The organism is Ralstonia sp. UBA689 (assembly GCF_002298975.1).
Taxonomy (GTDB): Bacteria; Pseudomonadota; Gammaproteobacteria; order Burkholderiales; family Burkholderiaceae; genus Ralstonia.
In genome coordinates this window covers 1-57,671 of record NZ_DBMV01000010.1, presented here as the reverse complement: position 1 = coordinate 57,671, position 57,671 = coordinate 1, and the positions used below count along the sequence as shown (strand labels likewise).

46 protein-coding genes, 3 tRNA genes and 1 pseudogene (1 of these 50 running past the window's edge) are annotated in these 57,671 nt (G+C 62.5%); 27 read left to right on the top strand and 23 right to left on the bottom strand.

What is annotated here, in order from left to right:
• The 7 genes in view from B4F51_RS04935 to B4F51_RS04905 are tightly spaced (at most 26 nt apart) and all read left to right on the top strand, a layout consistent with a single transcriptional unit that may run on beyond the window.
• Positions 1 to 1,261 carry the 3' end of a type VI secretion system Vgr family protein gene (locus tag B4F51_RS04935; RefSeq protein WP_296223978.1) on the top strand. Its footprint begins 1,463 nt before the window's first position, so the window shows 1,261 of its 2,724 coding nt (coding positions 1,464-2,724); its start codon lies beyond the left edge, outside the window; its stop codon occupies positions 1,259 to 1,261.
• A gap of 4 nt (positions 1,262 to 1,265) precedes the next feature.
• Positions 1,266 to 3,962, top strand: a complete 2,697-nt coding sequence (locus B4F51_RS04930; protein ID WP_296223977.1) for a DUF2169 family type VI secretion system accessory protein — start codon at positions 1,266 to 1,268, stop codon at positions 3,960 to 3,962.
• Between the two features lie 23 nt (positions 3,963 to 3,985).
• Positions 3,986 to 4,777 carry a hypothetical protein gene (locus B4F51_RS04925; protein WP_296223976.1) on the top strand — a complete coding sequence of 264 codons (792 nt, stop codon included), beginning with the start codon at positions 3,986 to 3,988 and terminating at the stop codon, positions 4,775 to 4,777.
• 26 nt (positions 4,778 to 4,803) lie between these two features.
• Positions 4,804 to 5,505: a type VI secretion lipoprotein TssJ gene (locus B4F51_RS04920; RefSeq protein WP_296223975.1), complete on the top strand. Its 702-nt coding sequence runs from the start codon at positions 4,804 to 4,806 to the stop codon at positions 5,503 to 5,505.
• A 6-nt stretch (positions 5,506 to 5,511) separates the two neighbouring features.
• On the top strand, positions 5,512 to 6,897 hold the full coding sequence (tssK, locus tag B4F51_RS04915) for a type VI secretion system baseplate subunit TssK (RefSeq protein ID WP_296223974.1): 1,386 nt from the start codon (positions 5,512 to 5,514) through the stop codon (positions 6,895 to 6,897).
• 1 nt (position 6,898) lies between these two features.
• Entirely contained in the window at positions 6,899 to 7,591 is a 693-nt protein-coding gene (locus B4F51_RS04910) for a DotU family type IV/VI secretion system protein (RefSeq protein ID WP_296223973.1), read from the top strand.
• Positions 7,588 to 11,385 (top strand): type VI secretion protein IcmF/TssM N-terminal domain-containing protein, encoded by a 3,798-nt coding sequence (locus B4F51_RS04905; protein ID WP_296223972.1) that lies wholly within the window; start codon positions 7,588 to 7,590, stop codon positions 11,383 to 11,385. The genes B4F51_RS04910 and B4F51_RS04905 overlap by 4 nt, the downstream gene beginning before the upstream one ends.
• 33 nt (positions 11,386 to 11,418) lie before the next feature.
• On the opposite strand, the gene tssA is transcribed toward B4F51_RS04905, so the two are convergent.
• From tssA to B4F51_RS04870, 7 genes are all read right to left on the bottom strand, one after another.
• Positions 11,419 to 13,032, bottom strand: a complete 1,614-nt coding sequence (tssA, locus tag B4F51_RS04900; RefSeq protein ID WP_296223971.1) for a type VI secretion system protein TssA — start codon at positions 13,030 to 13,032, stop codon at positions 11,419 to 11,421.
• A gap of 35 nt (positions 13,033 to 13,067) precedes the next feature.
• Positions 13,068 to 13,805, bottom strand: coding sequence for a response regulator (locus B4F51_RS04895; protein ID WP_296223970.1), 738 nt, complete (start codon positions 13,803 to 13,805; stop codon positions 13,068 to 13,070).
• Positions 13,802 to 15,751, bottom strand: a complete 1,950-nt coding sequence (locus B4F51_RS04890) for an ATP-binding protein (RefSeq protein WP_296223969.1) — start codon at positions 15,749 to 15,751, stop codon at positions 13,802 to 13,804. Before B4F51_RS04890 ends, B4F51_RS04895 begins: the two co-directional genes overlap by 4 nt.
• 117 nt (positions 15,752 to 15,868) lie before the next feature.
• On the bottom strand, positions 15,869 to 16,213 hold the full coding sequence (locus B4F51_RS04885; protein WP_296223968.1) for an STAS domain-containing protein: 345 nt from the start codon (positions 16,211 to 16,213) through the stop codon (positions 15,869 to 15,871).
• Positions 16,171 to 16,671, bottom strand: a complete 501-nt coding sequence (locus B4F51_RS04880; RefSeq protein WP_296223967.1) for an ATP-binding protein — start codon at positions 16,669 to 16,671, stop codon at positions 16,171 to 16,173. Before B4F51_RS04880 ends, B4F51_RS04885 begins: the two co-directional genes overlap by 43 nt.
• A 13-nt stretch (positions 16,672 to 16,684) precedes the next feature.
• Positions 16,685 to 18,682, bottom strand: coding sequence for a SpoIIE family protein phosphatase (locus tag B4F51_RS04875; RefSeq protein WP_296223966.1), 1,998 nt, complete (start codon positions 18,680 to 18,682; stop codon positions 16,685 to 16,687).
• Between the two features lie 10 nt (positions 18,683 to 18,692).
• Entirely contained in the window at positions 18,693 to 19,700 is a 1,008-nt protein-coding gene (locus B4F51_RS04870; RefSeq protein ID WP_296223965.1) for a hypothetical protein, read from the bottom strand.
• Between the two features lie 1,071 nt (positions 19,701 to 20,771).
• Here B4F51_RS04870 and B4F51_RS04865 point away from each other — a divergent pair.
• From B4F51_RS04865 to B4F51_RS04850, 4 genes are all read left to right on the top strand, one after another.
• Complete coding sequence (locus B4F51_RS04865) at positions 20,772 to 21,143, top strand: hypothetical protein (protein WP_296223964.1); 372 nt, start codon at positions 20,772 to 20,774, stop codon at positions 21,141 to 21,143.
• 27 nt (positions 21,144 to 21,170) lie between these two features.
• A complete protein-coding gene (locus tag B4F51_RS04860) occupies positions 21,171 to 21,356 on the top strand; it encodes a hypothetical protein (RefSeq protein WP_296223963.1) in 186 nt (61 codons plus the stop codon).
• 924 nt (positions 21,357 to 22,280) lie between these two features.
• The gene (locus B4F51_RS04855) at positions 22,281 to 23,426 is read left to right on the top strand and encodes a pentapeptide repeat-containing protein (protein ID WP_296223962.1); all 1,146 of its coding nucleotides are present in this window, start codon (positions 22,281 to 22,283) and stop codon (positions 23,424 to 23,426) included.
• A gap of 482 nt (positions 23,427 to 23,908) precedes the next feature.
• Positions 23,909 to 24,376: an SgcJ/EcaC family oxidoreductase gene (locus tag B4F51_RS04850; RefSeq protein ID WP_296223961.1), complete on the top strand. Its 468-nt coding sequence runs from the start codon at positions 23,909 to 23,911 to the stop codon at positions 24,374 to 24,376.
• An 88-nt stretch (positions 24,377 to 24,464) separates the two neighbouring features.
• Here B4F51_RS04850 and B4F51_RS04845 read toward each other — a convergent pair.
• A pseudogene (locus tag B4F51_RS04845) lies at positions 24,465 to 25,553 on the bottom strand (IS3 family transposase).
• A 117-nt stretch (positions 25,554 to 25,670) separates the two neighbouring features.
• Positions 25,671 to 26,255 carry a PAS domain S-box protein gene (locus tag B4F51_RS04840; protein ID WP_296223960.1) on the bottom strand — a complete coding sequence of 195 codons (585 nt, stop codon included), beginning with the start codon at positions 26,253 to 26,255 and terminating at the stop codon, positions 25,671 to 25,673.
• 830 nt (positions 26,256 to 27,085) lie between these two features.
• Here B4F51_RS04840 and B4F51_RS04835 point away from each other — a divergent pair.
• Complete coding sequence (locus tag B4F51_RS04835; protein WP_296223959.1) at positions 27,086 to 27,403, top strand: hypothetical protein; 318 nt, start codon at positions 27,086 to 27,088, stop codon at positions 27,401 to 27,403.
• Between the two features lie 39 nt (positions 27,404 to 27,442).
• Here the strand turns inward: B4F51_RS04835 and B4F51_RS04830 are convergent, their stop codons facing one another.
• Positions 27,443 to 28,489, bottom strand: coding sequence for an AraC family transcriptional regulator (locus B4F51_RS04830; RefSeq protein ID WP_296223958.1), 1,047 nt, complete (start codon positions 28,487 to 28,489; stop codon positions 27,443 to 27,445).
• Between the two features lie 143 nt (positions 28,490 to 28,632).
• Here B4F51_RS04830 and B4F51_RS04825 point away from each other — a divergent pair, with 143 nt between their 5' ends.
• From B4F51_RS04825 to B4F51_RS04810, 4 genes are read left to right on the top strand one after another with little or no spacing between them, the layout of a single operon-like run.
• On the top strand, positions 28,633 to 29,568 hold the full coding sequence (locus B4F51_RS04825; RefSeq protein ID WP_296223957.1) for a bile acid:sodium symporter family protein: 936 nt from the start codon (positions 28,633 to 28,635) through the stop codon (positions 29,566 to 29,568).
• Positions 29,565 to 31,346: an SDR family oxidoreductase gene (locus tag B4F51_RS04820; protein ID WP_296223956.1), complete on the top strand. Its 1,782-nt coding sequence runs from the start codon at positions 29,565 to 29,567 to the stop codon at positions 31,344 to 31,346. The genes B4F51_RS04825 and B4F51_RS04820 overlap by 4 nt, the downstream gene beginning before the upstream one ends.
• A gap of 15 nt (positions 31,347 to 31,361) precedes the next feature.
• The gene (locus B4F51_RS04815) at positions 31,362 to 33,140 is read left to right on the top strand and encodes a virginiamycin B lyase family protein (protein ID WP_296223955.1); all 1,779 of its coding nucleotides are present in this window, start codon (positions 31,362 to 31,364) and stop codon (positions 33,138 to 33,140) included.
• 1 nt (position 33,141) lies between these two features.
• A complete protein-coding gene (locus tag B4F51_RS04810; protein ID WP_296223954.1) occupies positions 33,142 to 34,323 on the top strand; it encodes an MFS transporter in 1,182 nt (393 codons plus the stop codon).
• Between the two features lie 515 nt (positions 34,324 to 34,838).
• Here the strand turns inward: B4F51_RS04810 and B4F51_RS04805 are convergent.
• The 6 genes from B4F51_RS04805 to B4F51_RS04780 form a co-directional block, all read right to left on the bottom strand.
• A tRNA-Ser gene (locus B4F51_RS04805) sits at positions 34,839 to 34,928 on the bottom strand.
• Positions 34,929 to 35,002: 74 nt separating this feature from the next.
• Positions 35,003 to 36,271 (bottom strand): radical SAM family heme chaperone HemW, encoded by a 1,269-nt coding sequence (gene hemW / locus B4F51_RS04800; RefSeq protein WP_296223953.1) that lies wholly within the window; start codon positions 36,269 to 36,271, stop codon positions 35,003 to 35,005.
• A 7-nt stretch (positions 36,272 to 36,278) separates the two neighbouring features.
• The gene (gene rdgB, locus B4F51_RS04795) at positions 36,279 to 36,884 is read right to left on the bottom strand and encodes an RdgB/HAM1 family non-canonical purine NTP pyrophosphatase (RefSeq protein ID WP_296223952.1); all 606 of its coding nucleotides are present in this window, start codon (positions 36,882 to 36,884) and stop codon (positions 36,279 to 36,281) included.
• An 11-nt stretch (positions 36,885 to 36,895) separates the two neighbouring features.
• Complete coding sequence (gene rph / locus B4F51_RS04790) at positions 36,896 to 37,618, bottom strand: ribonuclease PH (protein WP_296223951.1); 723 nt, start codon at positions 37,616 to 37,618, stop codon at positions 36,896 to 36,898.
• Positions 37,619 to 37,712: 94 nt separating this feature from the next.
• A complete protein-coding gene (locus tag B4F51_RS04785) occupies positions 37,713 to 38,627 on the bottom strand; it encodes a PP2C family protein-serine/threonine phosphatase (RefSeq protein ID WP_296223950.1) in 915 nt (304 codons plus the stop codon).
• Positions 38,628 to 38,724: 97 nt separating this feature from the next.
• A complete protein-coding gene (locus tag B4F51_RS04780; RefSeq protein ID WP_296223949.1) occupies positions 38,725 to 39,747 on the bottom strand; it encodes a serine/threonine protein kinase in 1,023 nt (340 codons plus the stop codon).
• A 147-nt stretch (positions 39,748 to 39,894) separates the two neighbouring features.
• On the opposite strand from B4F51_RS04780, the gene B4F51_RS04775 reads away from it, so the two are divergent.
• The 3 genes from B4F51_RS04775 to rpoZ all read left to right on the top strand — a co-directional run bounded on the left by B4F51_RS04775 (position 39,895) and on the right by rpoZ (position 41,856).
• Entirely contained in the window at positions 39,895 to 40,830 is a 936-nt protein-coding gene (locus B4F51_RS04775) for a YicC/YloC family endoribonuclease (RefSeq protein WP_296223948.1), read from the top strand.
• A gap of 18 nt (positions 40,831 to 40,848) precedes the next feature.
• Positions 40,849 to 41,514 carry a guanylate kinase gene (gene gmk, locus B4F51_RS04770; protein ID WP_296223947.1) on the top strand — a complete coding sequence of 222 codons (666 nt, stop codon included), beginning with the start codon at positions 40,849 to 40,851 and terminating at the stop codon, positions 41,512 to 41,514.
• 138 nt (positions 41,515 to 41,652) lie between these two features.
• Complete coding sequence (gene rpoZ / locus B4F51_RS04765) at positions 41,653 to 41,856, top strand: DNA-directed RNA polymerase subunit omega (RefSeq protein ID WP_003262123.1); 204 nt, start codon at positions 41,653 to 41,655, stop codon at positions 41,854 to 41,856.
• A gap of 79 nt (positions 41,857 to 41,935) precedes the next feature.
• Here rpoZ and B4F51_RS04760 read toward each other — a convergent pair whose 3' ends face one another.
• A complete protein-coding gene (locus tag B4F51_RS04760; protein ID WP_296223946.1) occupies positions 41,936 to 42,127 on the bottom strand; it encodes a hypothetical protein in 192 nt (63 codons plus the stop codon).
• On the opposite strand from B4F51_RS04760, the gene B4F51_RS04755 reads away from it, so the two are divergent.
• Entirely contained in the window at positions 42,126 to 44,537 is a 2,412-nt protein-coding gene (locus tag B4F51_RS04755; protein ID WP_296223945.1) for a RelA/SpoT family protein, read from the top strand. The two genes, B4F51_RS04760 and B4F51_RS04755, sit on opposite strands and share 2 nt — an antisense overlap.
• Positions 44,538 to 44,695: 158 nt before the next feature.
• Here B4F51_RS04755 and B4F51_RS04750 read toward each other — a convergent pair.
• Positions 44,696 to 44,772: transfer RNA gene (locus B4F51_RS04750), tRNA-Arg, on the bottom strand.
• 125 nt (positions 44,773 to 44,897) lie between these two features.
• Between B4F51_RS04750 and greB the strand changes: the two genes are divergently transcribed.
• A complete protein-coding gene (gene greB / locus B4F51_RS04745) occupies positions 44,898 to 45,461 on the top strand; it encodes a transcription elongation factor GreB (RefSeq protein WP_296223944.1) in 564 nt (187 codons plus the stop codon).
• A 17-nt stretch (positions 45,462 to 45,478) separates the two neighbouring features.
• Here greB and B4F51_RS04740 read toward each other — a convergent pair whose 3' ends face one another.
• The gene (locus B4F51_RS04740; protein ID WP_296223943.1) at positions 45,479 to 46,312 is read right to left on the bottom strand and encodes a DMT family transporter; all 834 of its coding nucleotides are present in this window, start codon (positions 46,310 to 46,312) and stop codon (positions 45,479 to 45,481) included.
• Positions 46,313 to 46,458: 146 nt separating this feature from the next.
• Between B4F51_RS04740 and B4F51_RS04735 the strand changes: the two genes are divergently transcribed.
• The 3 genes from B4F51_RS04735 to B4F51_RS04725 all read left to right on the top strand — a co-directional run bounded on the left by B4F51_RS04735 (position 46,459) and on the right by B4F51_RS04725 (position 48,305).
• Positions 46,459 to 47,394, top strand: coding sequence for a transcriptional regulator GcvA (locus B4F51_RS04735; protein WP_296223942.1), 936 nt, complete (start codon positions 46,459 to 46,461; stop codon positions 47,392 to 47,394).
• 73 nt (positions 47,395 to 47,467) lie between these two features.
• Complete coding sequence (locus B4F51_RS04730) at positions 47,468 to 47,881, top strand: YXWGXW repeat-containing protein (RefSeq protein WP_296223941.1); 414 nt, start codon at positions 47,468 to 47,470, stop codon at positions 47,879 to 47,881.
• Between the two features lie 106 nt (positions 47,882 to 47,987).
• Positions 47,988 to 48,305: a hypothetical protein gene (locus B4F51_RS04725; RefSeq protein WP_296223940.1), complete on the top strand. Its 318-nt coding sequence runs from the start codon at positions 47,988 to 47,990 to the stop codon at positions 48,303 to 48,305.
• Positions 48,306 to 48,315: 10 nt separating this feature from the next.
• On the opposite strand, the gene B4F51_RS04720 is transcribed toward B4F51_RS04725, so the two are convergent.
• Positions 48,316 to 49,362, bottom strand: coding sequence for an alpha/beta hydrolase family esterase (locus B4F51_RS04720; RefSeq protein WP_296223939.1), 1,047 nt, complete (start codon positions 49,360 to 49,362; stop codon positions 48,316 to 48,318).
• A gap of 308 nt (positions 49,363 to 49,670) precedes the next feature.
• On the opposite strand from B4F51_RS04720, the gene lysM reads away from it, so the two are divergent.
• Positions 49,671 to 50,156, top strand: coding sequence for a peptidoglycan-binding protein LysM (gene lysM, locus B4F51_RS04715; protein ID WP_296223938.1), 486 nt, complete (start codon positions 49,671 to 49,673; stop codon positions 50,154 to 50,156).
• 58 nt (positions 50,157 to 50,214) lie between these two features.
• Here the strand turns inward: lysM and B4F51_RS04710 are convergent.
• The 3 genes from B4F51_RS04710 to pepN all read right to left on the bottom strand — a co-directional run bounded on the left by B4F51_RS04710 (position 50,215) and on the right by pepN (position 54,119).
• A tRNA-Thr gene (locus B4F51_RS04710) sits at positions 50,215 to 50,290 on the bottom strand.
• A 72-nt stretch (positions 50,291 to 50,362) separates the two neighbouring features.
• Positions 50,363 to 51,370 (bottom strand): class 1 fructose-bisphosphatase, encoded by a 1,008-nt coding sequence (locus B4F51_RS04705; RefSeq protein ID WP_296223937.1) that lies wholly within the window; start codon positions 51,368 to 51,370, stop codon positions 50,363 to 50,365.
• 46 nt (positions 51,371 to 51,416) lie between these two features.
• Positions 51,417 to 54,119 carry an aminopeptidase N gene (pepN, locus tag B4F51_RS04700; RefSeq protein WP_296223936.1) on the bottom strand — a complete coding sequence of 901 codons (2,703 nt, stop codon included), beginning with the start codon at positions 54,117 to 54,119 and terminating at the stop codon, positions 51,417 to 51,419.
• Positions 54,120 to 54,262: 143 nt separating this feature from the next.
• On the opposite strand from pepN, the gene B4F51_RS04695 reads away from it, so the two are divergent.
• Together B4F51_RS04695 and B4F51_RS04690 are read left to right on the top strand one after the other, a co-directional pair.
• Complete coding sequence (locus B4F51_RS04695; RefSeq protein ID WP_296223935.1) at positions 54,263 to 54,907, top strand: DUF4136 domain-containing protein; 645 nt, start codon at positions 54,263 to 54,265, stop codon at positions 54,905 to 54,907.
• Positions 54,908 to 55,193: 286 nt separating this feature from the next.
• On the top strand, positions 55,194 to 57,515 hold the full coding sequence (locus B4F51_RS04690; protein ID WP_296223934.1) for an NADP-dependent malic enzyme: 2,322 nt from the start codon (positions 55,194 to 55,196) through the stop codon (positions 57,513 to 57,515).
• Positions 57,516 to 57,671: the final 156 nt, after the last annotated feature.

Below are 57,671 nucleotides of genomic sequence, written 5' to 3'. Positions count from 1 at the left end.
GGAGAACCGCATTGCGACGGCCGGCGGCAATCAGTTGTACATGAGCGATACGCGCGGCAAGGAAGTGGTGTTCCTGCATTCGCCGTCCGCCAACAGCACGCTTGGCATTGGTTCAACGGATGCGGAGGGCAGAGGCAGCATTCTCATGGCCACTGCCGGCAGCTCAGAAAGTGTAACGGCGGGCGTTTCCAACAGCATGACCGCCGGGGCCAAGAGTTCCATATCGCTGTCTTCTGCGAGCGAGCTAGATGCGGGCGCCTCCAATAAGTATGCGCTGGGCATGAATACGAGCCTGAAAGCGAGTGCTGACGTTGCTTGGAATATTGGTCAGAGCATCACGCTTGATGAACATGAGAAATCAGTTGCGATTCGGAACGCCAGTCAGACCGAGGCTGAAAGCGTGAAGATACGAGCTGGTCGGAGCAAGGTGACCAGCGTCATGATGAAGCGCGTGAATCGGGCCGTGTTATCTGCGGTACTTGCGAGTTTGGCTGCCAATGGCGCAGTTGCGGGTGGGCTTGCGGAGGTATTAGGCGGTGGTGCTGAGGGAAAGAAAAAAGCGGGAGACAAAGCGGTTGAGGATTGGGTGAAGAAAAATCCCAACGCAACGGAGGAGGAAAAAGAGAAGGCAAGGCGAGATGCGGAGGAGAATCACCGTCTCACTGAGATCAAGCAGCCCTATACGGGTACCGAATGGAACCCTAACAGCACGGTTGCCGTTTCACAGTCTTTGGGCGGTGCGGCGATTAGTGTCACTGTTCACTCTTTGGTTCAGTCATTGGCTGCTTCTCTTGCGGGGTACCTCGAGAGGGCCTATTACGACAGCACCATCGAACTGGACAAGTCCGGAGTGAAGATCAAGGCCAAAATGGACTTGGATCTGGAGTCAGTGGAAGGTGATGCAACCCTGAAGTGTGGGCAGGATATCTTACTGGATGCGGGTAAAGATTTTTTTGTTGATTCGATTGGCGAAATGAGGTTCACATCAGCAGACAAGATGGTGTTTGAATCGATGGAGGAGCTTTGTTTCGAGAGTCATGCGAGTTTTAACTTTAAGTCAATTGATTTTAGTGCTGATCTAAAAGGTTTCTTCAAATTGGGTGCGGAAACGGTTCAGGTTGGCGACGACGCAGCTCAGGTTTCAATAGGAAAAAATGCGGCTAAAGTTGATGTGGCAGACGGTGCGAATCTGACTAGCGTGGGGGCTAGTTCGAATATGGTTCGCATAGGGTCGGGATCGAATCTGATTCAGTTGGCCTGATGCTATGAAAGTGTTGAAGCCCGACAACCTCGCGCTGCTGTATCGCACTGTCCGCATCGCCCGGCGCCACTCATTGGCGCTCGCGATGATGGGGCATTTCGAATTCGCGCGCAGTGAACTGGTGCAGTTGCTGCCAGAGACCGACATGTGGAAAGCGGCGGCACAGGCCATGGGCGGCGCAGTGCTCGACGAGGGCTACCCCAAGCCAAATGGCGAGTTCAAGGTTTACGGTGCCGCGCACGCACCGCAGGGCGGACAGGTCGCACAGCAGCGTGTCAGCATACGGATCGGTCCACTTGCCAAGTCGCTCGTGGTCAGCGGTGACCGGTATTTCGATGCGCTCGGCGTGCCGTCAGCGCCTGTGCCGTACTCACGCATGCCAATCGAACCGGGTGCGGCGTTTGGTGGCGACGGCTTTGCGGACAATCCCGCAGGCAAGGGTTACGCGGCGGTCGAAGAGGGCGGACGTGCGACTTGGCACTTGCCCAACGTCGAACTCGAGTCGCAGCGCGTGCTCAGCCGTGGCGATCGCGTGGCTCCAGCCGGATTCTGGGGATACGACTCCGGTTCGCCGCAGCGCCAGCAGTATCTGGGCACTTGCGATGAGCGCTGGCTCAAGCAGGATTGGCCACACCTGCCGAACGATACGCAGCCGGCCTTCTTTATGAGCACACCCAGCGATCAATGGCTGGCAGGCTACTTCGCCGGCAACGAGGTGTTCGACATTCATCACATGCATCCGCAGCACGCCGCGCTGCATGGTCGCCTGCCAGGCTTGCGCGCGCGGTGCTTCGTATATGGTGGTGTATCGGGGCAGGCCATACTGCGCGAAGTGCAGGCTCGGGCCGACACGGTGTGGTTGTTCCCAGAACAGGAGCGGGGCATCGTGCTGTATCGGGCCGTCGTGGAGATCACCGATTCCGACGCGGCCGATGTATCGCACGTGATGGCCGAGTGGGAGGCACTCGATCAGCCGCCGCTGCCGTTCGAACACTATCGCGAGCGGTTCTTCAGCAGCATCAAGGCGGGCACCGAGGCGGAGCCGGTTGATGTATCGCCCGCCGTCGCGCCTGCGGTTACGGCAGCCGCAGCCGCAGCCGCTGCCACGGTTCCCGAGGCAGCGGCCACCATTGAGGCCGCTGCCGACACCGCTGCCGTTGATGCCGAGTTTGCCCCCCTGCACGCCATGACGGAGGACCTGAACCGGCAAACACGCGAACTGATGCGCAAGCACAACCTGAGCGACGCAGATCTCGCGCCGTTCATGAAGCCCGCGCCGGAAACCCCCGCGCCCACCTTGGAGGAGGTGGAAAAGATGGCGGAAGACCTGAACCGCCAAACGCGCGAACTGATGCGCAAGCACAACCTGACCGATGCAGACCTCGCGCCGTTTCTCAAGTCACCGCCAGATCCGGCTGGTGCGCAGGCGCTACCGGACTTGCTCAAGCAGGTTCAAGATGAAACCCAGGCAAGCTTGAAGAAGGCCGGCTTGACGGAGGCGGATGTCCATGCCTGGGTATGCTCACAGCCCAATCTCGCGCATCTTACCGGTGCGCTGCCCCCGCACGGTTCACCTCTTCCTGCGCTTGATGCCGATGCGCTCGCCCAACTTGCTGGCGGCGCAGCGCCTGCGGCTGCTGCCGCTGTGCCGACAATGGCAGCGATTTCTTCCCAAGACGCTGATGCACCGCAGACGGCCGAAGCCGCGCCACTCACGCGCGAAGATGTGATCGGCTACCACGCGGCGCGGCGCAGTTTGGCCGGATGCGATTTGTCGGGCATCGATCTATCGGGGCTGGACCTTTGCGGCGCGGATTTCTCCGGCGCACTACTTGAGAGGACTTCGTTTGCCGGCTGCCGGCTGCATGGCGCTGATTTTTCGAACGCGCTGCTCAAGGAAACGGATTTCGGGGCGGCCAATCTGCAGCGCGCCCGGCTCGTTCAAAGCAGCGGCGGCGCCAGCAGGTTCGTGCAGGCGGATCTGCGGGGCGCACAACTTGGCAAAGGCGACTTTACCAGGGGAGATTTCACTCAAGCCAATCTGGCGGGAGCGGATGTTGGCGGTGCGCTGTTCGACCAGGCAGAAATGACCGGCGTGGATGCATCGTTATGCCGAGCCGAGGGCGCTCAACTGACCGGCTGCGCATTGAGCGGGGCGAATTTCAGCGGTGCGGTGCTGACACAGGCCAATTTCAGTGGCAGTCAGCTGGGCGGCAGCAACTTCTCGGCTGCCCTCTGCGAAGGAGCGGATTTCCAAGGTGTCCGGGCGCAGAGCGCGGTGTTTGCCGAAGCCAACCTGACAGCCTCGCGGGCCCACGCCGATAGTTGTTTTGACGGCGCGCAGTTTGTGCGTGCACGGCTTGAGCGAGCGAGCTGGGGCGGTGCACAACTGCGCGCCGCCGTGCTGGAGCACGCGATTCTCGACAATGCAGACCTCAGCAGTGTGCAAGCCGGCAATGCACAGTTCCGACTCGCCTCTGCCAAAGGCGCGAAGTTTTCGAAAGCCGATCTGAGCGGTGCCGATCTCACCGCCGTCAATTTGTTCAGCGGATCGCTGCGCAAAGCGACGCTCGACGGAACGCTGTTGCGCCACGCCAATTTATACGGCGTCGATTTCGAGGAAACCAGCCCGACCATCGCCAGCCTGGAGGGCTCGAACATCGACCGGACCATGCTGCGCTTCAGGCCGCCGGTCGTATGAATCGTTGCTGAAGAGGAATTCGCATGGGTACGAAGACCATTTGGATCACCGCATTGAACAAGGAGCGCGATGCCGAGCGCGTCGCGGCAGTATCGGATCGGCTCAAACGCTATGGCTTGCAGACGCACGGCCATTTCTGGATCGACGCGCCGGAAAGGCTGGCCTGGCGTGCTGCGTTCGATGCGCTGAACGAAGTGCGTGCCGACCTCTGGCTAGTGCTCGTCAATCCGGAGGACCTAGCCAATCCGTCGGTCCGCTATGGCCTTTCGCTGCTGGCGGCGGCGCTGACGGACGTTCGCGGTGCAGGATTTCCGATCGTCTTGTCGTGGGCTGTCGAGCCCGCCGAACCCATAGCGCCTCCGGCGCTGTTTGCACGTTCCTCGGTACTGGACGAGTGTGCGCCGACCTGGCCGGCAAAGATCGTTGCCAAGGCCAATATGGTGTCCACCGCGTCCGCTCCGGATTACTGCTTTCAGGTGATTGGCGAGGAGCGGCTTGGCCAGTGGTTTTCGATCGGGCCTCGGCAGGACGGTTGGCAGGGCATTGTCTTTGGCGTGACCGGTGATGGCGCGCAGATCGATTTCCAGGCGGTCGGTGCGGCAGGGGCGTTGCCGGAAAAGACCGTGCTCGAGTATGCCCAGGAAGGGTTGACGCTGCAGGTCGGCGAGCGGGTGTTCCGGGCTTGGGCGGTTCGCAACCAAGTCGATCCCGGGCAAGCCTATTACGCCCGCGTCAAAGGTTGCCCGCAGGCGGTGCTGTTCATGCCATACAGCGATCAGGCCGAGGCGGAAGCGACGCTGCTGCAACTGGTGTGAAGAATCTGATCTGGGAAATGGCTTGAATGGTGGCAACGATGCTTGCAGGAAAAGCGGCAAGAGACAGTCGGCGCTTGGTTTGGCGGCTGACTTGGATGACGATGTGTGCACTGATGCTGGCGGGCTGCTTCGGCGGTGGCGGCGAGCGCAAGGACCCGCTCGCGGATGCCGTATGGAGCTTTGGCAGCGATGCCATCATGCTGGAGATCGTGGCCGATCCAGGATTGAATGTGTATCAGGATCAGCCCCACACGCTGCTGCTGGGCATCTACGAGGCCACCGACGCCCAGGCGTTTCGAGATCTTGTCGCAGATTCCGGCGCACTGGCAGCGAGCCTCGCGGCCGGTAAGGCACCCCAGCAGGTCGTTCAATTGACCCGCCACGTGGTTTTGCCAGGCCAGCACTCGCTCTTGATTCTCGACCGGGCTCAGAACGCCCGCACGGTTGGACTGGTTGCCGGCTATGCGCAGACTGGTGCGGCCAGATCCGCCCGGCAGTTCGATATCCCGCTGAACGTAACGAGCACCGGTTGGATCTTCAAGACCCACACTGCGGCGCCGGGGCCACTCGTGATCCGGGTGAATCTGGGCGTGCAGAGCGTAGTCAATGCTCAGGTGCTTCCCAGCATCCCGGACGGCGTCGATCTCAAGCGTGCCCGCCCGGTTGAAGGTGGCAAGGAGATCGCGCTTGCCCCCGGGAGCGCGTCATCGGACAGACCACAAGACTAGTCGCATATGGACCATAGCAAGGGAATCTACTGGCATCAGGGAATGTTCATGCAGCCTCAGCACTTCCAGTTGGCTGAGCAGCATGGGCAGTTCAGGATCAAGCCGCTGATGGAGTCTGGACTCCCGCATTTCTGGGGCATCGGCAAACTCGAATTGTCACGTACCGCGATTGCGAACCGCTTCATTGAGGTGTTGAGCGCGCATCTTCTGTTTCCGGACCGTACCTACGTCGAGGTTCAGAACAATGCCGTGGTCGCACCGCGCCGGTTCGATGATGCGTGGGTTGGCGATGAGAAAGCGCTCACGGTCTATCTGGGGGTAAGGAAGCTGAGCAACCAAGGCAGCAACGTGACGTTATGCGACAGCCTGGAAGAGGCCGCCGCAGCGCCAACTCGCTATGCCAGCTTGAGGCGACCACCCGAAATTCCCGATCTGTATTCGGACGGACCCGCTGCGCCGGTGCATACGCTATTGCACGTGGTCGGGATCTTCTTCGAAAGTGAGATTGATAATCTCGGCCAGTATGAGCTGATTCCAGTCGCGCAACTGGTACGTGTCGGCGATACGATCACCCTGTCCGAAACCTTTATCGCGCCATGCTACGCCCTGGAGGGCTCGGAACTGCTGCTGCGCATCGTGTGCGAAATCCGCGATGAGGTGGCCGCCCGCGCGCATCATCTGCAGGAGCTTAAGAGCCCGCGCGAAATGCATCGGGCGGAGATCGATCCCGGCTACGTGGAACTCCTGTTGGTGCTGCGTTCGCTTAACCGCACGTATCCGCACCTCATGCACCTTACCCAGTCGCACGAGGTGCATCCTTGGGTTGTCTATGGCGCGCTACGCCAGTTGATCGGCGAACTCAGCTCGTTTTCCGAGCGTTTTGATGTCCTGGGGCAGATGCAGGACGGTCGATCAGGTCTGCCCTCCTATGATCACGGCACGTTATACGCGTGCTTTGCTCGCGCGCAGTCGCTGATTGGCAGGCTGCTCAACGACATCGCTGTCGGCCCCGAGCATCTGGCCGTGCTCGAATACCGAAATGGACAGTTTGTAGGCGAGTTGCCGCGTAACTTCTTCGACCGACGCAACCGCTTCTATCTGGTGCTGCGTTCAGAGCAGGCCGCATCGCTCGCTGTGTCTGTGCAGCGCGATGCGCGCCTTGCGTCGGCTGGCGATATCGCCGGGCTGATCGCGCATGCGCTGCCGGGGCTGGAGCTAATTCACCTGGCAGCCGCACCGCAGGGCGTGCCCCGGCGCGCCAATGCCTGCTACTTCCGCATCGAGCAAGTCAGCGAGTTGTGGGATGCTGTGGAGCGTCAGGAGAGCATCGCCCTGCAATGGCCCGATGCGCCGGACGACCTGAGGGTCGAAGTTGTCGTTTTGCGGAGATAGCGTGAATCTCGCCAATAGTCTGATGCCGCTCTTCGCACAACTGCGCGCATTCGCACAGCAACCTTCGGGCGGCGTTGCAGAACTCGCTGCGCAACTCGACGACGCGATCGCCGCGGCTCGCCGGGCCGCGCACGACGCTGGCTACTGCGAGGCCGATGTCGACGAAGCCCTGTTCGCCGTGACTGCCTGGGCCGACGAGGTTCTGCTCGCTTCTCCCTGGGAGGGCGCTGCGCATTGGCAACGCCATCTGCTGCAGCGGCGCTATTTCAACGTCGCCAATGCCGGCGTGGTCTTTTTTGAGCGGCTGGACAGACTGACTCCAGAGCAATTGCCGGTGCGGGAGGTATACACCTTGTGCCTTGGCATGGGGTTTGGCGGCCGATACGCATACGACCGTAACCAGAAAGTGCTGATGAACATCAAGCGTGCGAATCTGGCCTCGCTGCTGCAGGGCAGCGCAGGCGCGCCCGGGGGTGCGGGAAAGCTGCTGTTTCCCGGGAGCAACAGCGCGCTGCCTACCCACGCGGGAGACAACGATTCGGCGGTGCTGCCGGCGCGTCTGCGCCACCGCCTTTCGTGGCGCTTAGTGGCAGCGCTAGTGTTTCCCGTTGCGCTGCTCCTAGCCCTGTTTGGCTTTTTCGACCATGTCGTTGGGGAATCGGTTGGTGCACTTCTGACGCAGATTCAAGCATGAAGACGCTCGGTGTTGTATTGCGATGGGTCTTGCTATTCATCGTTCTGGCGCTGATCAGTTGGGGTGTCGTCCTGTATTTCGGGTGGCCGCTTTGGATGGCAGCCGCGCTGGTTGCGGGCATTTTCGGGTTGTACTTCCTGGGCAGGTTTGCGTGGCGGATGGTGGTCCTGATGCGCTCGCGCAGCCGCCTGGCGCAGTCGTCCGCCGTGCTCAACAGCGATGCTCCAGTGGCGATTTCAGGCGAAAAGGTTCTTGCCGCTAAATGGAAGGCTGCGGTGGCGACGCTGCGCCAGTCCAGCCTGAGGCGCAACGGCAACCCTTTGTATGTGCTGCCGTGGTTCATGGTCATCGGTCAGCCGGGCACCGGCAAAACGACCGCACTCACGCGGGCGCGACTCTCATCGCCGATTCAGAAGGTCAGCCAGCACGCGGAGATCGCCCAGACCGCCGATTGCGACTGGTGGTACTTCGATCGGGCCGTCGTGATCGACTGTGCCGGCCGCTATGTCGATGCGAAAAATGCGCAGCAGGACCGGCGCGAATGGGAGGTCGGACTCGATCTGCTCGGCCGCTATCGTGCGCGAGCGGGCCTGGATGGGCTGGTGCTGGCAGTCAGCGCGGACAGGCTGCTCGCCCCTGATCAGGACTCGATGGCAGATGAAGGAAGGGTGGTGCGCTCGCGCATCGATCAACTGATCCAAATGTTCGGCAAGCGGTTTCCGATCTACGTGCTGGTCACGAAGTGCGATCTGCTTTACGGGTTCGAAGCGTGGACCGCGCAGTTGCCTTCGGCAGCGCTGAGTCAGGCGATGGGCTATTTGGCCGAAGAGTGTGCGGAAGGGGAAACGGCGTTTGTCGCCCAGGCGTTCGGCAGCATCGCGGAACGTCTGCATCAACTGCGTGCAGCGCTGGTGGTGCGCAACGTGCAGGCGACTCCCGAGCTGCTGTTGTTTCCCAACGAGCTGGATCGGTTGAGGGCAGGGCTTGCACTGTTCCTGCGGGCGTGTCTGGCCGACAGTCCATATCTGGAGCGCCCGTTGTTGCGCGGCCTGTTCTTCAGCAGTGGTCTGCAAGAGGGTGGGGCGGTGTCTTCCGTGCTAGGCCATGTGTTGCCACCGGTGCCTCGCCACCCAGGGGCTGCTGCGGGGCTGTTCCTGCATGACGTTTTTGGACAGATCCTCCCGGAGGATCGCTTTGCCGCTAAGCCGGCCATGCTCGTCAACCGATGGCGCGCGGTGACGCAAAACCTCGGCATGGCGGCCTGGATTCTGGTGTTGGTCGCCCTGGGCGTCATTCTGTCGCTGTCCTTCGTTGGCAATATGCGGACGCTGCAGATCGTGCGTGCCGGGCAACCGTATGATGCCCCGCTTACAGCGGGGTTTGAGCAAGATTGCCGCACGCTGTTGCGTCTGGATGACGTCCTGACCCAGGTGGAGCACAACGACCGGCATTGGCTGTCACATTGGGTTGGAAGCAGCACGGGCGTCAGCGAACTGGAAGCACAGTTGAAGCAGCGTTTTGTGGAACGCTACCGCCGATCCATCCAACCAACGACAGACCAGAACGTGCGGACGGTTCTGGCGAGTGTTGCCGCCAGTGACACGGTTGGCGCGCGGGCTCAAATCGTTCTCAACCTCGCGCGCTCCGTTGCACTGCTGCAAGCCCGTATTGGCGGCGCCGGAAGGGCTGAGCTTGACGCCATGCCGCAGCTTGCGCCAACGTCGATTTATACGCCGCAGTTGAGCCAGCAGTTGAACCAACTGGCCATTTCGCACCTGACATGGTCGCGCGCCGATGATGCCTATTTGCGAGAACGCCTCAATGCAGAGCGCACATTGCTCGACCAGCAGGTCTTTGCTGACCCTCAGATGACTTGGCTCGTCGGTCTCGTGCCGGATGACGGCGCGATCGCCCCTGTACGCGCCAACGATTTTTGGGGTGACAGCATTCTGCCGGCGGATGCGCGCGACTGGGCGGGAACGACATCAGTGCCTGCTGCCTACACGGAGGTGGGCAGACAGGCGTTGGAGCGTCTCGTTACGGAGATTCGCGGCAGCGTGAGCGATGTTGCCCGGTTCGACATTGCCCGCGCGTCTTTCGACGGCTGGTATCGGGACCAGCAGTTCAAGGCGTGGCACCGATTTTCCGACACCCTGGCCGATGCCCGCCAGACCTTTGCTCACCAGGCAGACTCACGTGACGCGCTGGGCATGGTGGCTGGCGCGCAGAGCCCTTACTATCGCGTGGTCGCACGACTTGCTGATGAGTTCGGCAGTCTTGGCGATGCCCAATTGCCAGGTTGGCTTCTGGTAGCTCGCCGCTTCCAGCAGTTGCGCGGCCAGGTCGCGTTTCCGGGAGCCACCAATCAAGCCGTCAAGGTGGCTGGCGCGATCAACGCGGTGGGCGGCGCGGCGCTCAAGCAGGCGCTTTCGGGGGCGCCGCTCCAGGGTGGACGCACAGTCAGTGAGAACCTGGCGGCGGTCAATGCCTTGACGCTGTATCTGGGTGAACTGGGCAAGCTCGCCACGGCAAGCAGCGCGGGTGGAGGTAAGGACTACCAGCTCGCCGCCGATTTCCATCAGTACGCGACGAACCCACAATCGCAACCCTCTGCCATACAGAGCGCGTTGCTGCCGCTGGACCAGTTGCAGCGGCTGATCGGCAGCGGCGATGCATCTGATGCGCTGACTTGGCGCCTGGTTCGCGGCCCGCTCGATTTCCTGGTGACCTACATCGAGCGGCAGGCATCGTGCGAGCTGCAGAAGAACTGGCAGTCCAGCGTGCTGTGGCCGCTGCAGGGCATGACCGATAAGGCAGCCATGACAGAACAACTGTTCGGGGCCAAGGGCACTGTCTGGGCTTTTGCCGACGGACCGGCCAAGCCGTTTCTCCTGCGCAACGCGAGTCGCTACGAGATCGTGCAGACGCAAGGCTATAGCGTTCCGTTTGCGCCTGCGTTCCTGCCGATGCTCAATGGCGCACTAGGCCGGCAAGTGGCGCAGCAGGCGCAGCAGCAACGCGGCGAGGCGGAGAAAGCCAGCCAGCAACTGCAAGCCCAACAGGCGCAGTTGCAGGCGCAGCAGACGCTGGATCTGCTCGATAAAGCGCTTGCCGAAGCGAAGGAGCAGGCCGATGCCGCGCGTGGCGAAACCGTGCCTCTGACTGTCAATGCACAACCGACTGGCGTAAACGCCGACGCCAAATCCAGGCCGTTTGCGACGGTCCTGACCCTCCAGTGTGCGGCCGGTGCACAGGTGATCAACAACTACAATTTTCCGGTGAGCGGCAGTATTGCCTGGGCTGCAGGGCAATGCAGTGATGTGGGCCTGCAGATCCGGATCGGCACGCTTGTGCTGAATCGAAAGTATGGGGGGCCGCTCGGCGTCGCCGCATTCCTACGTGATTTCCGAACTGGGGAGCATGTCTTCGTTCCGGCAGATTTTCCTGCGGACCAGGCCGGATTGCGGGGGCTTGGTATCGAGCATATCTTGGTGCGTTACACCTTCGATGGCGGCGACGCCGTGCTGAGTGCGGCGGACCGGATCGAGCGCTACGACGCGCTGCGCAAAACCACTGCGCAGCAGAAGCAGCAGATCCAGGGGGAGCAGCTTCAGCGCCAGCAGCAGAGTGTTACCCAGCAACTGGCCGAGCGGTCTGGACAAGGTGCGGCCCCTGCGATTGGCGTGCCGAATATGCCCAATCTCGACATGCTGGAGTTGCCCCAGACGATTGGCGCGTGTTGGCGGAGTGATGTGCCTGCCGTCCGTGGCGACTCCCAGTCGGGAGGTATTTGATTGCCCATGGGCCACCGGGCGGGTGGAGTGCTCTTAGTCGGTCACCAGTCGGACGGCGATTGCAGCGTTCAGGGATGCGATGCGCACCAGCAGCGAGTCGGCTTCAGCTTTGTTGTCGTCGTTGCGGCTAAGAATCGTCCAGGCGGCCCGCAGACCTTCGGCAGCGTCGTGGGGGGCCCATGTGCAGACTTCGAAACGGTCGATGTCGGCGATGATCGTCCGCGCAAATGGTTCGAGCCCGATGCCACGCCGTTGTTCGAGCAGCAGATCGCACAGTGCGGTGCGCAAGCGTAATCTATTTAACGGGGTCGCGTCTTGATCGATGGCTTGCTGCAGACAGTCAGCAGCACCCGCCAAGTTGTTGTCCGCAGCCAGTGCGCGGGCGCGCCGCAGCACGCTGTGCAGAGGGTCGATGGGCGCGGCAGCCGCCTGGTCAGTTGTCGAAGAGGTGAGCTTGTGCAGCCACTGGAGCGTCTGGGTATTGGCAAACGGCATGCCGCCAGCAAACTTCAACTGTTCAATGCCCGGCAGCCGGCTCACTAGCTTCGCGGTTTCGTTGCTCACTTCGCGTCGGGCGGCACTCCAATCATCGCCCAGGCGCTCGAGCGCACAAGCCACCGAGCAGTTCAGGTCGAGCCAGAACGGGAACTGCCGGAGCCGTGTCTCGCCAAAATTCACAATGTCCGCGCTGGCGTCAAGCGTCTGCAGGTTGTGCAACGCCTCCTGGAGGACTGCAATCGGCCCTGGCAATGCGGTCTGCCCATTTTGCGCTGGTGGTGTCTGCTCAATGGCGGCCCAGGCGGCGATGCGCCTCAGCCGGAAGCCAAGGGGATCATCGGGTTTGGCCTCGGCAAACCAGTCGCCGACGTCGGCCAGCCGCTCAAGCGCTTCGTCGATCGCCCGGCCTACTGGCGCTTCCGAGTCGAGCGGCGTTTGCGACAGCGTGCCTGAGTCGGGCGCGGATTTCAGTGCGGGTGGCATTGCCGATGCCGGTGCCGGTGCCGGTGCCGGTGCGGCTTCAACTGGTGTCGTGCTTGACGGAACCGACGTTGAAGCTTGAGCCGCCGGCTCGGGGGCAGTGACTGCGGTCACCAGCGGAACCAATCTGACCTGCGTGCGTATCGGCAACAAAGAAACGGCCTCGTCATCCTTCTGGAGCAGGAAGGAATCGACCGCGTCGATGGCAGCACACAGGCTGTCGATCATTGCAGGGTCTTGCGGTGGCAGCGTAGTCCAATCAGCTTCTTCACCATGCGCGCGAACCTGGTCGATCAACCATTGCAGGGCGTTGCGCCGTGCCCGGAGCCGCTGTATAGGCGGATAGAGCTGGTCCCACCAGTTTTGCAGCAGGTCGGCGAGCATCTGCATGCCGTCGTGCAGCCCCGACAAGCCTCGGATGCGCAGCAGCCCGTGCGTCAGATAGCAGGCGACGAGCATATCTTTGCCTGTGGTCGTCAACAAGACGGTCGACAGTTCGACTACCCGCTGCCAGTCGGGCGCGCCAGTTGCGGCTGGATTAGTCATCCTGCTGATTTCCATCTGCAGCAGATCGAATTCCGGCTCGTCGCGGACATCCTTACCGCACGGCTGCGTTTCGCTGATGGGTTGCCTTCCGATACAGGAGGAGGCTTTAACGGATTGGTCCACGGGTGTGTAAAGAACTGGGGGTGAACGTTCGAGGGTCAGTCCCAGAGCGGGACGACGTCGGCGTCGAAAAGGTATCCGGCGCCGCGCTCGGTGCGCAACAGCACAGGTTTCTTGGGATCGGATTCCAGCTTGCGCCGCAGCCTCATGATCTGCACGTCGATCGCGCGATCGTAGACGTCATCAAAGGCTCGTGTGCTTTGGAGTAGGGCGTCGCGCGAGATGACGCGGCGCGGTGCACTCAGAAATACGGCCAGCAGGTTGAATTCCGCGTTGGTGAGGGAGACGGCATGTCCGTTCGGGGCCATCAGCCGGCGGGTGTTCAAGTTCAGTGTCCAGCCGGAAAAATGCCAGGCGCGTGGTTGCTTTCCGCGCCTGACCGGAACCGGCTGCGCCGCGGTTGCCACGCGGCGTAGCAACGCCCGCACCCGTGCAAGTACCTCGCGTAGCGAGAACGGCTTCACGATGTAGTCGTCGGCGCCGAGTTCGAGACCCATGATGCGATCTGCTTCCTCTGTGCGGCCCGTGATGTGGATGATCGGGGTCGGTGCCTGCGAATGCCACTGGCGCGCGAGTTCCATCCCGTCTCCATCCGGCAGGGTGAGGTCCAGCAGCACGAGGTCATATGGCGTGGCGGAAAATGCTGCCATCGCTTCGGCGACATTCGCCGCGCCATCAAGTCTGTATCCGTGGCTTGCCAGATACTCGATGAGCATGCGGCGCATGGCGTGATCATCTTCAACTACAAGAATCGAGTGTCGTGGTGCCGTGCTCATTTCACATCCTCCACGGCAGCGCACACGGCATGGTCGAAGGCCTCCTGATCGAATGGTTTTTGCAGCGCCACGGCATGCGCGGCCCGTGCGATCGTGCGCAGTTCCGGGGCGTCGGAACACAGAATGATCGGCAGGTCTGGGAGGCGCCTGTGGATACGCAATGCGAGCTCGTTGCCGTCCACGCGTGCGATGTCGATGTCGGCCAGCAATAGACGAAGTTCACCCGGATGTGCCGTCGCATGCTCGATCGCATGTTGTGGATCGCAGTAGCTGATCGGTTCGAAACCAAGTTCGGCGAACCAGTTTTCGCAGCGCTCGCGAAGCGGGCGATCATTGCCAACCAGCAGGACGGTTTCCCTGAGACCGAATGGCTGCGGCGGTAACGGTGGCTGAGCCGGAACCGTGGCGGCGGCAAGCGGCAGGACGAGGCGGAAGACCGTTTTGCTGGTGGCAGTCTGGACGCAAACACCGCCCTGATGTTCACAAGCGATGCCGGCGACGATTGCGAGGCCGAGACCTGTGCCGTTGCCCGTACGCGCTGAAAAAAAGGGTTCGAATAGATGCGGCAGATGCTCGGCAGCAATGCCCGGGCCGTCGTCTTCAATCTCGACCCATGTGGCAGGGCCCCGTGGTGCGTCGCCGACCGCCATCGGTGTCGCCGGCATCGTCGCACCGGCCACCCGGATCGTGACGCGTGCACGCGCTGCCTGCGAGGCATTGCGCACGAGATTCAACACCGCGCGCACAAGCTGGCCCCGATGTGCGGCAACTGGCAGAACGTCATGAGAAGGCTCGACCTGCAGCGCGACGCCTGTCCGCATCAATGGACTTGCCAAAGCCACGGCCTCGCACACGATGTCGCGCAGATCGAGCATCTCGCGCGCCCGTTCGCCGCGCCGCGCGGCAAGCAGAATCTGCTCAGTCATATCGCGGCCGCGCCGCGATGCCTGCAGGACTTCCTGCAACGGTTGCTGCGCGGGCGAATCCAGAGGCAGGCGTGTTTCGGCAATCTCGGCGTAGCCGCTGACCGCCCCGAGGATATTGTTGAAATCGTGAGCAATGCTGCCCGCGAGCAGGCCGAGTGATTCGAGCCTGCGAGCCTGTTCGAGGCGCGCCGCAAGTCGCCGTCGCTCCCATGTGGCGATGGCGACGAAGAACGACAACGACGCCACCCCAGCTATATCCACCTGCAGCCGCCAGACGCTGTCTGCATCCCCATGGCGGTATGGGCCGAGATCGAGCAATGTCAAACCAACACCGAGCACCGCGGCCGCGGCAACGGTCAACGCCGCGCTTTTCATGCCTCCGTAGATTGCTGCAGATGCCAAGATCAGCGACAGCAGCCCGCGCTGTACTTCCTCCGGGAAATGCAGCAGCGTTCCTGCTGCGCTCACAGCGGCAACCGCAAGCACGCCGGCCAACGCAGCCAGGCTTGCGATCCGCTGTGTCTGATGCGTGTCGTCCCGTGGATGACGCCAGGCGAGCAGCGCCGGCACCAGCACCATGATCGCCATGCCGTTTCCGACCATCAGCGTGCGCCATTCGCGGATCCAGTCCGTGACCATCGCGTGGCTCGCAATGGTTGCGCCCAGCGCGGCAGCCACTGCCACCGCCAGGGTGGGCACCAGCAGCAGAAAGCGCGTCAGTTCGGCGGTCGTTGTTGGCATGCCGGCGGGGTTGACGTAGCGCTGGCCGAGCCAGGCGCAGAGTGCTACCTCGAACACATTGAGCAATGCAAACGCGAGGTCGACGTGCCATGGCAGCCAGTCCAGCGTGCCGACCGCCATCATGGCCACACATACCGCCAGAAGATAGGGCAGCCACTGGCGCCTGGGCAGTGGCCATAGCGTCGCGATTGCGCAGGCTGGCGCCGGCCACGCGATTGCGATGAGTGTGCCGCCGGGATTTTCGAGCTGTGCGGCTGGACTGGCCAGCAGGTAGTACACGGCACCGAGCACGACTGCGCCCAGCGGTACGCGTAGGCCGCTGATCGAAGGAGTTGCGCGCATGCTCAGTTTGTCCTCAGGTGTGCCGGACCCGACGCAACGCCGGCTGCCGGGCGGTCACGCTTCAGTCTCGGAAAGCGCAGCCAGCGCATCTGTCCGGTCGCTGAACATGCGAAAGATTGAGGCGAATCCGCTGACCTGGAAGACTTCGTAGACTTGCGGTGTCAGGCCCGCCAAAACCAGCGTGTGCCCGGCACCTTTGGCGAGCTTGATGCTTTTTAGCATGACGCGCAGACCGGCGGAACTGATATATGGCACGCTCGCCAGATCAAGCACGACACACGTAGCCCGCTGCACGCAGGCTGGCAGCACGTCTTCCAGCTGTCCTGCCGTGCTACTGTCGATCTGGCCGGACAGGGCTAAAACGACGACGGTACCCTCGCGAGTTTCTTCGATTTCCAATCCTGTTCTCCCCGATCAGTGTGATTGCCTATAGATGTCTGGATGCGTTGCCTTGCGATGCGTTTGCTGAAGCTCAGCCGGTTGCGCTCGTCGCGGTATTCATACGCCACGCTGTCCATCATTTTCTTCACCAGAAAAATGCCCAGGCCGCCGATTGGGCGCTCGTCGATGCCGGCCTCCGTGTCCGGGGCGGGTATCTGCAACGGATCGAAGGCAATTCCGTCGTCGACAACCTGGACGCGCACTTCGCGGTTATCGATGAGAATGAACACTTTGATCGGTTGCCGGGGGGCCCCATACTCGACGATATTGGTGACGACCTCATCCAGCGCGATCGCAAAACGCTGGCACAGCGCATCAGACAATCCGTGCTCGGCAAAGAAGGCGCGCAGCCATGCAACCAGTGCGTTGATGTCCGGTTGTTGCGGAGAAAGCTCGATTTCGATCTCCTGTGACACGTTTGTCTCCTCATCAGTCTGTATCCGCCTGAATATAGTGCACGGCCAGACAGGTGATGTCGTCCGACTGAGGAGCACTGGCTGCGAATGCAGACACGTCTTCGATCAACGCGTTAAGCTGCGGCTCGGCACGTAGGCCGGCGTTGCGTGCCAGCACGTCCGTCAGACGCTGTTCGCCATAGGCCTCGCCGTTTTGGTTGAAGGCTTCGGTGATGCCATCGGTGTAGAGCAGCAGCGCCGAACCTGGTGCAAGGTAGATGCGATGTTCTGCATACGGGGTGCCATCGATAACACCCAGCGCCATGCCGTCCGTTCTGGGCAGTGCCGTGACCGTGCCGTCCGGGCTGACAAGATACGGCGAATTATGGCCACCGTTGGCGTAATCCAGTTGGCCCGTGCGAGTGTCGAGAATTCCGTAGAACACGGTGACGAACATGGCTGCATCATTGTCGTGCTCGAGCAGATCATTGGCCAGCATCAATGTTGCGCCGGGGCTGTCCACTGTTGGCGCGATGGCGCGCAACAGCGTACGTGAAACGGCCATGAACAGCGCGGCTGGAACGCCCTTTCCTGACACATCCGCGATGACAATGCCAAGCTTGGTATCCGAGAGCCAGAAATAATCATAGAAGTCGCCACCGACTTCTTTGGCCGGAATCATGCGGGCAAACATCTGCAGGTTTTCCCGCGTGGGGAAGCGTTTTGGCACGATGGATTGCTGCATGCGCCGGGCTACATCCAGTTCCTGCTGGATCGAGATGAGCTGGGCGTGCGCGTTGAATACATGTTGAATCGTGCGAAACCACGGCTGCCAAGCGGGCGGAACAGCTGGGATCGACTTGGCGGTTCCCTTGCCTTCGTCGTCGATATAACGCACGAGTTTTTGGGCGGGCAGAACGGCGCCCTGGTAGGCCAGTCGGTTCGCTACGACGAGCATGGCAGTGAGTCCGATGACCAGGAGCAGGACAGTCATTCCGCCCGTTTGCAAGGACGAGCGGAAGAGATCCCATTGCGGCACGATCAGCACGAGCCGGAAAGGTGCGTTGTTGATGGTCCGGGTTTCGACGTAGTAGCCGTGCGTGCGCAGGATTCTCCCTTCGGATGCCTCAAGGATGTCGCGCAGTTCACCGTTTAGGGCGGCAGGAAAGGCAGACGACAGCGGCAGTATTTTCTCAGCATCTGCGGGTATCAGACTCGGGTGCGCGAGCAACTGTCCATGTCGGTTCACGATGAACAGGGTTCCGAATTCGGCGTGCCAGTTTCGCACGAACGCATTGAGTTGCGTGAGCGTGAGGTCAAGTGATACGGCGCCGCGAAATTGCCCATCGGTAAACACGCCGGCTGATGTAGTGACCATCAGGCCTTTGCCGGCTTCGTCGATATAGGCAGGGGTCCAGATGATTTGTCGAGTTGGATTCCGCTCGGGTGTGACATCGCGAAAGAAGGCCTTTTCTTTGAGGGAATCCGCGTAGAAGAAAGTTCTTGATGCAACCCAGGGGTAGATGTTGATGAAGCGCTCGGACGACGTGTAATAGACCCAGGCGGCTTCCGGAATGTTGGACTTGATCGCACGGAACGTGTCGTTCAGATTGAGTGCCATGTCCAATTCCCGCGCCACGGCCGCTGAAGGTGCTAAAACATAGCCGGTGAGGTTGCCGACATCGTTCTGTGTCCACGGCGACGGAGGCAGATCCAGACAAACGCCTCCATCCGGCGCGCACGGATGCAACGCGTTCCGCAGAGGAGATGAGGGGCGTTCCGCATCGTGTAACCGATACCGGGCCTCCGCATGGACTCGCATAGAATTGACTGCATCAGCGCTGCTTTTCAGGATGGCATCGAGCGCTACGGTCTGTTCTTGCATGCGCTCGGCAAGGTTGATGGTCTTAGCGTGCAGCGCGCGCTCGAATTGCAGATAGATCAGCGCGCAGGCGACTAGCAGCACCCCCACGAACGTGACGCGCATGATGTGCCGGTAGCGTTCAAACAAGGACGTCGCCAGATCAGCCATGATGGTGCGGTCAAGCGACGCAGATGTTTCGGCTAGCGCCGTCGGTGTTCGCGCGCCGGCTGGTTTCGCCGCTGTCGATCATGCGCAACCGGTCGCGCAGGACGATCGAACTCGTCAGGCCGAGGGTCTCGGAGAAGGCCTTGTGCGTCATTGATTGACGGCTGACGGCAGGTATTTGGGACCGGGCTTTCAGTTGGCCAATGAGGTGCTCATAATCTTCCTTGCCTGCAACAATGACGTCGAACCAGTTCAAGCGCGCGGCGGCGATGTCGGGGGAGTTTTGCAAGGCAGTGCACAGTCGGCCAAGGCGTGTGGCCTGGTCAAGCAGCATCAGTTCGACTTCCGTGTCGTTGCTGCTTAGTTTCTGGCGGAGCTGGGCATCCCAGCGGATGCTGATTTCTGGCAGGAACAGATACCGCAGCCCTTGAATCACGCCGATTCGACCATCTGCGGCGGGGATCGTGGTGAACCCGTCGATGGTCCAACCGTCACCGGGAAACTCGACGATCTGTCGGACAAGCTGGGTGATCGCCGAAATGCGCTTGGGTGTTCGCAGCAGCACAGTCAATCCGGGGCGGGCATTGTCAGTCCACTCGTCGGGCTGCAGCACGCGGCCGACGAACGCGTCGGTCTGGCGCGCGGCGCGCGCTTGCAGGAACACGCTTGCTGCGAGTGCTGTTGCATTGAAACCGGGGGCCGCTTCAATCTCAAGCCCGACGGACAACTCACGGCTGGTCCCGTATTGCCCCAGTACCGGGCGCATCAGAACTTGGCGAGCATGACCATCGTCGTGAATCTGCCTCATGATCGGCTTGACGAAATCGCTCAGATGCCGGCATGGCGGATAGACCAGACTGGCAGGCAGTGTCGTCCCGTCGCAGCCGCGAATGCGAGCTAGCCCGCCCGCACTACTTTGCAGGGTTAGTCCCACGAAATAGTGGTCCGCGCGATCAGTCGATGCTGTGCGTTTCACGCCAACCTCGAAATTCAGGGCATCGAACTTCGCATCGGTCCACATACCAGCATCGGGATGCGCTGGTGCGCGGGGGTATTTGAAGGGTCTGACGGGATGCCGTGTGTATCACGTTCATGTCATGCGCCACGAATTGCGTTTGCGCGGGCTCGCAGCACGCCACGGGGCACTGGTCTGAATGCCTGGAATGGCGCGCCGGTGCTGATTCGGCTGGCTGGCAATTTAGTTCAACCGCTGGCCTATGCGTTGAGTACCGGCATTGGCAACGTAGAGGCCGCCAGTTTGGGCGCCGGGCAGCGGCCGAACTGGGGGGAAGTGCGCAATTGGGACTGAACATGATCGACGATATGGCGGTTTGCTCCCGCTGTGGTCCCGCCAAGATGCTGACGCCGTGTGACGCTTGGGGTGAGCTTGCCGAAAGTATGCGGGAGATGGCCACAACGCAGTTAGTCGATTGGTCTCAAACATTGGTTAATCCGTCCATGGCGTACCACCGCCCCGGCGGGCGTCGATGCCGGTCTTATTGCACGGGAACGCCCCATGCGTTTTCTTCCTCTCGCACGGGCTTGTTGATTGGGGCGCGCCGGTTACGTTGCTGCGTGACGCTGTGCGTCTGCAGCCCGCGAGACGTCGTCATGGCGTTGTTCTGCGTCCCGCCTTTCGCCAGCTTGCCGTCTGGTCACGAGATTCCGCAGCGTCTCTGGATGGCAGCGCGCAAGATTCCCAATCGCGACGTGCGTTCAGGGGGGGGCCAAAGAGCCCAAAAAATTGGAGCACGATGAGACGGAATTGCCAGTGATCGAGGCGTGCTGACTAACGCCTTCCACTGCATCATGGCTAGGATTCCTACCCTTGCTGGGCGAGCCAACATTGGGGAGGGGGCAGACGTTGATCCAGACGAACAACTCAGCGTGGCGGTCTCCATCGACAATCAAAACCGTCTGGTTTTAAGAGAGTGTCTGATTGCTGCTGATCGCAGGTCGTTTTTCGGCTATGTGGGCGTGAGTCTGTGTGTCACACAAGCGCGGCAACATGGCGACACAAAGACAAGCCTATGGCCACGAATAGCGCCGTTCAATTTTCGGTGCGTTCCTTCTACTCTAGATCCGTACCTACATGATTCATCGAAACCACTCGGCGCTGTGGGTGGCGCTTGCGTTGTTTTGCACCGCCTGCACGTCTTATCGCTATATTCCGCCGCAGACCGCTGCTGGGCGACAATGTGTCACCACATGCGAGACCAACAAACAGATCTGCACTGCTGGCAAGGAGCAAACTGCCGCCGTTAAGACGCAGGCCTGCGAAACGCGAAGAGCTACACAACTCTCTAGCTGCCTCGCTCTGGCTGGCAGTGACAAGGGTGCGCGGGAACAATGCGCGAAGAAGTCCGGCTATTGCTCGACTTATGCCGACACCAGCGCGTGCGAGGAAAGCTACCGCGCCTGCTATGTGCAGTGTGGTGGTCAAGTGGTATTGGAAGAAAGCTGATACCCACTGTTTTTCTGGATTATTGGCTTGGCGATTGAGGATGCCGTGCGGGGTCACTCGGCCCTCTTCAAGAACCGGGGCGACCTGCGCGAACATGCGGTTGTTGAAGCCTTCTTCACCAAGGGTGCGGACTCGGCAGGCCTGCGCGGCTTGCTCTCCGGAAGGCACTTCTCTGTCGATGGCAGGCTGATCCTGGCGTGGACCCAGCCATAAGCGTCTCCGCCCCAAGGGCGGTTCGGTCGCTCGCCTGTTCAGGGGGCGTAGGTGCAACGCGACGATGCTCGGCTGTCACGGGCACCTGCTCGTGGAGAGCCCTCGGGCCGTGGGTAGCACGATGCCACGGGGATGGCATGACCGACTGTGCAAGCGCCTTGCGGTCGCTCGAAGGCATGCCGGGATATATCGCCAAGACGCTGGGTGCCGATGGGGGTTACGACATGCGACTTCGTACGCAGCTACTGTAATCCCTGGCATCGCCAAGGTGGGCGGTCACTTTAATGTTTCCAATAGCTTATGGGCTGGCTACCTGGGATGCCCAGGCCAAAATGAGGGACGTATCGACTAACGCTATCAGGGTGTTCGTCACACAATTGGGCCAGTTGCTCGCGCACATATCACTAAAGCAATTCAGTGAGAAGGCAGGTTTTCCTTTTGCCACCAAACTGGGCAAGAAAGAAGACGACGCCCGTGAGGTGCTGAATCGAATGGTGTTGTCGACAGGCTTTGTGTTTCGGCTGTAACCGAGGGGCGGGTTCTTGAAACACGCCAGTTATAGAGCATGGGCAGCATGCTGCCCATGCGCAATGGATGGGGTGCAGGGCAGGCTCGCTGGGCATGGGTGGAATCGAGGAGGCTCGGCTTCCCGCTTAGTTCACCAAGGATTTGACCGGAAGGCGTCGGGACCCGGGATTGTGGCTCACGCCAAAATCCCGGCGCCCGGGCGAATCTCCAGATGGGGAAATGGGGCGGACGGGCAACCCAGATTTAGGTCGGCGTTCTTGTTTGATCGATGGCGGGCCGCATTGCCGCTTACTGAACTCCCGGCGCGGCAGCGCGCAGATCCGCCGCCCTTGGGCTCAACCCCTGATCTCCCGGGGTCCATCACAGCAATCTTTTCCGATCATCTGAAGCAAATCCATGACTGAAGGTATCCACGAATTCCATGAACGGCGTCATGGCCACCTCACGCGTTGGCCAGTTGCAGCGGCTTTGGCCCTGCTGCTGGCCGCCTGTGGCGGAGACGGGTCAGGCACCGACGTCGGTACCACGCCCACGCCGCCCGCCGTGGTGCAAAAAGGCTTCGGCCCCGCTCAGCTTTACAACCCCAGCACCAATCCGAACGGCCACGTGCTGCAGGAAGGTGACACCGGTATCGTGTTTCTGCCGCAGGCCAGCATCGCCGCTGCGACCGAGCAACAGGTGTGGTTCGAGATCGCCGACGCCAGCACCTATGCCTTCGAGATGCAGGACGAGGATCTGACAATCCTGGCCAAGATGGAAGTCAACGACGCCACTGGTCAGCCGCACGTGACAGTCGATGCCGATCATCGCTTCGCCAGTGCCATGCTGGCGCCGGGCCGCTATGCGCTGCGTCTCGTCGCCAGCCCGGCCAGTCGTGAGACGCCGCCGCTCTTCATTCGCTTCAGTGGCGAAGCCACACAGGCGAGCCAAGCGGGCGCGTTCCGCAAGCTGGCGCAGCGCGCCGGCGACAGGCACCTATTTCCCGGCATATCGCCTAGGACTTGCGTCGGCTGTGACCTGAGCGGTGCGTATCTGAAGAATATGGATCTGCGCCAAGCGGATCTGAGTGGGGCGACTCTGCGTGCAGCGAACCTGGAGGGTGCGAATCTGAGTGACGCGAATCTGAGTGGCGCGAATCTGGAGCGAGCGAATCTGGCTTTGGCGCTTCTGAAAGGAGCCAGTCTCGAACGAGTCAGCTTGGAACGTGCGGATTTGAGTTGGGTGAATCTGAGCGAGACGAGTCTGAAGGGAGCGAAATTCAGGGACGCGTTTCTGGGCGGCGCGAATCTGGAGCGAGTGAGTCTGCAAGGAGAGGATTTGACCGGAGCGATGCTAGAAAAAGCGAATCTGAGTGAGGCGGACCTGAGTGGGGCGAATCTGAGTGAGGCGATTCTGTGGAACGCCAATCTGAAGGGGGCGAATCTGAGAGGGGCGAACCTGAGTGGGGCGAGTCTGTATGGCGCGAATCTGAGAGGGGCAATATGGGTGGACGGCCGTACGTGCGGGGAGTCTACCTCCCTTCCCCTCGGGAAATGTCAGTAGCAGTAATGCACATCAATAGACGGCAGACATGGATAAATGCTGTCTGGCGTTCCTTTAACAAGGGTGTTGGAATCGGAAGAGGCAAATGCAATATTGGATTTTCCCGGTTCTCCGAATCGCGTGCGCGGTGGCAGGTGATCAATCACGACTGGAAGGCGTGGTGTTTCGGACACGGGCGGCCCAAACGCGTGAGCAATCTCGACCAACAATGCGTTTCAGCGGCGCGAGTGGGAGCCAGATCACCAGCAGATTTTGGACGCGATCAATTCATGATGTGTGTTCTGAATTAAGAAAAGAGCAGTTCTCTCGCGTACGGTTGATCCTGACGTCTCGCAAAGTGGACTGGATGTCTTGCGAGGTCGCCATGGGTGTTGTTCACCGCATTCTTGTGCGGGGATGACAGAGTCTGGCCCCGCTGATTTACTGAGTGCTCGCTAGGCTGCAATGCCAGTGATTCGCTCTTCCTCAATTACCTTCCCGCCATGAAGACCGGAATCACGACAACTGCGCTGCTGTCCGTGCTCGCCCTCTGCGGTATCCACGCACCTGCTGTACGGGCCGCGACCGAGAGTTGCCACGCCACCTCGGAGCAAGAGATCGCAGCCCTGTTCGATCGATGGAACGCCGCCCTGCAGACACTCGACGCCGCCCAGGTTGTCGCCAACTACGCACCTTCTTCCATCCTGCTGCCGACGGTGTCCAACCAGCTGCGGCTAAGCGAGGAAGAGAAGCTGGATTACTTCCGCCACTTTCTCGAGAAGCATCCCGTGGGCATGGTCGATTTTCGCAGGATCGAGATCGAATGCAATACAGCCATCGATGCCGGGCTCTACACGTTCGCGTTCAATGACGGATCGCGCGTCAAGGCGCGCTACACCTTCACCTACAAGTGGGATGGGCAGCAGTGGCGCATTACCAGCCATCACTCATCAAAGCTGCCGGAAAACTAGGGTTGATTGACAAAAAACAAGGAGATGCTGCGCAGGGCCGTTAGATAATCCCCCCCCCCCCATTTCCCACGTGGTTCAGAAGTAGAACCTAAGCGGCCATGGCCAACCGCTGCTTTGGCGTGAACCCGCCCAAGGCCATATTCGGGCGGTCGTGATTGTAAGTCCACATCCAGTCGGTGGCGAAACGCTGCACGTGGTCCAGGTCTTCCCAGCGGTACTGCGACAGCCATTCGTAGCGCACGGTCCGGTTGAATCGCTCGACGTACGCGTTCTGCTGGGGCTTGCCCGGCTGGATGTAGTCGAGCCGGCTGCCAGACTGCCGAGCCCATTCGGTGATCGTGGCGCTCAGGTATTCTGGCCCGTTGTCGCATCGAATGGCCTTGGGCCTGCCGCGCCAACCGATAATCTGCCGCAGTGCGCGGATCACGCGCTCCGAGGGCAGCGAGAAGTCGATCTCGATGCCGAGCGCCTCGCGGTTGAAGTCGTCGATCACGTTGAGCAGCCGGATGCTGCGCCCGTCGGCCAGTTGGTTGTGCATGAAGTCCATCGACCAGACCTGATTGATGGCCGCCGGCACCGCCAGCTGCTCGGGCACCTGTCTGACCAGCCGCTTGCGCGGCTTGATCCGCAGGTTCAGCTCCAGCTCGCGATAGATCCGGTACACGCGCTTGTGATTCCAGCCGAAGCCTTTGCCGTTGCGCAGGTACAGGAAACATAGGCCGAAGCCCCAACTCTGGTGGTTGTCGGTCAGGCGCAGCAGCCAGTTCGCAATGACTTCGTTCCCGGCGTTGCGCTGGCTGACGTATCGGTAGCAACTCTGGCTGACTCCAAACGCTTCACAAGCCAGCCGGATGGATACGCCACGCGCGGACACCGCATGCATGGCCCATCTCTCGTCGGCAAGATGGCCTCACGCTTTTTTTGCGAGCGCCTCCGCAACGATCTCGGCCTTGATCTTCTCGTCGACGTACATCTTGCGCAGCCGCGCGTTCTTGGCCTCCAGCTCCTCCATGCGCGCGATCAACGAGGTGTCCATGCCGCCGTACTTCGAGCGCCATTTGCAAAACGTCGCCGTGCTGATGCCTAACTCTCGGCACAGCTCCGGTATCGTGAGCCCTGATTCCACGCGCTTGCGCGCGTCCATGATCTGGCTGTCCGTGAATCTAGACTTCTTCATCCTGTAGAACTCCCTCAACGAGAAAATTCTACTTCTGCGCGCGTTGGGTTTTCGGGGGGATTACCGTATAGCGCTGGGGGTGTGTGCTATTTGTGCCAGTGTGATGCAGAGCGGGTATCAGCGATTCTGCATCTCTTTGAGCCACAGGCTCATCAGGCCAGCGCGGCCACGTACACCGAACTTGCGATAGACGTTCGTGATGTAGGAATGCGTGGTTGAAATGGCAAGGCCCAGCTGTTCCGCAATCTGCTTTTCTGCGGCCTCAGTCAACAACAGGTGCAATACCCGGCATTCATGCGGTGCCAGACGCTCCTGCAACTGCGCCAGGGGGCTGCGTTGCGCCGCCGTCCTGGTTGCGGTGACATCGCGCGCCACGCCGATGCGCAATCGATGCTCCGCACTCCACTGGGCCGACCACGACAAATGGACATCGGTGCCAAGCTGGTGCCGATAGCGATTCTCGAATCCGGTGCGCTTTGCGCCTGCCTGAACGCGGTCCGCTTCCCTTTGTGTTCTGTCGCGGTCGTCCGGCGCGACGAGTTCGAGCACACATTGCCCGACCAGTTCGGATGGCCGATAACCCAGGATATCTTGCCACGCTGCATTGGCGTGACGGATCCGCCCACGCTCGTCGACCAGAAAAACCCCATCCGGAAGACTATTGGCCAACGCGATCGCGCTCACATCATTGAGAACTTCCATGGTTTGCCGCTTTTGATTGCAATACAAAAGAACCGATGGCCAGGCGCCGTTGCGCATTACCGAGCTTGGTCACAATCGTAGACAGCGAAAACCGGTTGCATAGGGCTGTGATCATGACAGCGCTGCCAGGCTTTCCGCGGTCGGGATACGTTTTTCCTGAGCCCGGCGGACCAACAAGCAGCCAGCATGAATGGCGTCTGCTGGCGGGTTCTTGCCCTCTAATTAGCAGGGTGCCAGCAAGAATAGCGTCTGCTATCGTTTCCGACAATATGCTGCGTTAGCAGCATTCCTAATAACAATGTTCAGCGTCCGCGCGGTTCCATGGGATCGACGCGGGGCGGGTAACGGGGAAAACAGCAAGTCGTCTGGCCGTCGCAGGCCAAATCCGACTCGTAGACGCGGGGTGAGCGGATTCTCCCCGCGTCTTTTTGAGTTGGCGTTCCGGCGACATTGCTTCGGCGTGGATGCGCAAGCCCTCACCAATCAGATCATTGGTGAGGGAACAACATAAAAACGAGCCGCACCTTGTTTGAGGAACGGGGAAGCGTCTTCATGCGCTTGACCAACCCCGAGCCCGGCGGGCTTGGGGCGGTGCTTGCGCTCTTGGCTTTGGTAGCGACGCGCAGCAACCGCGGTCAGGTTATTCAATTAAAAAAAGAATAATCAATAAGCCCGCTTTGATTTAGCGTCTGAATAATATGGATTTGATTTGCAAGATAAGGTTGTATAAAGATCGTGGGCGTTATTTTGCGGTGTTGGTCGCACCGGACACGATGTGCTCCAGCACAGGGCGAAACGCAGCTGAAGCTTTGACAAATTTAGGCCGTTCAATGGCCGAGAATTCTCTCCCTCAGTCGGCCGATTTCTCGATAGAGCCGAAGGAGCGCAAGAGGGCTAGTCGGGTAGCAGGGCCCACGCCTGATCCTCGCGAATTTCCCCGCGCCATACCCACCGTAAAACGCCTCCTCAACGAGCGTTTCGGCAAGGTCACCTTGCGTGAACTCTCAGAAAAGCTGGGTTTGGACGACGTCACTCCGCAACTGCTGTCTTCTTCCATCGCGGGCAACGGGGCGAAGCGCGTTCGTCTGGCCATTGCCAAGGCCCTTGGAGAAGATCCCAATGCGCTTTGGCCAATGGCGCGGCACTAGCAAGGAATGCGCTGTTGAAGAGCTAGAACCGGCAATCTTTTACCGTGCTTGTGGTCCCCGCTTCATCCGCGCCCGGCTCGGCGGCATGCCTGTCCAGCGCCGGAATGCCTGACGGAAATTCGCCGCCTCCGTAAATCCCAGCGCCGCCGCGATCTCGTCATTGTTCAGCCGAGTATCGCGCAGGTAATCGAGCGCGAGCTGGCAGCGCACTTTGTCGAGCACTTGCTGATAGGCATTGCCTTCGTCAGCCAGCTTGCGCCTGAGCGTGCGCGAACTCATCCCCCAGTCGGCGGCAATCGCTTCGATGCCCGGAAAGCGCCCCGGTACGCGCAGCAATTCAGCGATCAATCGACTTGTGATGCCACGCGCCTGTTGAAACTCGTTCAGCAGGCGCTCACAGGTTTCGTACGCCACCATGGCGGTGGCGGGGTTGCCCTGTACGGGAGCATGCTCCAGCCAGGCCGCGTCGAATTGCAGCTCGCTCTGACCGCTGGAAAACTGAACCGGGCAGCCAAGCTGCTCGGCCATGTCGGCGGCGTGCACCGGCGCCGCGTACGGCAGCATCACGTGCAAGGGCCGTAGCGCTGCGCCCAGCACGTCACGGTGCAGGGCCAGTTGTGTACCCAGTTGCCATTCGAGCACGAAGCGATACAGCGGCGTGTCCTCTCCCAGGCCATAGACATCGCTGAAGCGCCAGCCAACGACGTTGTTCCGCTGGACAAACTCCAGACCGAGCAGCGGTGCCGTCAGCACGCGATAACGCATCGCCATGGCGATCGCCTCGCGTGCGGTGGGGCTGCACAGCAATGCGTATCCATAGAGGCCGAACTGCGTGATCCGGGCGGCAAGCCCGGCGCGCAGCGCCAGATCGGCCCGAGGCGACAGACGCAGCGCGTTCTCGCAAACGGTCAGCAACTGACGCGCACTGATGCGCGTCTCGGGCCGCTGGAAGTCCGTCACCGCGAGGCCTGTACCCGCCAGGGCCGCGACGGCATCCACGCCCAGGCCGACCATGATCTCGATCAGGGCCTGGAGCTTGTGCGGACGGTGAATCCGCTCATCGGACAAGGGGAAGTCTGGCTGCATGGCGGAGCATTGTAGCAACGTGTCCGAATTTCATCTGTTTTGGACGTTTCGCACCTAGGCAAGTCGTCCGCAGGGCAGAACAATCCGTGTCGACATGACGCAATGGCCCCCACAGAGAGCGGCCATCATCAAGGGAGACTCCGGTGCCTATCACACCACAGCATGTCGCTGCCTCGTCGATCGATCTGGTGCGACTGAACTTCAATCCGCAAGCCCAGCTCGGGCTCAGCCTGGTCCTGGCCCTGGTGATGTTCGGCATCGCCCTGGACCTGACGCGCGACGACTTCCGGCAGGCGTGGGCCAGACCGCGGGCGCTGGTCATCGGTCTGCTCAGCCATCACGTGCTGTACCCGGCCGCCACATTCCTGATGATCGTCCTGCTGCGACCGGCGCCGTCGATCGGGCTGGGGATGTTGCTCGTGGCGTCCTGCCCGGCCGGCCACATCTCGAATTTCTTCACGCACCGCGCCAACGGCAACACGGCGCTGTCGGTGTCGATCAGCACCCTGTCGACGCTTGGCGCCATTGTCATGACGCCGCTGAACGTCAGTTTCTGGGCGTCACGCGATCCGCAGATGGCCGCATTGCTGCATAGCTTCTCGCTCGATCCGGCGCGGATGCTGCTGGAAGTCGGGCTGCTGCTGGGCCTGCCGCTGGCGCTCGGACTGCTGGTGCAAGCGCGTGCGCCGACACTGGCAAAGCGCCTGCATGTGCCAATGAAGCGGTTCTCGATGCTGGTGTTTCTGGTGTTCGTGCTGGGCGCGCTGGCGCTCAACTGGGCGATCTTCCTGGAGTGGGGGCGCTACGTCGTACTGCTGGTGCTGGCGCACAACGCACTCGCCCTGGCCGGTGGCTACACCTTCGCGCGCCTTGCGGGCTTGGCCGAGCGCGACTGCCGCGCCGTGGCCTTTGAAACCGGCATCCAGAACTCCGGGCTCGGGCTGGTGCTCATCTTCAATTTCTTCGACGGGCTGGGCGGTATGGCCATCGTCACGTCGTGGTGGGGAATCTGGCATATCGCGGCGGGCACGGGGCTGTCGACATTCTGGCTGATGCGCGATCGCAGGAGGCTGGCATGAACGACTCTGCGCGCATTCTCGTCACCGGCAGCAATGGCTACCTGGGACATCAGGTGGTCGAGGCGCTGGCTGCACAGCGCAGCGGACAGTCCGAACTGATCGTCGGCATGGATCTTCGCGAGCCAGCCGCCGATAAACGACTCCCGGGCGTCATCTACGCTCAAGGCGACATTCGAAATACGGACCTCGAAGTGCTGCTGCGCACACATCGAATCAAGCAAGTGGTGCATCTCGCGGCCATCGTGACGCCGCCCCAAGGCAGCGATCGTGCGCTGGAGTATGAGGTCGATGTCGTCGGGACGCGGCGCCTCCTGCAAGCCTGTGTGGCCACCGGCGTGGAGCAGATCCTGATCTCGTCTTCCGGCGCGGCGTATGGCTACCACGCAGACAACCCCGAGTGGCTTCGCGAAAGCGACCCCATTCGCGGCAACGAGGAGTTCGCTTATGCCTGGCACAAGCGGCTGGTTGAGGAGATGCTCGCCGAATACCGCGAACGCCATCCGGCCCTCAAGCAAACCGTACTGCGCGTGGGCACTATCCTGGGCGAGCGCGTCAACAATCAGATCACGGCGCTGTTCGAGAAGAAACGCATTCTGGTGCTTCGCGGTGCGGCCAGTCCTTTCGTCTTCATCTGGGACCAGGACGTCGTCGGCATCATCCTGCACGCGTTACGGGGTCGCCGTGCGGGCATCTACAACGTGGCCGGCGATGGCGCCCTGGGTGTACGCGAGTTAGCCGCACGCATGGGCAAGCCCTGCCTGGTCGTCCCGCCGTGGTTGCTGCAACTTGGATTGGCGATCGGCCATCGCCTGGGCGTCAGTCGCTATGGTCCGGAACAGGTGCGCTTCCTTCGTTATCGGCCGGTGCTCGATAACCAGCGGCTCAAGGCCGAACTTGGCTACCAGCCGCGCAAGACGTCGGCCGAAGTCTTCGATCTGTGGTGGGCGAGTCGCCCGCGCCATGGGCGTGCGCAGGTAGGGGCATGGCAGGGCCGTTGCGCGGTTGTGACCGGTGCGGGCGGCGGACTGGGCGCTGCGTTGAGCCGTCAGTTGGGGAGGGCGGGCGCCCAGGTGGCCCTGCTCGACCGGGACAGTGCCGCGGTGGAAGCGATCGCCGCTGAACTGCGGGCCGACGGCTGCCGCGCGCAAGCCTTTACCTGCGATATCACCGATGCCGATCGGGTGGAGGAGACCCTTGCGCAAGTCGTCGCGCTGTTCGGCAATGTCGACCTGCTCATCAACAATGCCGGCATCGCCGCGCGCAGCCTGTTCGAGCACACAGGTTCAGAGGTCATGCACCGAGTCATGGAGGTCAACTACTTCGGCGCGGTGCATTGCACGAAGGCAGCGCTGACGTCGCTGATGGCAACACGCGGCCGCATCGTCGCCGTCAGCAGCATCGCCGGGTTTTCGCCGCTGATCGGCCGCTCGGCCTATGCCGCGAGCAAACACGCGCTGCATGGCTTTTTCGACAGCCTGCGCAGCGAACTGCGCGACCGCGGCGTATCCGTGACGCTGGTGTGCCCGTCCTTCATCTCGACAGGGATTGAAGCTGCGGCGCTCGGAGGCGACGGCAAGCCCGTCGGCGGCAAGCGCGACGTGACGGGAACGGTGGCCAGCCCCGACGAGATCGCCGCTTGTGTCCTTCGTGCAGCGGCAATCCGCAAGCGCTTGGTGCTGCCAGGTGTCACGGCAAAGGTCGCCTATATCGTCAGCGGCCTGGCGCCCCGAATGTACGAAGGGCTGATGCGCCGTCGCGTCGGTCACGAATTCCGTTAAGAAGGCAGGATGATCATGAGAACAAAATGGATTCTGCCAAGCGCCCTGTTGCTTGGCGCGATGCGGGCCGCCTCGGCTGCCCAGGTGCAGGTGGTGGACGCTGCCGGTGTACCCGTGCCGACCGTCATGCTGCGGGTCTTTCCGGTCAAGTCGCCGGGATTGCCGAATGGTGACGGCGGCTATCCGCCTTCCGGACAGCCCTTCCAGGCCTGGAAGGAGACAACCGTCTTCACCGATGCACAAGGACGCGCCACGCTCCCCGACGACACGCCCGACTTTCCGCAGCAGGTGCGCCTGCGCAAACCGGGGTACCAGGAGCTGACCCTGCCGCTGGCCAGCTCGGGCTCGGTGCTGAAGATCCAGCGCGAAACCGATCCCGCGCGGCTTGCCGAGGCGCGGCCGGCCAATGCATGGCTCGGCTCGCTCGATCTTGGTGATCCCAGCCTGAAGCTGCGCTACCAGACGCAATGCACGTTCTGCCATCAGCAGGGCAACGCATTCGTGCGCCGCGAGCGTTCGGAAGCGGAATGGACCCACACCATCCAGCGCATGATGCGCTATGGGTCGCGGCTGTCGACGGAAGACCAGAAGATTCTGCCGGCCCTGCTTGCCAAGAATTGGCAAACTTTGCGCGAACATCCCGAACGTGTCGCGCAGACGGCACCATGGCAAGCGGAGCTGGCCACCGCACGCATCACCGAATGGCCTGTGGGCGACGCCATGTCGCAAACGCACGACGTGTTGCTCGCGCGCGACGGTGTGCTCTACGTTGCGGACAACATCCAGGACCGGCTCTGGGCGCTTCAGCCGCAAACCGGCCGCATGACGGTCTACAAGATTCCGCATTTGCCGGGCGACAAGCCGGGCGGTCTGCTGAGCGCACGCTTGCGGGATTTCCCGCGACACGATTCGACGTCCAACGCTCACTCGCTGGCCGAGTCGCAAAGTGACGGCCACATCTTCATCACGCCATCGGCGCAGCAGCGGCTGGTCGAATTCGATCCGCATACCGGCAAATTTCAATTGCATGAGATCGGTGGCGGGTTCTATCCGCACACCATTCGCATCGACGCGCAGGACCGCGTCTGGTTCACGCTCGCACTCTCGAACCAGGTGGGCATGCTCGACCGCTCAACTGGCAAATTCAAGCGCTACGATCTGCCTACGCGCAGCCTGGGTGAGAAGTTCACAACGCACTTCATCCGCCAGTTCTACTGGTTGATGGATCATGGTGTTCCACTCGCGAACTGGCTCAAGGTCGACACGGAAAATACCGGCGTACCACTGCCCTATGGCATCGACATCACACCCGATGGCCGAGTGTGGTTCGCACGCCTGCATACGAATGAGATCGGCGTGATTGACCCGCGCACCGACCGCATCACGATGATTCCCACGCCGTTCAAGGGCCCGCGCCGCCTGCGCACGGATGCCGATGGCCGACTCTGGATCACCGCGTTCCCGGAATCCGCCATCGCCAGCTACGATCCGGCAAACGGGAAGTTCACGCGCTACGACCTGCCTGTGCTGCCCAAGGGCAGCGACACGCCATACGCACTGAACGTGGACAAGACCCGCGGGGTCGTGTGGGTCAACGGCAATCAGTCAGATTCGCTCTATGCGCTCACCATCGCCACGGGCAAGTGGGTCCAGTATCCGTTGCCCAAGCGCGTGGCCTTTACGCGGGATGTGGAGATTGCTCCCGACGGCAGTGTCTACACGTCGACGTCCAGCTTTCCGAGCTGGCATGTCGAAGATGCTCAGCCAACCCTGATTCACCTCCAGCCACGATAAGATGCATCGGCAAGCCTGCTTTCTCGCTTCGTGCCTGTGCGCTTTCACAGCCGGACACATGGTCAATTACAGCGTGATCCTTTTTGCGCAGGACATGCTTGGCTCAGCCTGGCTGTCTGGGCTCGGGCTGGGCCTGTGCTTCGGGCCGCCTCTGGTCCTCGGCTGGTTTGCCGGCGTGCTGTGTGACCGGCTGGCGCCGGGGCGCGTCATCCAGGGTGCGCAGGCCATCTTTGGTCTTGCCGCGCTTGCACTAGGTTGGACCGTGCTACGGGCACCGCACGAGCGCACCGCTACGCTGCTGCTCGCCGCTGGGCTCGCGGGGGTGGCGTGGAGTTTTGCCTCCCCTGCGCGAATGGCGGCACTCGCGCAGATCGTGCCAGCCGAGCGGCTCAAGAAGATGTCCGTCTTCTTCAACGTGTTCGTGATGCTGGGTTTCGGCCTGGGGCCGCTGATGATCGCGCTGCTGCGGCGTGCGGGGGGCTGGCCGTGGGTGGTATGGGGCATCCTCGCGCTGGTGGTGCTCGCCTCCGTGCTGCTCTTGCCCGTACGCACTTATCGTGGCGGCACATCGCGCCAATCGGTGGCCGCCGACGTGCGGGAAGGTCTGCGCGCGGTGTGGGCCCAGCCGTTACTGATGCAACTGATGCTGGTTGCCATGGCGGGCTATCTGGCCATGGGGCCAATGCAGGTGCTGCTGCCCAGATTGGCCGTCGAGCAACTCGGCCTTGCGGACTTGCAACGCGGGCTGCTGCTCGGCAGCTTGGCGCTGTCATTGATCGGCGGAGGCGTGTTGGCCATGGCGCTGGCTTCCCGTGTGCATCACGGAACGGCCATCTTTGCGGGAACGCTCGGCGCCGGCATTGCTCTTGCGGCGCTAGGCGGCATGCGGGTGCCCGGCGCCGCGCTGGCGATGCTTGCCACGGTCGGCGTACTGGGTGGCATGAGCCTGTCACTGATCGTTGCCGGCATTCAGGCCGAAGCGGCCGTCGCCGTGCGCGGCAGGGTGCTGAGCATGTACACCGTCATCTCGCAGGTTGTACCCGCCAGCTCGGGCGTACTGGCCGGTGCGCTGATGCAGCGCTTCGGTGTGAGCGTAGCCCTGATGTGCTGCGGCAGCGGACTGGTTGCGTTGATGCTGCTCAATCTGACATGGATGCGAGCGCTGCGGGCCCAGGTGCGCTGAGCCTGTTAGCGCGCGGGCAGAATTGACCAACTCATAGGTGCGAGCGGTAAGTCCAGCACGCTCGGCCCAAGCGGATGTGCGCCGAGCATGGCGCTAGTGCAAGAGGCCTCCGAGGCGTTTATGAGAGCGCCGGGCACGGAGTTGCGTGGTGAACGGAAGGTGGACTCGACCAACCAGGGCAAGGGCGCTAAGACTGTGCTCACCGAGATCGCCACACAACTGATGCTTGAACTCACCGCTGTGGCGGCGAAAAGAGCCTCTGGATGGCACGGACCTTCTCTCTGTCGATGAAGGTCCAATGTGCTTTGTTACTGACTTCCGGTCCAGCTTGAGCGGTTCATGCCAAATCCTGGGGCAGGATTCGGTGCAAATGAACACGGTGGGGGAGGGGCAAATCAGCCAGCGGTCGTCGCCCCATCGTCCAATTCCTTCCTATGCCCGCCAAGCGCTCGCGGCATACCCGTCGGGCTGCTTTGGATGAAGATGCAAGAAATCAGAGGGCTGCGCGGATTTTTTGGCGGAAGCGGTGAGATTCGAACTCACGGATGGGTCACCCCATCGGCAGTTTTCAAGACTGCTGCCTTAAACCACTCGGCCACGCTTCCTTGGTCTGCGGATTGCAGGTTGCGCGTTGCACGCAAGGCCGCCATTGTAACGGCTGCACGAGGCGGCGCAACTGTCAATGTTCATCGTCGGCAAGAAACAGCGCTTGCAAATCGTTCAAGAAACGCTGGCCCAGCTCGGTCGGGCGGAGCGCCACGTGGTCGCGCGCGAGCAGGTCGCGTTGCTCGGCGGCGTCGAGTTGGTGCTCGATCGTGCGCAGGGGCACGCCGGTGCGTTCCTGGAACAGCGTGACGGGAAATCCGTCGGTCAGCCGCAGCGCGTTGAGCATGAACTCGAACGGCAGATCGGCCGCATCGACCTCGCGCTGCTCCTGCACGACCGCTGCGCCGCCCGTCGTCTCGGCTTGGCGCAGATAGGTGTCCGGATGCTTGTGCCGCATCTCGCGGATGACCCGGTGCGGAAAGCTCAGCTTGCCGTGTGCGCCCGGCCCGATGCCGAGGTAATCGCCGAATTGCCAGTAGTTCAGGTTGTGCTTGCAGCGGCGGCCCGCCTTGGCATATGCCGAGACTTCGTAATGCTCGTAGCCCGCCGCAGCCAACCGCGCGTGAATCCAGTCCTGCATCGCAAACGCGGTGTCGTCATCCGGCAGCGCGGGCGGGTACTTGGCGAAGTACGTGTTCGGCTCCAGCGTCAGGTGGTACAGCGAGACGTGGTTCGTGTCGAACGACAGTGCCGCTTCCACGTCGGCCTCGCACTCGGCGAGCGTCTGGCCGGGGAGGGCAAACATCAGGTCCAGGTTGATGTTGTCGAAATGCGCGCGAGCGATGTCGATGGCGGCGCGCGCCTCGGCGGCGCTGTGGATGCGGCCCAGCGCCTGCAGGTGCGCATCGTTGAAGCTCTGGATTCCGATCGACAGGCGGTTCACGCCGCTGGCGCGATAGCTGCGGAAGCGCTCGGCCTCGAACGTGCCGGGGTTGGCTTCCATGGTGATCTCGGCATCGGCATCGACGGGCAGCAGCATGCGGATGTCAGACAACAGACGGTCCAGCCCCTGCGCGGACAACAAGCTCGGCGTGCCGCCACCGATGAAGATCGTATGCACTTGCCGGCCCCACACCATCGGCAGCGCGGCTTCCAGATCCTGCCGGAGGGCGGTGAGAAAGCGCTCTTCGGGGATGCCCTGTTCCGGCCCCGCATGCGAGTTGAAATCGCAATATGGGCACTTGCGCACGCACCACGGCACGTGCACGTACAGCGACAGCGGAGGCGAAGCCGGCAGGCTGATCTTGCCGGGCTGCAGGAAGACGGAGGTGACCTTGTCACCAGTCTCAGCGGCAGTTGCGGAAGGCGTCTTGGCTGCGCCAGCGGGGTGAATCGGGATCATCGGAACTTCAGCCGTTTTCAAAGGTGCGCAGCCGTTCGACAAGCTGCGCGAGGGCTTGTGCACGATGGCTCACGCTGTTCTTCTCGGCCTTGGTCAGCTCGGCAGCGGTCTTGCCGAGATCAGGCAGCAGGAAGTGCGGGTCGTAGCCGAAGCCGCCATCGCCGCGTGGTGTGTCGATCACCTCGCCGAACCAGTTGCCTTCGGCAATGATCGGTTGCGGATCATCGGCGTGGCGCACATACACCAGCACACAGACATAGTGTGCGCGGCGATCGGCCTTGCTGGCCAGTTCACGGACCAGGCGGGCGTTGTTGGCGGCGTCCGACTTCGGTTCGCCCGCCAGTTGCGCATAGCGAGCGGAGTAGACGCCCGGCGCGCCGCCCAGCGCATGCACGCAGATGCCGGAATCGTCGGCCAGCGCCGGCAGGCCGGACGCGCGGCTGGCGTGGCGGGCTTTGGTCAACGCGTTTTCAACGAAGGTTGCGTAGGGCTCCTCCGCCTCGGGAATGCCGAGCGCGCCTTGCGGCGTCACATCCAAGCCGAGCGGAGCCAGCAGGGCGTTGAATTCGGCCAGCTTGCCTGGGTTGTTGGAGGCGAGAACGATCTTGCGCATCGTTGCCCCACTTACAGGCCCAGCGCCTGCTTCTGCAGGCCGATCAGCGTACGGATGCCTTGGTCGGCCAAGCCGAGCAGCGCGTCCATCTCGGCGCGCGTGAAGGGCGTGCCTTCGGCGGTGCCTTGCACTTCCACAAAGCCGCCGGCGCCGGTCATGACGACGTTCATGTCGGTATCGCAGGCGGAGTCTTCCGGGTAATCGAGATCAAGCACGGGTACGCCGTCGACCACGCCCACCGATACTGCGGCGACGAAATCGCGGATTGGCTGGGCGCCCTCGGGAAGCAAGCCTTTTTCACGCATCACGGAGATGGCGTCGTACGCCGCCACGAACGCGCCCGTGATGCTGGCCGTGCGCGTGCCGCCGTCGGCCTGCAGCACATCGCAATCAAGGTGAATGGTGTTCTCGCCCAGTGCCTTGAGATCAAACACCGAGCGCATCGCCCGGCCGATCAGGCGCTGGATTTCCTGCGTGCGGCCGGTCTGCTTGCCGCGTGCGGCTTCGCGGTCGGAGCGCGTGTGCGTCGAGCGCGGCAGCATGCCGTATTCGGCCGTCACCCAGCCTTCGCCGCTGCCTTTCTTGTGCGGCGGTACCTTGGGCAGCACGCTTGCCGTGCAGAGCACTTGCGTGTCGCCAAAGCACACCAGCACCGAGCCTTCGGCGTGGCGCGTGAAGTGGCGCGTGAGGGTGACGGGGCGGAGTTGATCGGGCTGGCGGCCGCTGGGTCGCATGTGGGGTTCTCGCTTGAAAAACAGATAACCCGACATGATACCGGCCCGCGCTGCGCTCGGCAGGGTGGGCCGGAGGAGGACGGCGCGACGGCGCTTAGCGCGTCAAATTGCTGGTCTTGTCGATGGCAGCGCGGATTTCGGCGATGGAGCGTTCGATTTCCTCTTCCGACATCAGCCCCGATTCGCTCTGCGGCGCGTCCAGGATGGACGTGGTGAAGGCGTTCAGGGGGAGGGTGTCAGTCTGCACCGAGTCTTGCGTGGAGGTCACAGCGTCCAGCTCCCACATCATGGAGATGGCGGTGGTGTTGTCGGCCGTGTCGCCGGCATTGCGCAGCGCGCGGGCGATCAGCTCAGGAATGGCCTGCGTGACGGAGAAGCTTGTGCAGGTGTCGACCAGTTCGTCTTCCTGCACGCTGCCCCACAGGCCGTCGGAGCACAGCATGACGACATCGCCCGGCTCCAGGTTGACCGGCCCTCCGATGTCGATCAGCGGCAGGTTGGGCGAACCCAGGCAGTTGTAGATCTTGTTGCGCTCGGGGTGGTGCGCGACCTGCATCGGCAGCACGCGGTCCTGTTGCAGCAGGTTCTCGATCTTGGAGTGATCGCGCGTGCGCGTCACCAGCTCGCCCTTGCGCATCAGGTACATGCGCGAATCGCCCGCGTGTGCCCAGTGCAGCGAGCCGCGTTGCGCGAGTGCGCAGACGATCGTGGTGCGCGGCGCGTCCGGCAGGCCGTTGGTCTCGGCGTAACGGTGGATGTCGCGGTGCGCGAGCATGATGCTTTCGTGCAGGAAATCGCGCGGGTTGCGGATCGACGGGCGCGCATGTCGCTGGAACTGGCGCGCCATGGTCTGCAGCGCCTGCTGGGCCGCCACTTCGCCCAATGAGTGTCCGCCCAAGCCGTCGCACAGCACCATCAGCATGGCGTCGCGCGTGAAGCAGTAACCCATGCGGTCTTGATTGACGCGTCGCGCGCCTTTTTTGCTTTCTTGATAGACCGAGAAGCGCATTGCAGCGAAAGAGAGTTCGGGAATGGAAAACGGTGTGGCCGCTGGTCCCGTTTCAGCGTGCCCACCGCTTGGGAATCATACTCCCCGGGGCCGGGTGTCAGTTGTCCCGGCGACGCAACAGGCTCATGAAACGCGTCGTCAACGCCTCTTTTTCTTCCGGCATGGGGCCGCCCTGCGTGACAGCGGTCAGGGCCTGCAGTTCGGTCAGTGCGTTGCTTTCTTCACGCAGCACCTTCTGCAGGCGAAATACGCTCTGCGGGCGCTCTTCCGGCTTCATCTTCAGGCACCAGCCGACCAGTTCGATCAGGCTGCTGGTGTAGACCTTGTTCAGGCGCTCCAGGCCCTCGGGCAGCTTGTCGTCCTTTTCGCGCTGGGTGGCTTCCTGCGGCGGCGCGCCGGCCATGCAGGCATAGATGGTGGCGCCGATGCTGTAGATATCGGTCCAGGGGCCCAGCTCGTTGTGCTTGCGGTACAGCTCCGGCGCGGCAAAGCCCGGCGTGTACATCGGCTGGAAGCGCGAGGCTTCCGACGTCAGCGTCTGCCGTGCGGCACCAAAGTCGAGCAGGATCGGCGAATGGTCTTCGCGCAGGTAGATGTTGCCCGGCTTGATATCCAGGTGCAGCAGCTTGTGGATATGGACTTCGCGCAGGCCGCTCATCAGGTCGTGGAAGACCTGACGAATGAAGCGCTCGCTCAGCATCTTGAGCTTGCCCTGCTGGCGCGCACCGAGGATATGTTCCTGCAGCGTTTTGCCCTGCTCGTACGTCATCACCATGTAGACGGTGCCGTTTTCCCGGAAGAAATTGAGCACGCGCACGATGGCGGGGTGAGAGATCCTGGCCAGCGACCGGCCTTCTTCAAAGAAGTATTTGAGCCCGAGGCGGAATGCGCTCGCACTTTCTTCGGGCACGACCGGGATCAATTCGCCGGGCGAACGACGGGCCAGCGAAGACGGCAGATATTCCTTCACGGCCACCGGCGTCCCATGTTCATCGGTGGCGAGATAGACGAAGCTGAACCCCCCGCTGGCCAACTTCTTTACAATACGATAATTGGACAACAAGGTGCCGACCGGCAACGGCGCACTGCGTGGCTGTCCTGAGCCTTTTGACTCTGTCATGGGTTTGTGTGGCGAAATGGCTGTCGGATTCTCCCCGACGAGTCCACACGTTGTAAAGCGACAAAAGGTGGGGGATTGCCCGCCAATTCTCGGTGTGCGAAACGGCCACCGGATTCCCTGATTCGATCAAGAACACACCACGATTCCATGATCCACAGCATGACCGGCTATGGCGTTGCTACACGCCAGGCAGCCTTTACCGACGCCCATGGCGCCCCCTGCGGAAACGTCGCCGCCGTGTCGGTCGAATTCCGCACCGTCAACTCACGCTTTCTTGATCTGCTGTTCCGCGCGCCGGAAGAGTGCCGCGCCTTCGAGCCAGCCCTGCGCGAGATGCTGATGAGCGCACTGTCGCGCGGCAAGCTGGAGTGCCGGATCAACCTGCAGCGCCAGGAGGCCGCCAGCGATGTCGCGGCGCTCAATGTCGGCGTACTGCAACAGTTGGCCAAGCTGGAGCAGGAAGTCACGCGCTACCTCCCCGCGTCGGGTTCACTGCGCATGGGTGAGATCCTGCGCTGGCCGGGCGTGCTGGCCGAGCCGGAGTTGACGCAAGACGCCTTGCGCGAAGCCGTGCTCGACGCCGCCAAAGAGGCACTCAAGCAACTTCTGGAATCGCGCCGCCGCGAGGGCGAGGCGCTCAAGTCGATGCTGCTGGAGCGGGTTGACGCCATGCTCAAGATCGTCGAAGAGTTGGCGCCGATGGTGCCCAACCTGATCCAGCTGCACCAGGACAAGCTGACCGAACGCCTGCGCGAAGCGTTCGGCCTGGCCGCGCCCGACGGCACCCCGGCGCTCACGCGCGACGAACTCTCGGAGCGCATCCGCCAGGAAGCCACGGTCTACGGCATTCGCATCGATATCGCCGAAGAACTCTCGCGCCTGGAGGCGCACCTGCGCGAGACGCGCCACATCCTGGAGAAGGGCGGCCAGATCGGCAAACGCCTGGACTTCATGATGCAGGAGCTCAACCGCGAGGCGAATACGCTCGGTTCCAAGGCCGCAGCCAAGGAGCTGGCCGACGCGTCGATGGAGCTCAAGCTGCTGATCGAGCAGATGCGCGAGCAGGTCCAGAATCTCGAATAACTTCCCCAGAACTAAAACATGCCAACCTCTCAAGCGCACTCCGCGGTCGACACGCCTATCGAGAATCATTTTCCGGGCAGTCTGTTCATGGTCGTGGCACCGTCCGGCGCCGGCAAATCGACGCTGGTGAACGCGCTGCTGGCGCAGGATTCGTCGATTCGCCTGTCGGTCTCCGCCACCACGCGCAAGCCGCGCCCCGGTGAGCAGCACGGCCGCGAATACAATTTCATGACCGTCGAGGAGTTCAAGGCCTGCCGTGACCGCGGCGAGTTTCTCGAATGGGCCGAGGTGCACGGCAACTACTACGCCACTTCGCGCGTGTGGATCGAAGAACAGATGCGCGCCGGCACCGACGTGCTGCTCGAGATCGACTGGCAGGGCGCACAGCAGGTGCATCACCGGTTTGGTAATGCGGTCGAGATCTTCATCCTGCCGCCGTCGCTGACGGCGTTGGAAGACCGCCTGAAAAAACGCGGCCAGGACGAGCCCAACGTGATCGTGCGCCGCTTGCTGGCGGCCGGTTCGGAGATGGCGCGCGCCCCCGAAGCCGACTACGTCATCATCAACGAGGTGTTTGATCACGCGCTGGCCGAACTGCGCGCCGTGGTTCAGGCCACGCGCCTGCGCTTTACCGCACAGAAGGCGCGGCACGCGGAGCTGTTCGTCGAGTTGGGGATTCACTGAGCGAGCAGTGCGCGGCGATGTTTTCCGGCGTGTCTGCGAAAGTGTGGTAGTGCCTGCGCCAATGCGCTGTCCGGGCCGAGTGCCGCGCTGCTGCTAAAATACCGAGATCAACAAGATTTGCCACCAGGTGGAGTTTTCATGGCGCGTATTACCGTCGAAGATTGCTTGAAACAGATTCCGAATCGCTTCGAACTGGCGCTGGCCGCAACGTACCGCGCCCGTCAGTTGGTGCAGGGCCATACGCCCAAGGTCGATGCCAAAGACAAGCCGACCGTGACCGCGCTGCGCGAGATCGCTGCCGGCCAAGTCGGGATCGAAATGCTCAAGAAGGTCCCTTCCTGAGCTGACGCATTGCCTGGCGTGGTACGCTGACTTGGTCACTGATCGTCGACGCGATCTTTCATGGATGTGAAAGCCGCGATCAACGATTGACACGAGACCCCGGCATGCCTACCTCGCCCGCTTCTTCTTCGCCCAGCACCCAGCGCTCCGCCAAGCACGAGCACAACGTGCCGCCGGCGGAATCGTCCGCAGGGTCGTCCGGACACGCGCCGGACGAGGCGGGTGCCTCCACTCCGCAGCCTGGGTCTTCCACCGCTTCCTTCGTTTCCATGCCGCCATCCGCTTCCGGCCCTGCGTCGCCTCGTACGGGGGCGCCGAACTTGCCCGATCCGCGTGGTGCGGACCTGGTGGGAGAGCGGTCGGCGTTGCCGCCCAAATCGCACAAGGGCCACGCTGCTGATGAGGCTGCGCAACCGGCCACGCCTGAGGCTGGCGATACGCTCTTCATCGACGCGGTGCTGGAGCAGACCTATCGGCACCTGTTCGGCCCCACCTCGCAGCCGGCCGCGCCGCCGCGCCAGCAAGTCGTCTCCATTGCGGGATTGACGGAAAAGCTGTCTTACCTGAAGCCGGCCGATCTCAAGCTGGTGAAGGAAGCGTTCCACTTCTCCGATGAGGCGCACCTCGGTCAGTATCGCCAGAGCGGTGAGCCGTACATCACGCACCCGGTGGCGGTGGCCGAGATCTGCGCGGGTTGGAAGCTCGACGTGCAATCGATCATGGCGGCGCTGCTGCACGACGTGATCGAAGATCAGGGCGTGACCAAGAGCGAACTGGCCGAGAAGTTCGGCCCCAAGGTCGCCGAACTGGTCGACGGTCTGACTAAGCTGGATAAGCTCGAATTCCAGAGCCGTGAGCAGGCGCAGGCGGAGAGCTTCCGCAAGATGCTGCTCGCGATGGCGCGCGATGTGCGCGTGATTCTCGTCAAGCTGGCCGACCGCACGCACAACATGCGCACGCTCGACCACGTGCCGCCCGAGAAGCGACGCCGCATCGCAGGCGAGACGATGGAGATCTACGCGCCGATTGCGCACCGGTTGGGTCTCAATACCACGTACCGTGAGTTGCAGGAGTTGAGCTTCCGCATCGGCTCTCCGTTCCGGTATGCCACGTTGGAGAAGGCCGTGAAGGCCGCGCGCGGCAACCGGCGCGAGGTGGTGACGCGCGTCCTCGAGGCCGCGCAACGGGCACTGGCCGATGCTGGTGTTCCGGCTGAGCTGACGGGCCGCGAAAAGACGCTCTACAGCATCTACCGCAAGATGCACGACAAGCAGTTGTCGTTCTCGCAGGTGCTGGATGTGTACGGCTTCCGCGTGGTGGTCGAGACGCAGATGCAGTGCTACATGACGGTGGGCGCGCTACACAGTCTGTACAAGCCGATGCCCGGCAAGTTCAAGGACTACATCGCCATCCCCAAGATCAACGGTTACCAGTCGCTGCACACGACGTTGGTGGGGCCGTTCGGCACACCGGTCGAGTTCCAGATCCGCACGCGCGAGATGAACCAGATTGCGGAAGCTGGGGTGGCTGCGCACTGGATGTACAAGCAGCATCACGACGAGCCCGACCGTGCGCAGCAGCAGGCGCACCAGTGGCTGCAATCGCTGCTCGACATCCAGAGCCAGACCGGCGATTCGCAGGAGTTCCTGGAGCACGTCAAGATCGACCTGTTCCCGGATGCCGTCTATGTGTTCACGCCCAAGGGCGAGATCCGCGCGCTGCCGCGTGGTGCTACGGCGCTGGACTTTGCCTACGCCGTGCACAGCGACCTGGGCAACCAGTGCGTGGCGGTCAAGATCAACAACGAGCTGCTGCCGCTGCGCACGGAGCTTAAGAATGGCGACATCGTCGAGGTGGTGACGGCGCCGTACTCGAAGCCGAACCCGGCGTGGCTGACCTTCGTGCGCACCGGCAAGGCGCGTGCGGCAATCCGGCACTTCCTCAAGACCGCCAAGCTGGACGAGGCCATTCAGTTGGGCGAGCGCCTGCTTGAGCAGGCGCTGCGCCAACTCGGCATCGACATGAAGGCCGTGCCCGCGCCGGTGTGGGAACGCATCGTGCAATGGACCGGCAACAAGGCGCGCGAAGATGTCTTTGCGGACCTCGCGCTTGGCCGTCGCGTGCCGGCGGTGATCGCGCGCCGTATCGAGATCGTCCTGCAGGAGGGCGCGCATGAAGGCGGCGAAGCACTGATGGCCGCCGTGCACACCTTCGCCGGTGAAGAGGCGCCTGCCGTGACGGTCAGCGGCGACGAAGGCATGGCGATGGTGTTCTCGCCGTGCTGTCGGCCGATCCCCGGCGACCCGATCGTCGGTTATATCGGCAAGGGCGAAGGGTTGCAGATTCACGTGGAGGAGTGCCGTGTGGCCAAGCGCTTGCACGGCAAGGATCCGGAGCACTGGATCGACGTCATGTGGGCCGAGCACACCACGCGTGCGTTCGACGTGTCGATCAAGGTGCTGGTGCGCAATACGAAAGGCATCCTCGCGCGCGTGGCAGCCGACCTGACTTCGGCCGATGCCAACGTGGCGCACGTATCGATGGAGCAGGAGGGCAATCAGGAGGCGACCTATATGACCTTCCTGATCCAGGTGCATGATCGTGTGCACCTCGCCGACGTGATGCGTGCGCTGCGGCGTAATCCGGATGTGATCCGGATTGCGCGGGATCGGGGCGACTAGCGCGATAGGCCGATGTGAAGAAGGCGAAGCCAAAACGGCTTCGCCTTTTTTGTTTGTGGCCCGCGCGCGCTGCACATGCGTGGCGAACGATGTGGCGAGCGGGCAAAACGGACAAAAGAAAAGGGCTTCCATTTCTGGAAGCCCTTCTCATATTAGGTTGGTGCGGCTGGCAGGATTCGAACCCACGACCCCTTGGTTCGTAGCCAAGTACTCTATCCAACTGAGCTACAGCCGCAACCGAGAAATGAGATTATACAGAGATTTTTGATCTTGTGAACCCCCTTCTTCACTTTTTCTTGCGAGAGGGCCAACTTTCTATAATGGAGCCTTGACCCCCGCTTGCTACCGCAGCTTTTCACCATGAACAAGGCTTTCGTCCGGGACGACGCCGGCGATGACGAAGACGACCTGCCCGAAGGCGCTGCGCCCTTGCCGGCGGGCTCCAAGAACTACATCACGCCGGCAGGCTATGAGCGCCTGCGTACCGAGCTGATGCATCTGATCGATACCGAACGGCCCGAGGTGGTCGGCATCGTGTCGTGGGCCGCCTCGAATGGCGACCGCTCCGAGAACGGCGACTACCTTTACGGCAAGAAGCGCCTGCGCGAGATTGATCGGCGCATCCGTTTTCTTACGCGCCGCATCGAAAAGGCCGAGGTGGTCGACGCCAGCCTGCAGGGCGACAACGACCAGATCTTCTTCGGTGCCACGGTCACTTATGCCAACCAGGATGGGGATGAGACCACCATCACCATCGTCGGCATGGACGAAGTGGATCTGGACTGCGGGCACGTAAGCTGGATCTCGCCGATTGCGCGTGCGCTCATCAAGGCGCGCGAGGGCGATACGGTGCCGCTGCGCACACCCACCGGCGTCGAGCAGATCGACATCCTGGAAGTCAAATACCCGCCGCGCGCTGCCTGAGCGCGGTAGCGTGGTGCTCATGCGGGGTGCCCGAGGCAATAGGCGCCGAAGGCGATCACCGAGCAGGCCGACAGGCGCCGCGCGGTGAGCGACTCCTTCAGGAACAGCCGCCCGAGCAACGCTGCAAACACCACCGACGTTTCGCGCAGGGCCGACACCAGCCCCAGCGGCGCTAGCGTCACGGCCCAGATGACGATGCCATAGGCGACGAGTGAGACCACGCCGCCGCCGAAGGCCTTGAGGGTATCGGCATCGCGCACGTCGATGGCGAGCGGCCCCTTCCACACGCGATAGAGCAAAACCATCGGCAGGCCATCAAGCATGAACAGCCACGCCGAATACGCATTCGCATCGCCTGCCAGCCGCGCACCGATGCCGTCGCATACCGTGTAGCACGCGATGAACACGCCGGTGGTGAATGCCGCGAGTGTCGAGCCGAGGTCTGCTTTGCGGCCGCGCGCCAGGCTGAGGATGCCGGTGCTGACCAGCGCCACACCCGTGAGCGCGATCATGCCGGGCATCTCGCCCGCGAACATCGCTGCGCCCACCGTCACCAGCAGCGGCGACGAGCCACGCGCGATCGGGTACACCTGCCCGAACTCCCCAAAGCGATACGCCCGCGCGAGAAACGCGTTGTAGCCGACGTGCAGCAGGGCAGACAGCGCCACATAGGGCCACGCGGCTGACGCGGGCAGCGGCAGCACCATCGTCATCGGCGCAGCGGCCACGCCCGAGGCCAACGTCATCAGCGTGATGCCGCGCAGGCGGTCGGAGCCGCTTTTCAGTAGGGCATTCCACGAGGCGTGCAGCAGGGCGGCGCACAGGACGAGGGCGATGATGACGGAAGTCACGATGGGCGAGAAGGAGAGGGCAGGTCGAGTTGTTTTTTCTCACCTGACGCAATGCGCCATGAGTGAGAAGGCACCAGCGTATCGTCGCAATTTGTGATCAACAATCGATATATACTGACCCGATCTGTGCAAAAAACTCACGTGAAATGCGCAAGTTGCCGCCCCTCAATGCCGTGCGCGCCTTCGAATCGGCGGCGCGCCATCAGAGTTTCACGCGTGCGGGCGAGGAGCTGAGCGTTACGCACGGGGCCATCAGCCGACAGATTCAGGCGCTGGAAGCATGGCTCGGAGTGGCGCTGTTTCGGCGCTTCAACCGACGCGTGGAATTGACGGATGCCGGCCAGCGCTATCTGTCGGAGATCGGCGTGGCGCTCGATCGCATCAGCACGGCCAGTCAGGCGCTGCGCGATCGCGACGCGGCACGCATCCTGCGGGTGAACAGCATCCCGACCTTTACGATGCGCTGGCTGATTCCGCGCCTCTCGACGTTCCAGATGCGGTTTCCGCGCGTGGAGGTGCGGCTGACCACTTCCATTGAAGAAATCGAACGCCTGCCCGACAATTTCGACGTCATCATTCGCGGCGGGCCGGAGATCCATGCGGGTTTTCATTCGGGCCGCTTTCTCGATGAAAGCCGCTTTCCTGTGTGCAGCCCGGCGTTGCTTGAGCGCTTGCCGTTATCGACACCATCGGATTTGCGTCATCACACGTTGCTGCATTCGGACACACTGCCTTCCGTGTGGTCGGGCTGGTTCGTGCTGGCGGGTGTGCCCAATCTGCGGCCCGCGCATGCGCTCACGTTCGAGCATTTTTATCTTTCGATCCAGGCGGCCATTGATGGGCTCGGCGTGGCGATGGGGCCCTCGGCGCTCATCGCCGATGATCTGGACGAGGGGCGGCTCGTGGCGCCGTTTCCTGATCAGGCATTGGTCGCACGCAGCTATTACTGGTACTGCCCTGCGCGCCATCTGGGTGATGAAGTGGTGCAGGCGTTTTGTGCGTGGCTGGAAGAGGAGCGCCCGCGACGTCATGCAAACGTGAACACATTTTCGTCGTCGGGTAACGAAGGTAACGCCGCGTAACACCCTAGAGGCAGGGGAGTTGCCCGGTGCTACGATCCAATCAAGCTGGATGGCTTTGAAAGGAGGGCCTCATATGAAGAAGAACGCGTGGATTCTCGCTGCGTGCCTAGCTGCTGCGGGTGTCGTAAGCTCGATCGCCTTGCCGGCGCAGGCGCAGGTGTCGATTGGTGTGCAGATCGGCCCGAGCTACGCGCCGCCGCCGCCGCAGTATGAGCCCGTGCCGGTCATGCAACCGGGCTACGTATGGGTGCCAGGTTTCTGGCAATGGCGCGATGGCCGCTACATCTGGCATCCGGGTTATCGCGAGCATGGGCGCCCGGGCTATCACTGGCGCGAACCGCGCTGGGAGCAAGGTCCGCGCGGCTGGGTGATGCGCGACGGCGGCTGGGATCGTGGTGACGACCGGCGCTGGCGTGATCATGACCGCGATCGCAATAGGGATCGCTACCACTGCCCTCCGGGTCACGCCAAGAAGGGTGAATGCTGATGAGGTGACGACAGGCCGGCCACGTACCGGCCTGTGTTTTTTTTCAGGCGCGTTTGCAGTATCGACACAATGTGCCGTTACAAATCGACGTGCCATCGGAGGCGACATGAGCACGGAATCGAACTGGCGCACCGAGATGTACAAGGACTTCGACGTCTACGTGCTGGCCATCCCGCGCGCTACGCGGCAATCGGGCAAGTCGGCCAAGGGTGTCGCGCCCGTTCCGGCGCAATGGGATTTCGTGGTGCGCATCTGCGAGTCCGGCGCGGACCCGACGGCGGTCGAGACCCTCGTCGCCCATTCGCACGATGAGCGCCCGCTACCCACGCGCGAAGCGGCGGAAGACGCCGGTCTTACGCGCGGCTACAGCCTGATCGATGCGCTGCTGGGGCGTGGCGGCCTCCAGCAATCGATCGATCTCTGACGGTCGGCTACTATGCGGCCAGCGCGGTTTCACGCGCGTGGCGGCGCGCAAATTGCCACCACAGCCACGTTGCATCCGGCCCAGCGGCATGGAATGCGTAACGTGGGTCGCCACCGCTCCAGGCGTGGCCCGTGGCGGTGAACTGACACTGGCTGACTATGCATTCGCCGTCGCGCATATCGTTGCGCAGGACGTATCCGTCGCCGCGCCTGGTTTCGCGGGACACACCGGCAGCATCAGTCAGGTGGTTGAGGGCACGAAACTGCGAGGCCAGTTGTGCTTGGTTGGCCGGGTTGACGGCCTCATCGCGCAAGCCATGCAGGATCATCGTCGGCATGCCGGGGTAGGTGGCGACATTCACCAAGGTCGACAGCGCTTCCAACGGATCGACCCGCGCCCCGCGCCGCATCAGGTTCAACGCCGAGGCCGGCGTGCGCGCCACGCCCAGCGCAGGGCCGGAGTGCAGTGCCAGCGCGGCAAATAGCTGCGGATGGCGCAGTGCCATCAGGCCAGCCAATCCCGCCCCTGCCGACAGCCCGGCCAGATACACACGCGAAGGGTCGGCGCCGGTTTGCTCCAGCGTTTGTGTAATCAGTTGGGCGATGCCGTCGGCTTCGCGTGCGCCGACATGCTCGGGGTCATACCAGTGCCAGCAGCACTGCGGATGCGCGCGTCGCGGTTGCTCCGGATACAGCACGATGAAGCCCTCACGGTCGGCCAGCGCGTTCATGCGCGTGCCGTGCGCGAGCACTTCCGCCGACTGCTTGCAGCCATGCAGCATGACCATCAGCGCTGGCGGTTTGCTGCTGCGCATGGGCGGTGTGTATCGCCAGTACTCCGGCCGGCGCGCCACCACGGCGGGCGATTCGGGTTCGTAAATGAACTGCTCGCGCGCAAACGTGCCCTCGGTGGGTGTCGGGGCAGCGGGCTGGCGGGCGCGACGCGGGGCCTCACGCCGTGCAACGGGCTTGGGTGGCTTGACCGGCTTGGGTGGCCAAGACGTATGGCCGAAGCCCGGGACGGTCAGTGCATCGACCAGCCGGGAAATGGATTTCATCCACGTACGGTTCATGGCAATAGCGAATAGCTCGGATGGGGGCGACGGCTTGTGCTCCCTCCGGCACATCGCGGATCAGTGTGATGGACGGTTGGACCGCGTGCCGGTGAACTTGTTGCAATGCAACATTATCAGATTGCTCCGATATTCAGTATGGGCGAGCGGCGCATGGATCATGATTTTTGCATTTGCACCTGTCTGTCACGCAGACACAGCACGCGAGCGGCTACACTGCCGCGACGGGTGCGCCCCGGCTGTCACGCGCCCGCTGCTTTCCCAATCCCCGTTGTGAACTTATGGAGGTAGTCATGGGTTTTTTTGACTTCATCAAAGAGGCAGGCGAGAAGCTGTTCCACGGCGGTGGTGCCGCCGCTCCGGCAGATGCAACCGCCGATGCCGACGCCGCCAAGGCAGCCAATGATGCAAAGAGCGACGCTATCGCGCAGTACATCGCTCAGCAGGGCCTGTCCGCGACCGCGCTGTCGGTGCAGGTCGACGGCGATGCCGCCAAGGTGTTCGGTGTAGCGCCGGATCAGGCCACGCGCGAGAAGATCATCCTGTGCTGCGGCAACGTCGAGGGCATCAAGTCGGTGGACGACCAGATGTCGGTCAACACCGAGTCGGAAGAATCGCAATGGCACACGGTGGAACGTGGCGACACGCTGTCGGCCATCGCCAAGAAGTTCTACGACGACGCCAACAAGTATCCGGCGATCTTCGAGGCGAACAAGCCGATGCTGTCGGACCCGAACAAGATCTACCCGGGGCAGAAGCTGCGGATTCCGGCGGCCTGATTGTTTGGGAAGCGCAAAGCAAAAAGCCCAGTCGATGAAGACTGGGCTTTTTGTGTTCTGGTGCCGCTGACCGGAATCGAACTGGTGACCTTCGCATTACGAATGCGCTGCTCTACCGACTGAGCTACAGCGGCGTCGGAAACAGCAATTCTAACAGAACTTTTTGGCGCCCTGCAACAACCGCTGAACAACACCGTCAAACGTCGTTACTTGGCCTCGTGGTGGTATTGCGTAACGCGGTCCACCTCGTTCTTCGAGCCGAGGACCACCGCCACACGCTGGTGCAGCTTCTCGGGCTGGATGTCGAGAATGCGCTGGTGGCCGTTGGTGGCCGCGCCGCCGGCCTGTTCCACCAGGAAGGCCATCGGGTTGGCTTCGTACATCAGGCGCAGCTTGCCGGCCTTGCCCGGCTCACGCTTGTCCCACGGATACATGAAGATGCCGCCGCGCGTGAGGATGCGATGCACGTCGGCCACCATCGAGGCGATCCATCGCATGTTGAAATCCTTGCCGCGCGGGCCTTCGGTGCCGGCCAGGCATTCGTCGATGTAGCGGCGCACGGGCGGGGCCCAGTGGCGCATGTTCGACATGTTGATGGCGAATTCCTTGGTGTCTGCTGGAATCTTCACGTCGCGGTGGGTCAGGACGAAGCTGCCGATTTCACGGTCGAGCGTGAACATGTGCACGCCGTTGCCGACGGTGAGCACCAGCGTGGTCTGCGGGCCGTACACGGCATAGCCGGCGGCGACCTGCTTGGCGCCGGGCTGCAGGAAGTCGGCTTCGGTCACGGCCTCACCCGCCTGCGGCATGTGCAGCACCGAGAAGATCGTGCCGATCGAGACGTTCACGTCGATGTTGGACGAGCCGTCGAGCGGATCGAACAGCAGCAGGTATTCGCCTTTCGGATAGCGGTGCGGAATCTCGTAGAACGATTCCATCTCTTCCGAGGCCATGGCGGCCAGGTTGCCGCCGTATTCGTTGGCTTCGAGCAGGACTTCGTTGGCGATCACGTCCAGCTTCTGCTGGGTTTCGCCTTGCACGTTGCCGGTGCCGGCCGAGCCGAGCACGTCGGCCAGTGCGCCCTTGTTGACGCTGTGCGAGATCGCCTTGCAGGCACGCGCTACGACTTCGAGCAGCAGGCGCAGCTCGGCCGGGATGGTGTTGTACTCGCGCTGCTCTTCGATCAGGTAGCGGGTGAGGTTGATGCGCTTCATGGGTTCTCCTGAGACGGGCGCGATTTTACGATACAAGCGGTGACATTCAGGCCAGCGCCTTGCCGACGATCTCGCGCACGTCGCGCGAGAGGCTCGGATGTGCCGCCACGCGCTTGAGCGCATCCTGCATGGCATCGCGCAGCGTGGGCACATATTTGCGCCAGCGGTCCAGCGAGCGCGCCAGACGCGCGGATACCTGCGGGTTGATCGCGTCAAGCGCCAGCACCTGTTCGGCCCAGAAGGCATAGCCGGAACCGTCGGCGGCGTGGAACTGTGCGGGGTTGCCCGAGCAGAAGCTGAAGATCAGCGAGCGTGCGCGGTTCGGGTTGCGCAGCGTGAAGGCCGGGTGCGCCATCAGTGCGCGCACGGTTTCCAGCGTCGGCTTGCCCGCGGCGCCGGGTTGCATGGCCTGCAGCGAGAACCACTTGTCGATGACGAGCGCATCCTCGGCAAAGTGCGTGTAGAAATCGGCAAGCGCGGCCTCGCGGCCCGGCGCGTAGCTGGTCACCATGGCGGACAGCGCGCCCATGCGGTCGGTCATGTTGGTCGCGCGGGCGTACTGCTGCTCGGCCAATGCCAGCGCTTCGGGGGTTTCGGTTTCCACCAGATAACCCAGGGCGATGTTCTTGAGCGCGCGCTTGCCGGCGGACACGGCGTCCGGCGTGTAGGCGCCTTCGATCTGGTTGTCCTGATAGGCGCGCAGTAGTTCGGCGTTCAAGGCTTCGGCCAGCGCGCGGCGCAGCGTCCGGCGTGCGGTGTGGATGGCGGCCGGATCGGCCACCGTCATGCGCTCGGCCAGGTAGCTCTCGGCGGGCAGGATCAGCATCTGCTCGCGGAACGCCGGATCAAGCGAGGTATCTGCCACCACCGCGCGCAGCGCCTCAACCAGCGCTGGGTCGATCGCAGGTGCGCGGCCTTGCTGGACGTCGGTCACCATGCGCAGCAGCGTATCGGTGGCCAGGCGTTGGCCGGCTTCCCAGCGGTTAAACGGGTCGGAATCGTGCGCGAGCTGGAATGTGAGCTGCTCGGTCGTGTAACCGTATTCGACGATCACCGGCGCCGAGAAATTGCGCAGCAGCGAGGGCAGCGGCGCCTCGGCTACGTCTTCAAAGACGAAGGTCTGTTCGGCCTCGGTGAAGTCCAGCACGCGCGTGGCTGTGGGCTGGGCCGACGCCGTCTCGCCGCGCAGGCGCAGCGGCAGGTCGCGGCCCCGGCTGTCGATCAGGCCGACGGCAAACGGAATGTGGAACGGCTGCTTCTGGATGCCGCTGTTTACCTCGATGCCGACCGGCTCGCAGCGTTGGCGCAGCTTGAGCGTGTAGGTGTGCGTGGCGGCGTCGTGGCGGCCCTCGACGGAGACGACCGGCGTGCCGGCCTGGCTGTACCAGCGGCCGAATTGGGTGAGGTCGCGGCCGTTGGCATCGGCCATGGCGGCGCGGAAGTCGTCACAGGTGACGGCATGGCCGTCGTGGCGCTGAAAGTACAGGTCCATCCCCTTGCGGAAGCCGTCGCGGCCGAGCAGGGTCTGGTACATGCGCACGACTTCGGCGCCTTTCTCGTACACCGTCACGGTGTAGAAATTGTTGATCTCTTCATAGCTGTCAGGGCGCACCGGGTGGGCCATCGGGCCTGCGTCTTCCGGAAACTGCGCCTGGCGCAGCAGGCGGACGTCTTCGATGCGCTTGACGGCGCGCGCGCTGGCGGCAGCGGCTTCGTTGCCGGCCTGCGCCGCCATGTCAGCGGAGAACTCCTGATCGCGGAACACCGTCAGGCCTTCCTTCAGGCTCAACTGGAACCAGTCGCGGCAGGTGACGCGGTTGCCGGTCCAGTTGTGGAAGTATTCGTGGCCGACCACCGATTCGATGTTGGCGAAGTCCACATCGGTGGCGGTCTCCGCATTGGCCAGCACGTACTTCGTATTGAAGATGTTCAGGCCCTTGTTCTCCATCGCGCCCATGTTGAAGTCGCCCACGGCGACGATCATGAAGCGGTCGAGATCCAGTTCGAGTCCGAAGCGGCGCTCGTCCCAGCGGACCGAGTGAATGAGCGAATCCATCGCATGGCGCGTCTTGCCCAGGTCTTGCGGCTCGACCCACACTTGCAGCAGTTTTTCCTTGCCCGAGGCGGACTGGATGCGTTCTTCAATGCATTCGAGCTTGCCCGCCACCAGCGCGAACAGGTACGACGGCTTTTTGAACGGGTCGTGCCACACGGCTTCGTGGCGGCCGTCCGGCAGGTCGCGTTCGGACATGAGATTGCCGTTGGACAGCAGCACCGGGTAGTCGGCCTTGGATGCGCGCAGCGTGACGGTGTAGACCGTCATCACGTCCGGACGGTCGAGGAAATAGGTGATTTTGCGGAAGCCTTCGGCCTCGCACTGCGTGAAGAAGTTACCGTTGGAGACGTACAACCCCATCAGCGACGAGTTGGCTGCCGGGTTGCAGTAGGTGGTGAGTTCCAGCGTGAAGCTGGCGCCAGCCTCGGCGGGCACGGCGTCGATGGTGAGCGTGTCGCCGTCGGCTTGCAGACCAGGCAAGGGCTGACCGTCGAGCGTGGCGCTCGCCAACTCCAACCCTTCGCCCGTCAGCACGAGCGGTTTGCCAGCGGCCGTGCGCGTCATGCTCAAGCGGTTGACGACGCGGGTGCGCTCGGGCACCAAGTCGATCCCCAATGCGACGTCGTCGATGCGGAACGCGGGAGCGGTGTAGTCCTTGCGGTAAATCGTCACGGCGGTATCGGTGCGCAACATCGGTAACATCCTCGTAGCGGAACGCAAAAGACCATTGTACTGGCGGGAATCTTCGGCGCAGGGTGCGACTCTCAGGAAAAGGTCGGGCGTGATGCTTTGGGCGCGCGCAAGAGCCAGTCTGATTGAGAGTAGGGGGATTTGGTATGTGGAAGTGGATCAAAACGTCCGGCATCTGGCCGATGGCCGGTGCGCTGATGGCGGCCAGCCTGCTGGCGGGCTGCGCCAGCACCGTAACCAGCCAGGTGACGGCATTCAGGCAACCCGGCTGGGACGATACGCCGCCGCGTACCTATGCGTTCGAGCACACTGCGGCGCAACAAAACGATCTGGAACGCCAAACCTACGAGGCCTGGACGGCCGCCCAACTGGCCACCCACGGCTTTACCAGCGCGCCGCGTGCCAGTGCGCGCTATGTCGTCCGCCTGAGCTATTCGACCGCTATGCGTCTGGTGCAGGTGCGCCAGCCGGTCTACCCCGATCCGTACTGGGGTCCGGGGCCGTGGGGCCCATGGAGCAGTCCGTGGGGGCCCTGGGGCCCGTGGGGTCCGCAGTATGTCGATACGAACGTGCAGGTGCCGTTCTATGCCTATCACGTCGACATCGACGAAGCGGCGTCCGGCAAGCGCGTCTACCAGGTGACCGCCCAGACGCAAGGCGGCGACGGCTCGCTGGCCAGCGCGATGCCGTACCTGATCCGCAGCGCGTTCGCCAATTTCCCAGCGCCAAACGCGCAGCCGATCCTGGTGGAATTGCCCGTTGATCCAAAGGTGAAACCGGCTCCTAAGTAGTGCGCCCGAGTGGGCCCGGAGGCCCGTCTACGCTAGAATGCGTTACCTAATTTGCGGGCCGCCAGCCGTACCCTCGCTTGAGCGTTGTCACTCCATCCCATCTTGCGCCGACCGCCACCCCTGGCCGGCGCTACCTGCGCCCCGTCGCCACCCTCCTGACGGTGCCCCGCAACGCTTGCGGTCTCGCTCTCGGTTTCCCCCTGTTTTTTGCCACCCCGTATCAGGACGCCTCTGCCTGAGCGCACGCGCGTTTCATCTGCGGAACGTCCCTCCAGGATTCATCGACATGAACGACAAGCTTCACGACGCCTCGCCCGATACCCAAGACAAGGGCGCCGAGGCCGAACTGCGCCGCGCCGCACTCGAATATCACCGCTCGCCGACGCGCGGCAAGATCGAGGTGCGCTCGACCAAGACGCTGATCAACCAGCGCGACCTGTCGCTGGCGTACTCGCCGGGCGTGGCCTATGCGTGTACCGAGATCGAGCGCGATCCGTCCCTGGCCGCCGAGTACACCTCGCGCGCCAACCTGGTCGGCGTGATCACCAACGGCACTGCCGTGCTGGGTCTGGGCGATATCGGCCCGCTGGCCGGCAAGCCGGTGATGGAAGGCAAGGGCTGCCTGTTCAAGAAGTTTGCCGGCGTGGATGTGTTCGACATTGAGCTGGCCGAGCGCGACCCGGACAAGATTGTCGACATCGTCGCGGCACTGGAGCCGACGCTGGGCGGTATCAACCTTGAAGACATCAAGGCGCCGGAATGCTTCTACATCGAGCAGAAGCTGCGCGAGCGCATGAATATCCCCGTCTTCCACGATGACCAGCACGGCACGGCCATCATCTCGTCCGCCGCGCTGCTCAACGGCCTGAAAGTGGTTGGCAAGGACATTGCCAAGGTGAAGGTGGCAGTGTCGGGTGCGGGCGCGGCGGCTATCGCTTGCCTGGACCTGATGGTGAGCGTGGGCGTCACGCGCGAAAACATCTACGTGGTCGACTCCAAGGGCGTGATCTATGTTGGCCGCGACGCCAAGATGGAGCCCACCAAAGCGCGCTATGCCCAGGACACGTCGGCCCGCACGCTGGCCGACATCATGCACGATGCTGACGTCTTCCTGGGCTGCTCGGCCGCCGGCGTGGTGACTGCCGACATGGTCAAGACCATGGCCCCGAATCCGATCATCCTGGCGTTGGCCAACCCCGAGCCGGAAATCCGCCCGGAAGTGGCCAAGGCTGCGCGCCCGGACTGCATCATTGCCACGGGCCGTTCGGACTACCCGAACCAGGTCAACAACGTACTGTGCTTCCCGTACATCTTCCGTGGCGCGCTCGATTGCGGCGCCACCAAGATCACGGAAGCGATGAAGCTCGCTTGCGTGAAGGCCATCGCCGAACTCACTGAAGCCGAAACGAATGACGCCGTAGCGCAGGCTTACGCCGGTCAGGACTTGAACTTCGGCCCGGACTACATCATCCCGAAGCCGTTCGATTCGCGCCTGATCGAGAAGATCGCGCCGGCCGTTGCCAAAGCAGCGGAGGAGTCCGGCGTGGCCACACGCCCGATCAAGGACCTGGATGCCTATCGCGCCCAACTGAGTGATTTCGTCTACCACACGGGCCTGACCATGCGCCCGGTGTTCTCGGCCGCCAAGGCTAACCCGAAGCGCGTCGTCTACGCCGAGGGTGAAGAAGAGCGCGTGCTGCGTGCCGTGCAGACGGTGGTGGACGAAGGTCTGGCCAAGCCGATCCTGATCGGCCGCCCGCACGTGATCGAGATGCGCATTCAGAAGGCCGGCCTGCGCCTGAAGCCGGGCGTGCATTTCGAGCTGATCAACCCGGAAGATGACCCGCGCTTCCACCAGTACCACACGGCGTACCACGAGCTGATGGGCCGCAATGGTGTGACGCCGGATATGGCCAAGTCTCAACTGCGCCGCTCGAACACCCTGATCGGGGCGATGCTGGTGCGCCTGGGCGATGCCGATGCAATGCTGTGCGGCACGGTTGGCCGTTTCGACGCCCACCTGGAGCACGTGCGCAATGTCATCGGCCTGGCGCCGAACGCCAAGGTGTTCGCGGCCATGAACGGCCTGATGCTGGAGAAGCACACGCTGTTCATCACCGACACGTTCGTCAACGAGAACCCGACCGCCGAGGAGCTGGCCGACATCACCAAGCTGGCGGCCGAAGAAGTGCGCCGTTTCGGCCAGGAGCCGAAGGTGGCGATGCTGTCACACTCGATGTTCGGCTCGTCGAAGAGCACGTCGGCCCGCAAGATGCGCGCGGCCTACGATCTGCTGAAGACGGAAGCGCCGGAGCTGCAGGTGGAAGGCGAGATTCAGGGGGACGCGGCGCTGTCGGAAGACATCCGCCACCACTTCCTGCCCAGGAGCGCGTTTGCCGGTAGCGCCAACCTGCTGGTGATGCCGACGCTGGACGCAGCCAACATCGCGTTCAACCTGCTCAAGATCACGGGCGGGCAGGGCGTGACGGTGGGCCCGATCCTGCTGGGCGCAGCCAAGCCGGTGCACATCCTGAACCCGTCGGCCACGTCGCGACGCATCGTCAATATGACGGCGCTGGCGGTGGCGGACGTGTCGGCGACACGCTGATCGACGGATGACGCAGCGGGCCGCTGCTTTGCGGTGGCCCAAAGAAGAACGGCGCCTGGGGAAAGTCCAGGCGCCGTTTTCTTTTGCTGCTGAGTACTTAGAACTTCGCGCGGATGCCCACCCCGAAGGTGTCTGCCGTGCTCAGGCTCGTCACCT

Excerpts from the sequence above, each read along its gene's own strand:
- B4F51_RS04775 (WP_296223948.1), top strand. The coding sequence starts at position 39,895 with ATGATCCACAGCATGACCGGCTATGGCGTTGCTACACGCCAGGCAGCC.
- B4F51_RS04725 (WP_296223940.1), top strand. The coding sequence starts at position 47,988 with ATGAGCACGGAATCGAACTGGCGCACCGAGATGTACAAGGACTTCGAC.
- B4F51_RS04865 (WP_296223964.1), top strand. The coding sequence starts at position 20,772 with ATGATTCATCGAAACCACTCGGCGCTGTGGGTGGCGCTTGCGTTGTTT.
- B4F51_RS04855 (WP_296223962.1), top strand. The coding sequence starts at position 22,281 with ATGACTGAAGGTATCCACGAATTCCATGAACGGCGTCATGGCCACCTC.
- B4F51_RS04705 (WP_296223937.1), bottom strand. The coding sequence starts at position 51,370 with ATGAAGCGCATCAACCTCACCCGCTACCTGATCGAAGAGCAGCGCGAG.
- B4F51_RS04760 (WP_296223946.1), bottom strand. The coding sequence starts at position 42,127 with ATGGAAACGAAGGAAGCGGTGGAAGACCCAGGCTGCGGAGTGGAGGCA.
- B4F51_RS04820 (WP_296223956.1), top strand. The coding sequence starts at position 29,565 with ATGAACGACTCTGCGCGCATTCTCGTCACCGGCAGCAATGGCTACCTG.
- hemW (WP_296223953.1), bottom strand. The coding sequence starts at position 36,271 with ATGATCCCGATTCACCCCGCTGGCGCAGCCAAGACGCCTTCCGCAACT.
- B4F51_RS04870 (WP_296223965.1), bottom strand. The coding sequence starts at position 19,700 with ATGTGGACCGATGCGAAGTTCGATGCCCTGAATTTCGAGGTTGGCGTG.
- B4F51_RS04720 (WP_296223939.1), bottom strand. The coding sequence starts at position 49,362 with ATGAAATCCATTTCCCGGCTGGTCGATGCACTGACCGTCCCGGGCTTC.
- rpoZ (WP_003262123.1), top strand. The coding sequence starts at position 41,653 with ATGGCGCGTATTACCGTCGAAGATTGCTTGAAACAGATTCCGAATCGC.
- greB (WP_296223944.1), top strand. The coding sequence starts at position 44,898 with ATGAACAAGGCTTTCGTCCGGGACGACGCCGGCGATGACGAAGACGAC.
- pepN (WP_296223936.1), bottom strand. The coding sequence starts at position 54,119 with ATGTTGCGCACCGATACCGCCGTGACGATTTACCGCAAGGACTACACC.
- B4F51_RS04785 (WP_296223950.1), bottom strand. The coding sequence starts at position 38,627 with ATGCGCTTCTCGGTCTATCAAGAAAGCAAAAAAGGCGCGCGACGCGTC.
- B4F51_RS04840 (WP_296223960.1), bottom strand. The coding sequence starts at position 26,255 with ATGGAAGTTCTCAATGATGTGAGCGCGATCGCGTTGGCCAATAGTCTT.
- B4F51_RS04920 (WP_296223975.1), top strand. The coding sequence starts at position 4,804 with ATGGTGGCAACGATGCTTGCAGGAAAAGCGGCAAGAGACAGTCGGCGC.
- rph (WP_296223951.1), bottom strand. The coding sequence starts at position 37,618 with ATGCGACCCAGCGGCCGCCAGCCCGATCAACTCCGCCCCGTCACCCTC.
- B4F51_RS04830 (WP_296223958.1), bottom strand. The coding sequence starts at position 28,489 with ATGCAGCCAGACTTCCCCTTGTCCGATGAGCGGATTCACCGTCCGCAC.
- B4F51_RS04780 (WP_296223949.1), bottom strand. The coding sequence starts at position 39,747 with ATGACAGAGTCAAAAGGCTCAGGACAGCCACGCAGTGCGCCGTTGCCG.
- B4F51_RS04690 (WP_296223934.1), top strand. The coding sequence starts at position 55,194 with ATGAACGACAAGCTTCACGACGCCTCGCCCGATACCCAAGACAAGGGC.
- B4F51_RS04850 (WP_296223961.1), top strand. The coding sequence starts at position 23,909 with ATGAAGACCGGAATCACGACAACTGCGCTGCTGTCCGTGCTCGCCCTC.
- B4F51_RS04695 (WP_296223935.1), top strand. The coding sequence starts at position 54,263 with ATGTGGAAGTGGATCAAAACGTCCGGCATCTGGCCGATGGCCGGTGCG.
- B4F51_RS04930 (WP_296223977.1), top strand. The coding sequence starts at position 1,266 with ATGAAAGTGTTGAAGCCCGACAACCTCGCGCTGCTGTATCGCACTGTC.
- rdgB (WP_296223952.1), bottom strand. The coding sequence starts at position 36,884 with ATGCGCAAGATCGTTCTCGCCTCCAACAACCCAGGCAAGCTGGCCGAA.
- B4F51_RS04815 (WP_296223955.1), top strand. The coding sequence starts at position 31,362 with ATGAGAACAAAATGGATTCTGCCAAGCGCCCTGTTGCTTGGCGCGATG.
- B4F51_RS04895 (WP_296223970.1), bottom strand. The coding sequence starts at position 13,805 with ATGAGCACGGCACCACGACACTCGATTCTTGTAGTTGAAGATGATCAC.
- B4F51_RS04735 (WP_296223942.1), top strand. The coding sequence starts at position 46,459 with ATGCGCAAGTTGCCGCCCCTCAATGCCGTGCGCGCCTTCGAATCGGCG.
- B4F51_RS04835 (WP_296223959.1), top strand. The coding sequence starts at position 27,086 with ATGGCCGAGAATTCTCTCCCTCAGTCGGCCGATTTCTCGATAGAGCCG.
- lysM (WP_296223938.1), top strand. The coding sequence starts at position 49,671 with ATGGGTTTTTTTGACTTCATCAAAGAGGCAGGCGAGAAGCTGTTCCAC.
- B4F51_RS04810 (WP_296223954.1), top strand. The coding sequence starts at position 33,142 with ATGCATCGGCAAGCCTGCTTTCTCGCTTCGTGCCTGTGCGCTTTCACA.
- gmk (WP_296223947.1), top strand. The coding sequence starts at position 40,849 with ATGCCAACCTCTCAAGCGCACTCCGCGGTCGACACGCCTATCGAGAAT.
- B4F51_RS04905 (WP_296223972.1), top strand. The coding sequence starts at position 7,588 with ATGAAGACGCTCGGTGTTGTATTGCGATGGGTCTTGCTATTCATCGTT.
- B4F51_RS04925 (WP_296223976.1), top strand. The coding sequence starts at position 3,986 with ATGGGTACGAAGACCATTTGGATCACCGCATTGAACAAGGAGCGCGAT.
- tssK (WP_296223974.1), top strand. The coding sequence starts at position 5,512 with ATGGACCATAGCAAGGGAATCTACTGGCATCAGGGAATGTTCATGCAG.
- B4F51_RS04875 (WP_296223966.1), bottom strand. The coding sequence starts at position 18,682 with ATGGCTGATCTGGCGACGTCCTTGTTTGAACGCTACCGGCACATCATG.
- B4F51_RS04730 (WP_296223941.1), top strand. The coding sequence starts at position 47,468 with ATGAAGAAGAACGCGTGGATTCTCGCTGCGTGCCTAGCTGCTGCGGGT.
- B4F51_RS04755 (WP_296223945.1), top strand. The coding sequence starts at position 42,126 with ATGCCGCCATCCGCTTCCGGCCCTGCGTCGCCTCGTACGGGGGCGCCG.